Origin of the sequence: Paeniglutamicibacter sp. ZC-3 (assembly GCF_025847175.2) — a bacterium.
Lineage (GTDB): Bacteria > Actinomycetota > Actinomycetes > Actinomycetales > Micrococcaceae > Paeniglutamicibacter > Paeniglutamicibacter sulfureus.
Genome location: NZ_JAOYTG010000001.1, coordinates 459,216 through 515,794 on the forward strand (window position 1 = coordinate 459,216; position 56,579 = coordinate 515,794).

Here is a 56,579-nt window from a genome sequence, read left to right on the forward strand (position 1 = left end):
AGCGTGTCCTGGCGCTCGTCGCATTTGTTCCCGTTGAAGTCCTTCCAGCCATTGCCGAACATCTGGTTCCGGTCGTAGCCGGTTGCCGGCGCCTTGCCCTTGACCGGCAAGGTGTTCAGCACCGACACCGCGGGTGGGCCATCAAGTTTGGCACCGGGAGTGACCTTCGCGCCGTCGACAGACGCCGAGGTGTTGCTGGTCCCCAAGGTGGTGACATCAGTGGCTTGATCATTGCCAACAAGGGTGCCGAAATTCGCCACCAAGGCACCGGTCAGGATCAGGATGGAGACAATAATGCTTATCAGGTGCTTCAAAACGCTCTTTCAGGATGAATCAACAACGCACAACGCCGAAGGTACATATAAACACCCGTGGCCCACAGTTTGCCTGCGGGCCACTCACGTCACATCCATGACCCTGAGCCATTTCGGGCCTGAATCGCGATGGGCGGTCAGGATGTTGCATACCTGTCTAGCGCCAGCGCAGGCGGGGGTCGGAACCGGTCTTGCAAGTGTAGATCTTGCCGTTCTTCTTGCCGATACCCGTCTTGCCCTTGTCGGCCTTGGCGCAGAAGGCACCCGGTGAGACCTTTTTGGGCGCGGCCGTCGACCACGCCTTCTTGATGACCAGGGTTTGTGTCTTGGACGTCGAGAGCTTCTTCGTGCCGACCTTGTAGTTCACCTTTGTCGTCACCTTATAGGTTCCGGCCTTCAGCGCGACCGACGCCTTGTTCTTGGCAACGGTCTTTTTGCCCTGCTTCACCGTCAAGGTCTTCGAAGTGACCTTCACGCCTCGGGCTGCCTTGACCGACGGCTTGATGGTGGCCTTGTTCGACCCCTTGACCGTCTTATTGGCGATCGTGTTGATCGTGATTGCCGGCGCCTTCTTGGCGGCAACGACAGCGACCGTCTGGGCCGGTGTCACAGGCGCGGCTGCTGCCACCGCAGCCCCGGAAAACGCGATCGAAGCAGCAGCAGCCAAGGCGGTGAGTGTACGAGCAAATGCTTTCATGTGTCCCCCATTGTCCGAATGGCGCCCCTGGCCATCCACATCATGCATGTTCAACTCCCCATCAAACCATAGACCAGGACACAACCCACGGAATCTCACGCGGTTGGCCACCAATTGGCGGGCTGAGCACAGGGCCCCCGACATAGCCGATGTCTCGGTCGCACCCGTTCACAACGATGGACACGGGCAGGTCGTTTCATCTTTGCGGGATTGGACCCGGGAAGGCGTTCCTGGCTGCGGTTCGATCAGAGTCAGGGAACAAGGCTGCAGACGAACCAATCCTGGCGTGGCATAGTGAGTCGCAGCCGAACTGGAAGGCAGCCCCGTGTCGTATCAATTCCAAGTAACTTTTGATTGCCGTGACCTCGAAACGATGACGCATTTTTGGGCGACGGCCCTCAACTACAGCCTGCAGGAGCCTCCCGAAGGATTCTCGAGCTGGGCGGATTTCGCCGTGGACCAAGGAATCCCGGAATCCCAATGGCGCGGCGCGGTCACCGACCCCGAAGGCAAGGGACCTCGGCTGTACTTCCAGCCGGTGCCCGAAGGAAAGACGGCAAAAAACCGGGTGCACTTGGACATCAATGTCAGCGAGGGGGCCGCGACACCAGAGGAAGGGCGCGCGGGAGCCCAAGCCCACGCTGATCGCTGCGTCAAAGCCGGCGCAACGGTCACCGGCGTGTTCGAAGGAAACAACGACTGGCACATTGTGATGGCCGACCCGGAAGGCAACGAGTTCTGCATCCAGTGACCGTGGCGGCTCAAGGCGGCATCCTTGACCAGCTCACACTAAGAACGTAGCCATGGAGATTCCGGCCCGTTTCGCTCCGCACAGCCCCGGCAATCCACCTTGCAGGGCGTGAGGTTCCTCTTGGCGTTCCTTCACGCCGTCCGGTTGAGGGCAAAGGACACCGCAGTTCAGACTAATCATCATTTCACTATCTTGACGCACGTCGACGAACTGATATGCTTCTTTCCATGGCCTGCCCACACGCACAGACGCCCGAGGGTGCACGCGAAATCGAAGACACCGTCCGTACCGACTTCAGCAACACCATGTCGTACGGAAGCTACTTGGACCTGGGGCGCCTGCTCTCGGCACAGCACCCCGTCAGTGTCCCTGAGCACCACGATGAGATGCTGTTCATCATCCAGCACCAGACCAGCGAGCTGTGGCTCAAGCTGATGCTGCACGAGCTGGTTGAGTCACGTCGCCTGATGGACAGCGACGAAATCGGCAAGTCGCTGAAATGCCTCGCCCGCGTCAAGCACATCCAGAAGACGCTGACCGAACAATGGGCAGTTCTGGCCACACTCACCCCGCGCGAGTACGCACAGTTCCGCGGCTCACTCGGCTCGTCCTCCGGTTTTCAGTCCTACCAATATCGTGCCGTCGAGTTCATCCTGGGCAATAAGCACGAAGGCATGCTCAAGGTCTTTGAATCCGACCCCGATGCCCACCAGCTGCTATCCAAGCTCCTGCACGAACCAACCGTCTACGATTCCTTCCTCCGCGCCCTGGCCCGTTCGGGCTATGCCGTCCCCGAGGCGATCCTGGAACGCGATGTCTCCCAGCCGTGGGTCTTCCAAGAGGCACTGGTTCCCATCTACAAGGACATCTACGAATCCGACGACACCACCTGGAGCCTCTACCAGGCCTGTGAGGACCTCGTTGACCTGGAGGACAATTTCCAGGCCTGGCGCTTCCGCCACATGCGCGTCGTCCAACGCACCATCGGCTTCAAGAAGGGTACCGGCGGGTCTTCCGGCGTGGATTTTCTCAAGCGTGCACTGGATCTGACATTCTTCCCGGAGCTGTTCGCCGTCCGCACCGAGATCGGCAAGTAGCGCCCGACCATGCTGACCGAGCTCGACGACCTGGATGCCCGCACGGGCAGCACCACTTCCCTGGTCCGCACCATCGTGGGCCTGTACCTGCGCGAACTGGGCGGCTGGATTTCCTCGGCGCACCTGATCGCGCTGATGGACGCGCTGGGCACCACGCCCCAGGTGACGCGGACGGCGATCTCCCGCCTGAAGAAGAAGGGGATCCTCGAACAGCAAGCCCGGGCAGACGTCCAGGGGCTCCAACTCACTCCCACCGGTGAACGCATCCTTGCCCGGGGAGACAGGCGCATCTTCGAACCGCGCGCCATGGATCCGGCGGATCCCTGGTGCCTGCTCTCCTACTCCATCCCGGAGGCCGAACGCGAGCGCCGCCACCAACTGCGCAAGTACCTGCAGGGTATCGGCGGCGGCCTCATGGCGCCGGGACTGTGGATCTTTCCCGACTACCTGCGCGCCGAGGTCTGGGAGATCTTGCGCGTCCTGGGCCTGGAGGACCACGCGACGGTCATCGTCTCCAATCTCCTGGAGTTCACCGGGACCGCCCAGGCGTCGGCTGTTGCATGGTGGGACCTGGATGCGCTTTCGGCACTGCACCACGGCTTTCTTGACCAGAACAAGGCCGTGGCCGGCGCTGGACAGGCAAGCGCCGCCGAGAGCTTCGCCCTCTACGTGAGGGCCATTGATTCATGGCGGACCATTCCGTATCTGGATCCCGGGTTGCCGGAAAACTACCTGCCCGGGGACTGGCCAGGCCACCAAAGCGCCGAAGTCTTCCTGTGCATCCAGGCCAGCCACTCCTCCGCGGCACGCTCCCACGTCGACGCGTTGACTGCCCTCGCGTAGGGGCGGGGGCACGGAGACGGAACGGCGGCATCCGGCCGACCAATTAAATTCCATGGTCAGCACTCCCCAGCTCTTGACTATCGGAAAACACCGGAGCATCGTTGTAATCAACCGAAAGGTTGATCAAGAAAAGAGTTGAATACGTGTCCTTCGACGAGCAAGATCTCAACAGGGCATTCCTGGCCCTCGCAGACCCCACGCGCAGGCAAATCATCGCCAGGCTGTCCACCGGTCCCGCCACTGTCAACGAACTCGCCGAACCGTTCAAGATGTCCATCCAAGGCATCTCGAAGCACATTCAAGTCCTCGAGCAGGCGCATCTGGTGACTCGCACACGCGAGGCGCAACGCCGCCCGGTCCACTTGAATCCTGCACTGCTCACGGAGCTGACCGGCTGGATCGACAAATATCGGCTACTGGCCGACCAGAAGTACAACCGCTTGGACGCCGTGCTCAAAGGCCAATCCGCACGCCACGGATAAAAACACGAAAGTCCCATCATGACCAACCCACTAAACCTCAGCATCCCCGAAGGCACACCCTTCATTGATTTCACCCGGGAATTCGACTTTCCCGTCGCGGCGGTCTTCGAGGCGCACCGCGACCCCGCCCTCGTTGCCCAATGGCTCGGACCCTACGGGCTGAAAATGGAAATCGAGACCTACGACTTCCGCACCGGGGGATCCTACAAGTACACCCACTCCAACGAATCCGGGACCTACGGATTCAACGGGGTGTTCCACACCGTCCGCGAAAACGAGTTCGCCATCCAGACCTTTGAATACGACGGCCAGCCCGACGTCGTCGCCATGGACTACATGCGTTTCGAAGCATTGGAGGGCGACCGCTGCCGGCTTGTCGGGCACTCCGTCTATCCCACCGTTGAGGCTCGCGACGGCATGGCCGCCTCAGGCATGGAAGGCGGCATCACAGAGGGGTACGAGCGACTGGACACCCTGCTGTCCACCAGGTAGTGACGGGGCACCGCGGCTTGGGACGCATCACCTGATTTCCCGAGCCGCACTGCCGTCCAGTGGACCCCCGTTTCCCAGGATGGGACCTTCGCCGGGTCCGATGAAAACGGTCGTGGCCAGGCGTCTTTCTTGCCTTCACGGGACACCGGATGTCTAATACATAGTAGATCTATGTAAGGAGACATCGTGCGCATCGACAAGGACCTGGTCGCCGCATCGGCGACCCCGCTCGTGCTGGGGATCCTGGAGGGAGACGAAATGCACGGCTACGCCATCATCAAGCGCGTGAGCGAGCTTTCCGGCGGGGACATGCAGTGGACAGACGGAATGCTCTATCCGCTGCTGCACCGTTTGGAGCGGCTTGGCTACCTGCGTTCGTCCTGGGGCGTTTCGGAGGCAGGGCGCCGTCGCAAGCACTACGCCATCACCGAGACCGGTCGTGCTGCCTTGGCCGAACGGCAAGGGCAATGGACCGTCGTCGCCGAGGCGCTGCGACAAGTGTGGCATTCGGCGCAGCGCCCGCCAGCCGCGGAAACGGGATGGGCGTAATGGAGGAGCATGCAGGGCTTGAAGCCCAGATTCAGGTGTGGCGCGGCTACGTAGCCCGCCGCCGGGCCATCTCCCCCGCCGACCTCGATGAGCTCGAAGACCACCTACGCGAACAGATCGGCGAAAGGCGTGCGGGAGGACTCGACGACGACGAGGCCTTCCTGGTGGCGATCAAGCGCATGGGAAACCTCGATGCGGTCTCTCGCGAATTCGCGCGCGAACATTCGGAGCGGCTGTGGAAACAGCTCGTCCTTCTTCCGGAGGAACCCGCAGTCGCCGGAGCCCCGCCCCGGCGTGAGCTTGCCGTGGTCCTGTCCCTCGCGGTGGGGGCCGGCCTGGCGCTGAAGGCGGGACTCACCTGGCTGGGCGAAGACGCCGCCCTGCTGCGCAACCTCGGGCTGCTGGTCATCCCGTTCGTGGTCGCATACTTTGCGTGGAAGCGGCGGATTTCGGTGCGCACGGCGATCGCACTGGCCATCCCCTTCGCCATACTGGTGCTCGCGCTCAACATGTACCCGTTCGATTCGGACGGTTCCACGTGGCTACTCGCGGCGCTGCATGTCCCGGTGATCCTGTGGCTGCTGGCGGGGGTAGCCTACGTCGGCGGGCGGTGGCAGTCCGATGGCAGGCGCATGGACTTCGTGAGGTTCACCGGCGAACTTGCCATCTACTTCATCCTGTTGGCGCTCGGCGGCGGCGTGCTCATTGGGCTTACCTTCGCCGTGCTCCAGCTGGTGGGCCTTGACCTGGAACCGGTACTGGAAAGCTGGATCCTGCCGTTCGCCGTTCCGGGGGCCTTGGTGGTAGCCGCCTGGCTGGTTGAGGCCAAGCAGGACGTCATCGAGAACATCGCACCTGTCCTGACGCGCGTCTTCACGCCCCTGACGATTGCGATGCTGCTGGCCATGCTCATCGTACTCACGACCGCCGGCAGACTGGTCGACGTCGACCGCGGCCTGCTCATCCTCATGGACGCGATCCTGGTGCTGGTGCTGTGCCTCTTGCTCTACGCGTTGTCCGCCCGCGACCCGCTGGCCCCGCCGGGGTTCTTCGATGCGCTGCAGCTGATCCTCGTCGCGGTGGCCCTGGCCGTGGATGCAGTGATGCTGACTGCGATGCTGGCCAGGATCGCTGAGTTCGGCTTCAGCCCCAACAAGGTCGCCGCGCTCGGCCTGAACCTGCTTCTGCTGGTGCACCTGGTGCGGGCCGCTTGGCTGTCCGCCGGATTCCTGCGCGGCAGGCGTCCGTTCGCGGCGCTCGAGCGCTGGCAGACCCGCTATCTGCCGGTTTACGGTGCGTGGGCAGCTGTGGTGGTACTGGTATTTCCGCCGGTGTTCGCCTTCACCTGAGTCCGCGCACCGGAACCTGGGACTTTCAGGCGGAAACGCAAAAGAACTGCTCCGCAGCCACTTGGGGGTTGACTGCGGAACAGCTCTCCTGGCCGTTCGTCCGCTCTCGCGAGGGACCGGTTTACTTGGTTGGCAAGTCCAGCGACTGTCCAACAAAAATGAGGTCGGCGCTGGGCGCGACGTCCTGGTTCAGGGCGTGCAGGTCCTGCCAGCTGCTCAGGCCCTGGGACTGGGCGATCTTGAACATGGTGTCCCCGGCCTTGACGGTGTAGTTCTCGCCCGAGTCCTTGACGTTGACGCTGATTGCCGGTGCCTTGGCCACCGGGGCAGCTGCGCGCTTGCCGCTGGAGGCGTAGCTCTTGGCGGGAACCGACTTGGTCTTGTAGGACTTGGTGGAAGAGGTCTTGTAGCTCGACTCGCTCGACTTCTTCACGGTTTCCTTCTTCGGAGCAGACTCGTAGGTCTTGGCTACCGAGCCCTTTCCGCCGGAAAGTCCAAGCTTGGCCGAGCATGCGGGCCATGCGCCCCAACCCTGGCTGGCCTTGACGCGTTCGGCAACGCGGATCTGCTCGGACTTCGAAGCGTTGTTCGCGCTTCCACTGCCGCCAAAGGCGCTCCAGGTCGAGCTGGAGAACTGCAGCCCGCCCTTGTAGCCATTGCCGGTGTTGATGGACCAGTCTCCGCCGGACTCGCACTGTGCCAGTGCGTCCCAGGTGCTGGTGCTGGCTGCCGAGGCAGGTGCCACCGACATTGCCATGGCTCCCCCGGCCAAAGCGAGTGCGGCAACAGAAGCTGCGCCGCGGCGAATGTTTTTGCTCTTGGAATTCTGCTGGATCATGTTTCTCCAGTGCCATCCTCCGCATAGGTCGTCCAGGACCATCATGGCGGCGTTGTCCGGCGTCGCAATCGACGATTCGAGTGGCTACCGCCGCAATGGACAACGCACAGATATCCGGCGGTAGTTGAGACGTCTTCCGTAACCTGATGTTATAGAAACGTTACTCAACGACGGTACGGCACCACCCCGGGGCCACGTCAAGCCGTGAGTCCTTCAGGGAGCCATTCGACCTAGTCAGAGCGCCAAAAAAAGTTAATCACACGCGACAAAACGCCCCGGAGACCGAGATGGACTCCGGGGCGCTGTTACCAAAACGATATTATTTGGGGCTGACTAGTGAAGACTCGAGAACACTGGGAAGTGCCCTGATGCCTTCCAAAACCCAGCTGTGGGGATGCTGCTCGAGTTCTTCACGGCCAAGCGCCCCGGTGAGGACGCCCAGCCCGTGCACCCCGGCGTTGCATGCCGCCAGGAGGTCGACTACCGTGTCACCGCCGGCCACGACGCGGCGCACATCGTGCACGCCGGTGACTTCCATGACCCGGTGGATCATGTACGGCGCGGGCCTGCCCGCGGCGACTTCGTCGCTGGTGACCACGGCATCGAGCATCTGGCCTTCGCCAATCCCCCAGCCCAGGGTTTCGAGGATCGGGCCCGCGACATCCCGCGAGAACCCAGTGGTCAGGCCAACCTTGATCCCCCGGCCCTTGAGCTCGCACAGGGCTTCCTCCACGCCGGGAAGGGCTACCGGCGGGTTGGCCGCGTAGCGCTCCGCCAAAAGGGCGCGGAAGTGGTCGAACTGCCGGGCAACCAGCCCGGGGTCAGCCGTGACACCCCCGAGTTCCATCAATGCGGCAATGGCCTCGGTCTTGTCGGCGCCCATCCAGGTTTGCAGGTCGGCGGCATCGACGCTGGCTCCGGTATCCGTGACCGAATCCTCCAGGGCGCGGTAGACGATCCCATGCTCATCAACGGTGGTTCCGGCCATATCCAAGACGACAAGTTCAATCATTGTTTCCATCCTTTGGTTGGTCTATCAGTTATCAGGCGACCAGCGGGACGCGCACCAAAGCCGCCCTGGACGCCCGGGTGTTTTCGATGACGAAGTTCGCAAGATGCGGAAGGTACCGGTCATCCGAGCATTCAAGGATGCGTCCGTCCTCGGCGTAGGTCAGCCGATGCTCGCGCAACAGCGGCGATCCGGCGGCCACTCCCAGCAGGGAGGCATCCATCTCATCGGCACCGACGGCATCAATGACATGCCGGCCCCTGCTCAGGTCCACGCCCCGGGATGTCAGGTAGCCGAAGATCGAGCCGCTGTCGGTGTCGAAGTCAAAGAGTGCGTTGCCGACATCGGCGACGAAGTTGCTGCGTTCCACCATGGTCGGATTCCCGTCAAGCGAGCGCAGGCGCAACACCTGGATGACAGGATCTCCCGGTTGAAGGAGCATTTTTCCCGCAAGGTCTTCTCCCGCCGGGCGCCGTGCGATCTCCAGCGTCCGCTGTCCCGGTTCCCGGCCCAGTGAATGGGCCCACTCGGTAAAGGACATGAAGGTGGCAAACGATTGGGAAGGCACCGGGTGGGCGACCACCGGGGGCTTACCGCGACCCCCGGTGATCAGGCCCTCGCTACGCAGGCTCGCCAGCGCCTGGCGGACGGTTCCACGGGAAACACCGTTCTGCGCACAGAGCTCCGCCTCGCTGGGCAGTGGCTTGCCTTCTTTCCAGTCGCCGGAGGAGATCCGTTCACGGAACAAATCGCTGAGACGCTGGTGGATGGGTTCTTCGGAAGTTGACTGCACGTACTTGATCATACAAGTGGAACAGGCGGCATCCCGGGAACCTTGGTGAACTACAAATGAACAGGTCATGAAGGGGCTGGTGGCCAGATGAACCGTTGGTGAACTTGTCTGGACAAGTCCCGTTCTGGCTTGAAAACAGGACTTGGGACCGGCAAATATCAATGCCGTGAACATCTTCGAAACGAAATCCGGGGCCACCGCAGAACCGGTGGCAAGCACCGACGTCCTGGTGGTCGGCGCAGGCATCATCGGCCTGGCCCATGCCGCGCTCGCCCAGCAAGCCGGCCTGAGCGTCACCGTCATCGAACGCGACCACCGTGCGGTGGGCGCATCGGTGCGAAACTTCGGCCATGCCTGCATCACCGCCCAACACGGCGACCTCTACGACCTTGCCCAGGCCGGCCGGAGTCACTGGCTCGATTTCTCGGCCAAGGCCGGGTTCTGGGCCATCGAAGCCGGGGCCCTGGTGGTTGCCGCCACCGAGACCGAGCTCCAGCTGCTGCGCGAATTCTCCGAGTCCCGCCCCGAGGGCCAGGTGAGCGTGCTGGGCGCCGAGGAAGTCCGGGCCAAGCTCGGCCGCGAGAACACCGACGGCATCCGCGGCGGCGCATTCCTCGCCGATGACCTGCGGGTTGACCCGCGCAGCACGGTGGGCACACTGGCGGGCTGGCTCCACGAACAAGAAGGGGCAGCGGTGCACTTCAACACCGCTGCCCTGGGGTTCGGGCAGGGTTCCGAACGCCGGGCCCGCGTCAACACCAGCCGCGGCGACTTCGAGGCCGACCAGGTGTACATCTGTGTCGGCCACGACGTGGACTACCTGTTCCCCCAAATCGCGGCCGAGCACCGCATCGAGCGGTGCGCGCTGCAGATGACGGCCGCCGGCGCGCCGGAAAGCACCACCATCGTCCCTGCCGTGCTCACCGCGACCTCCATGCTGCGCTACGACGCGTTCACGCACATGCCCTCGGCGAGCGCACTGCGCGTCGAGGTCGCCGAGGCGCACCCCGACCTGCTGGGGATCGGCGCCAACGTGATGTTCACCCAGCGTCCGGACGGAACCTTGCTGCTCGGGGACTCGCACTCCTATGACCTGACCCAGGATCCGTTCCTCGATGAATCCACGTCCGGGATCCTGCTGCGGGCCGCGGCGAAGGTGCTGGATGTGGAGTCGTTCGCCACCACCGAACGCTGGCAGGGCATCTACGCCTCCTCCGAAGTTTCCCCTGTTCTGGTCCGCGACATCGGCGAGGCCATCACCCTGGTTTCCGTGACCAGCGGCATCGGCATGACCATCTCCTTCGGCCTGGCCGAGGCAAACCTCACCGCACGTCCCCTCCCCCGGCCCACCGCCGCCCTCACTCGCTAAGGAACCCGTCGCACCATGAAAATCCCACGCACCCTCGCCATGTCCCTTGCCGCCGCCGCCGCCCTCGCCCTGGCAGGCTGCTCCTCCACCGAGGCCCCTGCCTCGGCCGACCCCGGGTCGTTCTGCCCCACCGGCGAACTGAAGTTCGGCATCGAGCCCTTCGAGGACCCGGCCAAGCTCGAACCCGCCTACAAGGTGCTCGCCGCCGCCCTGGGCAAGGAACTGGACTGCAAGGTCGAGGTCCAGGTGGTCGAGGACTACGCGGCCCAGGTGCTCTCGATGCGCAACGGCAAACTCGACATCGGACAGTTCGGTCCCATGGGCTTCGTCTTCGCCTCCACCAAGGCCAACGCCGAGCCGCTGGTTTCCTTCGGCACCGCAGACGGGAAGCTCTCCTCCTACACCGCCGGCATCTGGGTTCCCAAGGATTCCGCGATCAAGGCCATCGATGACTTGCGCGGCAAGGACCTCGCCCTGGGCTCGGTCGGCTCCACCAGCGGGGATGTGCTGCCCCGCTTTGGCTTGAAGAAGGCGGGCATCGCCGAGGACGAGCTGAACATGAACTATGCCGGCGGGCACCCCGAGGCATTGTTGGCCCTGACCAAGGGCACCGTCGACGCGACCCAGATCAACTCGCAGACCCTGGCCAGCGCCATAGATTCGGGCAACTTCGATCCGGCCGGATTCCGCCAGGTCTGGAAGAGCGAGGCCATCCCGAACGACCCCATCACGGTCTCCGCCGACGCCGACCCGGCTTTCAAGGCTGCGGTCAAGGACGCCCTGCTGAACCTGGCGCCCGCGGACATCGAGGCCGTCGGCAAGTTCCTTGACGTCACCCCGGCCGGGCCCCTGATCGAGGTCACCAAGGAAACCTACAACCCGCTGTTTGACCTGGCCGAGACCATGGGCCTGACCGAGAAGGACATCTAATGACCGCGTTACGGATGCCACATCGCGCCTTGCACCCCGCCGTTCCGGCCGGCGAGGAGATCATGCAGGTCAGGAACCTGACCAAGTCCTTTAGCGGGCGCACCGTCCTGGACGGGGTCGATTTCACCCTTGCCCGCGGCTCCATGCTGGCGTTCCTGGGCGCCAACGGCTCGGGCAAGTCCACCACGCTCAAGTGCATCATGGGCCTGGAAACCCCCGAGGCCGGATCCATCAAGCTGGACGGCACAGAGCTGTCCACGCTGCGCGGCACCGAACTGGCCAGGGCACGGTCCTCGGTGGCCATGGTCTTCCAGAAGATCCACTTGGTCCCGCGGCGCACGGCGTTGGAGAACGTGTGCGCCGGCGCCCTGGGCCGGCTCAGCGGCCCCGCCTCCGTCAGCCCGATGTTCTTCCCCCGCGAGCTGAAGGAAGAGGCCATGGCTGCCTTGGCCCGCGTCGGCATGGCCGATCGCGCCCACGAGAAGGCCGGCCGGCTCTCCGGCGGTCAGGCCCAGCGCGTGGCCGTGGCCCGCGCCCTGTGCCAGCGCGCCTCGGTGCTGCTGGCCGACGAGCCGGTCTCCGCGCTCGACCCGCGCGCCGCCGAGGAAGTCATGGCCCTGCTGGCCGAACTGGCCCACGCGGAGAACCTGGCGGTCGCGACGGTCCTGCACCAGCCGGACCTGGCCCTGCGCCACGCGGACAACGTCATTGGACTGGTCAACGGCCGCATCGAATACTCCGGGGACATCTCCGGACTCGACGCCTCCATGCAGTCCCGCCTCTACACCCCGAATCGAGCAGCGGCATGAGCACGCAGGTCCCCTCCCTTTCAGTCCCCAAGGTCCCCAACGCCGGGTGGCGGATCACCTCGATCCTCACCGCCATCGCGGCGTTCATCGTCCTGCACGTTTTCGCGCTGCGCGGCACCGACTTCGAGGTGTCGGCACTGGTCACGGGCGCCGAGGGCATGGCCTCGTTCCTGGCCGACGCCTTCCCGCCGGACCTTGACTGGGAATCGGTCCTCGCCCCGGCACTGAAGGCGACCACCGTGACCCTGTGGATCGGGTTGCTGGGCACCACCCTTTCCATCCCAACGGCATTGTTGCTGGCGGTGTTCGCCTCGCGGACCACCACGCCGCACCGGCTCGTCTACCAGCTCTCCCGCGCAGTCCTCTCCTTCTTCCGGGCGGTGCCGGACATCGTCTTCGCGCTGATCTTCGTCACCGCGGTGGGACTTGGCCCCTTTGCCGGCGTGCTCGCGTTGATCTGCCACAACACCGGCGTCATGGGAAAACTGTGGGCGGAGTCTATGGAGGAAACCGATTCCGGCCCCCAACAGGCGTTGGCAACCGCCGGAGCCTCGCGGTTCCAGCAGGTCACCCATGCCGCGCTGCCCATGGCACTGGGCCAGTTCGTGGGATTGCTGCTGTACCGCTTCGACGTGAACGTCCGTTCCTCGCTGGTCTTGGGACTGGTCGGGGCCGGCGGCATCGGGTTGCTGATCAACCAGTCCATCAAGTCGTTCCGCTTCGATGCGATGGCCACCCAGATCGTGGTGGTCCTGGTGCTGATCATCCTTGTCGACCAGCTCTCCTCGTTTATCAGGCGGAAGCTGGAAGTCTAGCTGGGCCAAGCCCGGAACGCTGGATCGCTAGACTGAAATACCAAGTCGAATACGAATTACGGAGCGTCATCGATGAATCGCGGCGTTCTTGCCTCCCTGGCGGCCTCTGGACTGTTCGCAGCCATCTTCCTCATTTCCGGTTCCCTGAAGGACATCGGACACACGGAGGTCTACGGGTGGCGAATCGTGCTGACCCTGCTGATAGTTGCCCCGTTCTATGCGCTGGTTCCGGGCCGCCGGGTCCAAATGGTTGCCTTGCTCGGGCGCATCAAGGCCAGACCCGGCCTGCTGGTTTACGGAGCCGTTGCCAGCTCGCTGGTGGGCGTCCAGCTCTGGCTCTTCATGTATGCGCCCATGAACGGGTTCGCTTTGGCGACGTCGCTCGGCTACTTCCTGCTCCCCCTGGTCATGGTGGTGGTGGGCCGGGCGGCCTTTGCCGAGCGGCTGTCCCGGGGACAGAAAATCGCCGTCGCCCTGGCAGTCCTCGGCGTGGGCCACCAAGTGGTCTTCGCCGGCGGCCTGGCCTGGCCCACCTTGCTGATTTGCCTCGGGTATCCCGTGTATTTTGCGGCACGGCGAGCCGCGCGCTTTGAATCCAATGCCGCCTTCACGCTCGAGATCCTGTTCCTCACGCCGCTGGCCGTCTATTTCATCCTCACCGGAGTCCGCGGGCCCGAGGCGGCCATCGTTCCAGTGCTGTCCATCGGGGTGTTGGGTGCCTTGGCAATGTTCCTCTACCTGGGTGCCGCCTCCATGCTTTCCCTTTCGCTTTTCGGGTTGCTCAGCTACGTCGAACCGGTGTTGCTCCTGGTGGCCGCCGTTGCCATGGGCGAGCATCTCTTTCTCCGTGACGCATTCACCTACGCACCCATAGTCCTGGCCCTGGTCATCTTGGCCGCCGACGGATTTCGGTCCGCACGTTCCATGCGCAGGGGAACCTAGGAAGTAAGGTGGGAAATGACCATGCCAGCCTCGCCGGAAGCAGGTGGATTCCCCAGTGGACCAGACACAGAGCAGTGAACTCGAACTACGCAGGGATTCCTGGCTCTATGCCATAAAGCGAACGGTACGGGAGTTTTCCCGGGACGGGGCCACTGACCTTGCGGCCGCGCTGACCTATTATTCGGTGCTTTCAATGGTTCCAGGGATACTGGCATTGCTCTCGATGCTCTCCTTGATCAGCAGCGGACCCGAGACCAGGGATTTTATGGTCCAGACCATCAGCCAGATCAGCACCTCCGAGATGGGCACCAACGCCGAAACCCTGCTGATCCAGCTCGGGCAACAGACCGGGGCCGGCTGGACGTTGATTGCCGGTTTGCTGGTGGCCCTGTGGTCGGCCTCGGCCTACGTGGGCGCATTCGGCAGGGCCCTGAACCGCACCTATTCCACCGCCGAAGGCCGTCCCCTGTGGAAGCTGCGGCCCCAGATGTACCTGTTGACCTTGGTGATCCTGTGTCTGGCGGTGGTGGCCATTGCCATCCTGGTCCTTTCGGGACCCGTGGCCGAGGGAATCGGCTCCGTGTTGGGCCTCGGCGAGGCGACGCTCTTGGCGTGGAACATCGCCAAATGGCCGGTGCTCGTGCTGATTGCGGTGCTCATGGTCGCACTGCTCTACCATTTCACCCCGAACGTCAGGCAGCCCAGGTTTCGCTGGATCAGTGCCGGGTCCCTGGGTGCCTTGGTGATCCTGGCTATCAGTACCTCGGGATTCTTCTTCTACGTGGTGAACTTCAGCAAGTACCAAAGCGCCTACGGCGCCCTGGGAGGCGTGATCATTCTGCTGTTGTGGATCTGGCTGGCAAATATCTCGCTGCTGCTGGGTTCCGAACTTGACGCCGAAGTCGAACGAGTCCGGGAATTGCGCGCAGGTCTGGCTGTGGAGGATGAACTGGCGTTGCCAACCCGCGACGACACGGGAATCGCCAAGGCGCAATTGGCCCTGCTTGATGACCATGAAGAGGCGCGTGCCCTGCGGGTTCGCGCGGGCGGGGAGGCGCACCCCGGCGCCGAATTGCCAGGTCCGAGAGTGCCCTGGGGACTGCTGTCAGCGGCCGCCGGCACCATCGGGGCATATCTGGTGGGCAGACGCCACGGTGCCGACCGCTAAGGGCGCACTGCTAGGAATGCCCCAACACGTGACGCAAAGCCGATTCCAGATCCGGATGCCTGAACAGGTAGCCGCTGTCCTCGACCTTGCGGCCGGAGACGAGCTGGTCGGCGAACGCCAGTTCCTCGGCACCCTGCTTGCCCAGCAGTAGCCTGGGCCCGAATGCGGGGACCGGTATGCGGGCGGGCCGGCGCAAAACCTTGCCCAGGATCTGCGCATAATCCTTGGCCTGCACCGGGTGCGGAGCGACCGCGTTGACGGGTCCGACCAGCGAATCGGTCAACAGCGCATGGGCATAGATGCCGACCACGTCGTCGATGCTGATCCAGGACTGCCAGGCCTCCGATCCCAGGGGCCCTCCCAGGCCCAGGGCGTAGAGTGGCAGCATCCGTTGCAGGACACCGGTGGCCGGCGACTGCACCAGGCCGGTACGCACATTGACGACGCGCACTCCAGCCTCGCGAGCGGGCGAACATGCGTCTTCCCAGGCCGCGCAGACCTCCGCGAGGAAATCCTTTCCGGGTTCGGCTTCCTCCCCCAGCGGAACAGCCCGCCCTGCGGCGTGAGGATTCGCCCCATAAATGCCAATGCCCGAGGCCACGATGAGGCTGCGCTGCTTCCCGTCGTTGGCGAGGGATGCCAACGCGCGGGCCAGCAGACCGGTTCCCAGCACGCGCGAGGAGCGGATTTCCTCCTTGGCACTTGCAGTGAACCTTCCGCCAATGGTGTGTCCTGCCAGGTTCACCACGGCATCGACATCGAGCAGTTCCTCGGCGTCGAGCACCGCGTGATCCGGCGCCCAGAAGATCGTGTCTTCGCCGGTGGCCGCGTGCCGGTCGCGCACCAGTCGCTTGACGCGGTGCCCGCCACCGCCCAGCAGGGCGCAAAGCTGGGTGCCGATCAGGCCGGAGGCACCGGCCACGGCAATCGTCAGTGGCTTGGCGTCATGACTTGTGTGGAAGGCCAGGTCCGCCCTGAGCATCCGTTCCCGGTACCGGAAGACCTGGATGAGTTCGTGTTTGAAGGCCCGCTCGGCGATCTTGTGTGCGCGGCCCCGGGGAAGCCTGCCCAGGAGCGGGAGCTCGTACTCCACGACGTCGCGCATCATGGTGCCGCGGTTCTGCCCGTCGCCGTCGTCGGTGAATAGGTGCTGGTGTTCCCAGCGGGCCAGCGGCCCTGACTCCATGATGTCGGTGAAATCGTGCCCGGGGTTGAGGGAAATGTGCTTGGCATGCCACGGGATTTCGGCGCGCACCCGGCCGGGAAGTCCCAGCGCCTGGGCCCCGGCGGCGACGGCGGCGGCAAGGCCGGTGCCCAGTGTCCCCGGTGCCGCCACATCCATGACGGCCCGCGATCCCACGGCAATTCCCTTGTCCGGTTCCTGCCTGATTGAACCGCTAAACGGAGCCGAAAGCCGGGGCAATGCGCCGGGTCGCTCAAACCAGCGGAAAACCGTTTCCCGCGGGTAGGGCAGGTGGGTCGTGTATTCAAAGATTGCCATGGCTGTGTGCATCCCTTATCTCGCGGCGGTTCCCCCTTCTACCCACACTAGGCGAAAGTTATGCCCCGCAGCAGATTCCTTGAGGGCGGCGCAGCCTTTTGTCACCGGCCAAAGTGTCTGTGTCGTGTTGTTGAATGTACTTATCGACCCAGTCTGAAGGGAGCGGTGACCATGCGCATTGGCATGCCCGCCTATCCAACCCTCATGGAGCTGCGCACCGCCGGGTGGACGCTGGAACAAATATCCAGGGCCTATGAGGTGGACGAACCTGATATCCAGAGGGCACTTGCGTTGCATTTCATCCACAGACAGCCCGCCGGCCGGTGGCCCGTCCTGGGCGCAACATCCAAACCGCGGCCTGCATGATCGACATTGCCGTACGGGGTGGCCAGTGAGACTAACGCTCCGCATCCCGCGGCCCACCCATGCCGTCCAACCGCCTCGGTCGATGGGGAGAAAAATGACCCGACGCTAGCGCAGCATCAAAGCGATCATCCAGCCCGCAATCAACACCGAGCCGCCAATCACGACGGTGAAGCCAAAAAGCCAAAACCAGGCCGGCAACCAACTTCGCGTGGCAAGGATGTAGGCGTCCGAAGAGGCGACCAATCCGCGCCGGCGGGTGTGTACGCCAATGACCTTGAACAGGTCTCGCACCGATCCGACCAAGAGCATCAGGCCCAGTCCAAGCACTACCCAGGCGATGGCCCTGACGGGGGTGTAGACCACCAGCAGCTGGGCTGCCAGCGCAGAGCAAAGCGCCACCGCGATGCCCGCCCAATTGCGCAGGAAGATCAGCGAACCCAGCAGGACGAGGGCGCCGATGGAAAGTGCTGCGGAAGCATGGCCGTAATACGTCGATGCGACCAGTGCCATGCCCACCACCGCAGGTGTCGGGTACCCCCAGAAGCCGCTGAACACCGCGGAGAATCCCGGTTTGCCGCTACTGGCCAATTCCCCCGAATGATCCAGCCGGATCTTCAATCCGTGGATGAATCTTCCTGTCAGCAACGCAGCAAAAGCATGGCCCAGTTCGTGCACGAATGTCACGTACAGCCCAAAAATCCGCCAGGTTGCCCGCGGCACGGTCAGCAGCACGCACAAGGCAGCCAGGCCCAGCAACGGCCAAGGGGTCAGTGTCAACGGATCGCTGCTGTTGAAGCCCGCGAGCACCGCTTGCCACCACCGCTCAATGATTTCCATTCAGCCAGCCTATGTCTTGCCCCGCGCACCGATTGCACCAGCCGCGTTGGGGATGGTATCCCAACCTGTCTCACAGCCAATGCACAACTGACGTTTATACCGTTGATTCCTCAACTAACAATTTTCACCGGGCTTGAAGGGCGGCATGTGCATGAAGCGATTCATCGGACTGCTGCTTGCCCTGGCCTTGATGCTGCCTCTGGGTCAATCCCTGGGTTCCGATCCCAAGGGGTCCGCGTCCCCGATTCAAGCAAATACGGCACAGACGGCCGGAACATGGCATTGCCCGACGGATTCGCCCACCCAGCACCTGTGCGAACCGATCGTGGACCCCCAGCTAAACGTCGCCCAGATTGCACCGCGCCCCGACACCTCGGGAGCCTATGGCGCTGCGCCGGCAGGCCCGGCTACACATGGCCACATGTCGGACCAGCAGCAGGCACGGGCACCGGATTTGCACGAACTCTCCATTTCCCGAACGTAGAAAACGGCTTCCTCCTGCCGTCCGCGTGCCCGATTCCGGGTGCACCGCCTTCTTCGTTCCGAGGACCCACTATGTCCGAACCGAAAACTTCCCGCGCCCTGGTCATCGCCGTGGTGGCACTCATGCTGGCCATGGCCACCGGCGGCTGGATCCTGGGATCCGCCAATCCGCGCAGCAATTTACCCTCCGAGGCCTCCCCCGAGGCAGGCTTCTCCCGGGACATGCAAACGCACCACCACCAAGCGGTGCAGCTTTCCATGATCATTCGGGAAAATTCGACCAACCCTGCCGTGCGCTCGATGGCCTACGACATTGCGTTGACCCAGCAGCAGCAATCGGGCCAGATGTTTGCCTGGCTTGAGACCTGGGGCCTGGCCCAAACCGGTGAATCCATGACGTGGATGAGCGACCTCCTCAACGAGGATGCCTCGCATGCCGGCCACGGGAGCGTCGCCCCCGGCGAACCCCAGACCATGGCCTCCATGGGCATGGCCAGCGAGGCCGACATCCAAAAGCTCACCGCCGCGCGGGGCGAGACCGCCGACCGTCAGTTCCTGACTCTGATGATCGCCCACCACAAGGGCGGCGTCGAAATGGCCGAGGCCTACCTGCAACGCGGCGACAACGCCATGGTCGCCGCCTTCGCCACCAAGATCACCAAGACCCAAGAGGCCGAAATAGCGGCCCTGAACCAGCTGCTTTCACAGCTGAGCTAAAGGACGACTTCCCATGAACAAACGCGCAGAAGCCCAAATGGTCCTAGCCAAGGCAAAAGCCAAGGAAAAACGAACCAAGCTGTTGACAGTGGCGTTGATCGCGGCCGCCGCACTGGCCATCGTCATCCCCACCAGCGTGGTACTCAGCGGTGCCGCCCAGGAAAAATCTGCCGCAACCGCAGCCGCCGCCGCCCCCATTGACGGAGTCAAGACCTACGAGGTGGCCTCGGCCAATCACGTCGATACAACGGTCGCCTACGACCAGAAGCCCGGAGTGGGCGGGGACCACAATCCAGTCTGGCTCAATTGTGGGATCTATGAGGCTCCGGTCCCGGAAAACAATGCTGTTCATTCGATGGAACACGGCGCCGTATGGATCACCTACGACGGGGCCAGCGATGCGGAAGTCACGGCCTTGGAGGAAGCCGTGGGAGAGAAGACCTACCTCATCCTGAGCCCCTTCCCGGAACAGGGAGAGAAGATCAAGCTCACGGCCTGGGGAGAACAGCTCAGCGTCGATTCCCCGGACGACCCGCGCATCAAGACCTTCATCACGAAATACCGCCAGGGCCCGCAGACCCTCGAGCCCGGCGCCCCGTGCACCGGCGGCATCGGCGTCTAAGCTAGAAGGAAAAAGGAGAACACCAACCATGTCATTCCTGCCCTCGGCAATTGCCGGAACCGGACTCATCGGCGGCTTCGCCACCGCCCGCACCACGAAGAACCGCCCGCTGGGCGGCGCGGTGCTGGCCGCAGCGGGAACCGGTGCCTTCCTTCTGTGGAAAGCCAACGCCGGAACCCCGAGGGCAGCTGCCCTGGCTGGGCTCTACCTTGCAGCATTCGGGGCATCCCATCCGCTGGCCAAGAAGATCGGCGCCTGGCCCGCCGTCAATTCCGTCACCGCCGCAGTGATTCTCGCATCGCTGGTGGCCGGCCGGCGCAAGTAACCGCTCCGCGTTCCAACGCGTTCACGGCGGCTTTCCCGACGAATCCTGGTTCGGAAAGCCGCCGTGATTTGTCTTACCCGGGAAGCAATCGTTGCAGGAACGAGTCCGAATCGGGGACACGCGGCCACTACGATTAATGCAGGAAAGGGGCAAAACCTTGGGAACTCGCAAACCCTTCTTGATACTTGCATGCATGGCCGTCTTCGTGGGACTGCTGGGTCTGTCCGGCATGCCGCGCGCAGATGAGCCGCTGCCGCAAGCCTTCGCTGTTCCAGCCGGCGTAAACCACAACACCTTCATGGTCGCCGGGGACTCGATCACGGCAGCGGGAAGCCGCAAGGTGGCCGTCGGCCACGTCGGCGAAGCCTCCTGGGTGAGGTACGTCAACACACCCGGGACGCCCGCCACCCTGGCATGGACCGGCGGCTGGGCTCTGGGCGGTGCCCAAAGCGGGGACATGGCCGTGGCCCTGCGTGCCGGAAGCGCGGATTCCCTGGTCATCCTGGCCGGCACCAACGACCTCGCGCACGGCAACAGCCACACAATGATCGGAGAGAACCTGGCGCGCATCGCCCGCATCGTACGGGCACCCATGGTTCTGCTGAGCAGCATTCCTCCCCGCGACGACGCCGTTGCGGCAACGGTGGCCTACAACGAATTCCTGAAAACCTTCGCCGGCGAGCGCGGCTGGACATACGTGGACGCGTCGGCCGGATTGCGCAGCGAGGCGAACACCTTCATTGAGGGACTCAGCGACGACGGGGTGCACCCCAATGTCGAGGGCGCCAAGATCCTCGGTGCTGCCATCGGACAGGCCCTGACCACCAAGCCCATGCAGGCCATCGCGGACACGGCGGGCGTCGAACCCCTAGGCTAGGAGTCATGCGCTCCCCCATCGACAGCTACCTCGCGGACCTCCATGCAGAGCTTCTGGATCTCACGGCAGGCACCCCCTACCAGGGCATCCCGGCGATGGCCGACGCCGATCCCTCGAAGTTCGCCATTGCCATGGCCACCGTCGACGGCCACGTGTACCGGATCGGGGATGCCGACCTGGAATTCTCCATCCAATCCATTTCCAAGCCGTTCTCCTACGCGTTGGCGCTGGACGACATCGGGCTGGACGCGGTGGATACGAAGATCGATGTGGAACCCAGCGGAGACGCGTTCAACGAGATCTCGCTGGCTCGGGGCAGCGGGCGCCCGGCCAACGCCATGATCAATGCCGGGGCCATTGCCACGGTTTCGCTGATCAGGAACACCGATGCCCCGCGCTTCGAGCGCATCCTGGAACACTTCTCGACGGCCGCCGGGCGACGCCTGGAATTAAGCGATTCCATCTTCGCCTCCGAGGCGCTCACCGGACACCGCAACCGCGCACTGGCCTACCTGCTGCGTTCCTTCGACATCATCGAGACCGATCCAAGCCCGGTGCTGGAGGACTACTTCCGCGCCTGCTCGGTCATGGTCAACACCCAGGACTTGGCCATGATGGCAGCGACGCTGGCCAATGGCGGCACCCAGCCGCGCACCGGGGTTCAGGTCATGAGCAAGGAAGCGGTCCAGCGCACCCTGTCGGTCATGACAACCTGCGGCATGTATGACGATGCCGGAGCATGGATCTCCGCCGTGGGGCTGCCCGCCAAGTCGGGAGTCGGCGGCGGGCTGATTGCCGTGCTTCCTGGCCAGGTGGGACTGGCCATCTACTCCCCCGCCTTGGACCTCCACGGTTCCTCCGTGCGCGGGGTCGCCGCCAGCGAACGCATCAGCGCCGACATGGGGATGCACTTCGTGCGCGCCGCCCGCCTGGGCCGCTCGGTGATCCGCGACCACTTCGACATCACCGATGCCCCGTCCTACACCCGCTACACCGATGCCGCCAGCAAGCTGTTGGCCGAGTACGGGGAACGGGCGCACATCGTGGAGCTGGCCGGCGACTTGCTCTTCGCCGGCACCGAGTCCATGGTGCGCGAAGTCAGCGAACTGGATCCTTCCGTGGAACTGGTGATCCTGGATCTGCGCCGGGTCGACGACATCGATCGCATTGCGGTGGAGATGATCCACCAGCTCGGCCGGGAACTGGAGGCGGAGGGCCGCACCATGGTGTTGGTCCAGGAAAAAATCTTCGAGCCGCTGGAGTCGCTGCGTTGCTTTCCCAGCCGCAATGACGCGGTGGAATGGGCAGAGACCACGTTGCTGCAGCGCTACGGGGGCGACGACCTGGTGCCCAGCGAGGTCTCGGTCTGCGACTTCGCTGCGCTGGCGCCGCTGGACGCCGTGGACATCGACCTGCTCGAATCCCTGATGGAGGAATCCCGGATCGAGGACGGACGCATTATTCGCCGGCCCGGCCAGGAATTCGGTGGCGTCTACTTCATCCTCAAGGGCAAGGTGGTCACCTCGACCCTGCAAAACGGCAAGCCGGTGCGGCACGCGACGCTTTCGGCGGGCATGACCTTCGGCGAGATCGCCCTGGGCGGTGAGGGCGAACAAACCACCCGCGTCACGGCCGTGGGCAGGCTGCACCTAAAGGTGCTCTCGGCCGCGTCGATCGCCACGCTGGAGGCCGATGACCCGGGAACTGCCTTGCGCTTCTGGAAGGCCGTCGCCCGCGATGCCTACACCCGGGTCGAGGCGAACATCAAGGACTCGAACTTCCCGCTGCACTGACGGTTTCAGGTCCGCGAAAGGCCCTCCCGGGACGGATACGGAACCCGCCTTTCCTTGTTATCTATCTAACTATTCAGCCATCCGTCAGCAACCCACGACGTAGTAGCCGCCATTCATTCCATCGACCAGGACCTTCAACTCCTGGCCACCCAACCTCCCGGCCAACAACCAATTCGGCTTCCAAATTTTCTCGTGGCTCTGGATTTCCCGGATCTTCGAGTTGTGGCCCAACTTCATCTTTCGCAGCGAGGCGGTGGCCACCAGGCGCCGCGAACGCAACCTGGCGTCCTCGAAGGTGATGCTGTTCCACAACGGGTCCTCGACTCGGTCGCTGCCGGCCCCGCTACGCCGGAGCTCCGGCCACGGATCGGTAATGAAAGTCTTGCCGGTCAGTCGGTCCACTAGGGTGTGGATCCTGGATTCCATCTTCGTGCGTGGAAGTGCCATCGCGTGAACGAACCCGGCAAACGGGTGGTACGAAAGTGTTGCCGAGTCGACCTCGAAAGTGGCCGCTTTAGCCCGCACCGAGGCGGAGGCCTGTTCCCGGGTCAACAGAGCGGGGAACTCCATCTCGGTCACTGGCTGCGCCCGGCGATCTCGGCCTGCGCGGCCAAGGTCTGGTCCTGACCCAGCATCAGGGAGGTGGGGATCGGGCCAAGCTTGGCCGTCTCGTCCAGCGCACGCGCGATCGCTTCCGGTACAGGGCTGCTGGTTTGCGTGGCCAGGGATCCGACCATCATTGCAACGGTTGAGCACACGATGCCCACGACCATCGGGTCCAACCCGGTGTCGGCCGCCATGCCCGCAATTTCCCAGCCCACGGCCGTCACGGTGCCGGCGAGCATCGAGGAGATCGCACCAACAGTGTTGGCCTTCTTCCACCAGACGGCGCAGATGTAGGCGGGGACGAAGGCACTGCCCAGCACAGTCGTGGAGAAGATCACGATCTCCGCCACTGCTGGCGGGTCGAAAGCGGCAATGACGTAGCCGATCACGGCCAGCAGCAGCACGATGATTCGTGAAACCCAGACCATCTGCCCGTCATTCATCTTCCGGTTGACGAAGCGGGCATAAAGGTCCTGGCTGGCGATCGTGCCGGCCTGCAGCAGCAACGCGTCGGCGGTCGACATGATCGCCGCCATGATCGCGGCCATCACGATGCCGACGGCGAAGGACGGGAGCACGGCCTCGGCCACGGCAAAGACAGCCATTTCCTTGTTCGCCAAGGTCGGGACAAGCAGCAGGGCGAACATGCCGACCAGATACGGGCCGGGGATGAACGCCAGGTTGAAGAGCAGCGAGTATGCGCCGGCACGGCGGGCAACGCTTGGACGCTTCATCGCCATGTGACTTACCACCACGTGCGGCCAGCCCATGTATCCAATCGAGAAGATCAGCAGGGCACCAAGGATGATGCCCCATTGCCCTTCGAAAGCCAGGCCCTTGCCCCACATGGTCAACATCGTGGGATCGATTTCGCCGATGCCCTTGTTGCCGGCGGTGAACCCGCCAACAGCATTGAGAGTGCCGATCAGGATCCACATCATTCCGATGAGCATGATGATGGCCTGGACGAAGTCGGTGTAAGCCACCGCAAGGTAGCCGCCGAGGAAGGTGTAAAGCACGATGACGCCAATGGCCACCGCCAATGCGACGGGATAGGAGACACCCGAGACCATTTCCAGGCCGCGCCCGCCGGCAATGAACTGGGCCAAGACGTAGAAGAAGATGCAGAACAACGCAATGGGTGCTGCGATGGCACGGGTCCACTTGGAGGGGTAGCGGTGCTCAAGGTACTCGATCGAGGTGATCGACCCCAGGATCTGCGAGAGCTTGCGCATGCGCCGGCCCAGCACGGAGAGATTCAGCACGCCGCCGCCGAGGTCGCCCAAGGCGTACCACATGCCGAAGTAGCCCTGCGAGTAGCCCAACGAACCGGCGCCCATGAACATGTATCCGGACATGGAGGAACTTTGCAGGCGCAGGGCAGTGACACCCGGGCCCAGGCTGCGTCCACCCAACAGGTATTCCTCAGCTCCTGCGCTACTCCGACGCATGACCCATACTCCGATGCCGGCCATGGCCAAGAAATAGACAACCAGGAACACCAACTCAATTTTCAAGGTCCACCTCCACGTCCTCGGCCTTCCAGCCCCTGGAAAGCCACATGAAGCCCACGGTATACAAGACCCAGAAGGCCGGTACCCCCAAGATCACCGCGGTCGTAAATGCTGGTAATCCAAACACTGCGCCACATCCTTTTCGTCTTGCAGCGACACCAAGGAACACAAAGTGCCCTGCGTCACATAGTCTCTAGTGAAATGAAGTCTGACACGAAAAGAGTGAGGAAAATTCAGACGTTTGCATCGAATCCGGCACGGAACCGGACGAAATGTCCGGACCACGGCGCGCTGACCGTCCGGGACGCCCTTGAACTGCCCGAAATGCTCGCCGGTCGCCCCGAGGTGGTGGCCGGAGCACACGCCCTGGACACCCAAATCAGGTGGGTCCACGTCCTTGAATCCTCCACGGTCATGGATTTCCTTTCCGGCGGGGAACTGGTGCTGAGCACCGCCGTGGGCTGGGGCGATGACATTGATTTCCAGCACTACGTCCGTTCGCTGGTGGCATCCGGGATTGCCGGGCTGGTTCTGGAACTGGGCAGCAGCTACCGGCAGATCCCGCAGGGGCTGGCCAAGGCCTGTGAACAACACCGCCTGCCGCTCATCGCTTTGCACCAACGCACCAGGTTCATCACCATCACCGAGGCCGTCCACCGTTCCCTGCTCTCCGAGCAAATGCACGCGTTGCAGGCGCGGGACGCGGTCAGCAGCCACTTCAGCGAGCTGATGGATATCGGCTCCCCGGTACAGCACATCGTTGCCGAAGTTTCCAGGATCCTGGGGGCAACGGTCGTGCTGGAGGATCTGGCACACCAGGTGGTCTCGCATGCGCGTGGCCCCGAGCAGGACGATGGCTTCCTCAAGAACTGGCGGGTAAAATCACGTCTTGCACTCGAGCACTCCGCCGACGGCCGGGCTTCCACGCTGGTACGGGCCCGGGGAAAACAGTGGGGCAGGATCGTAGTCTTGGGTCGCCCGGAGCACCCGTCCGGCACTGGCTTTGTCTTGGCGCAGGCGGCGACGGCGCTGTCCATGGAGTTGCTGGGCCAACATCATGCCGACTACTGGACCAAGGTCTCGCACAAGCGGCTTCTGGAGAAGCTTCTGGACCGCCAACTGTCGAACTGGAAGGAGCTCGAGCACGAATTCGAGGCGGCCGGGTTCGAGTTTAGCGGGCGGAAGGTGCTGGGACTGGCCATCGAACTACCAGACACGGGGGACGAACCCGGTTCCCACGGGGTTCATGCCGAAATGGACTCCCTGCGCTCGGCGGCCGCCTCACTCGGCCTGGATGTCCTGTGTGCAGCGCGCCAATCCACAGTCCCAGTGATCCTTGCCGCGCTGTCCTTCCGGGCCTCGGCGAATGACCAGCAGGCTACGCTCACCGAACTGCTCAAACGCCAGCGTGTGGAATCCATAGAACCGGTGCGCGCCACGGCAGGTACATCCTCCACCAACATGCAGGGGCTACTTGTCTCCCTTGAAGAAGCCATCGCGTTGCTTTCCCTGGACAGTGGCCCGGAGGCCACCCGCGTCATCGCCCGGCCCCGGTCCCGGGAACTGGCGCTGCTGCTGCACTCGATGCGCGCCGAACCTTCCACCCGGGGATTCCCCGAGCGCATCCTGGGCCCGGTGCTGCTGCATGATGCCCGCACTGGATCGGATCTGTTGCGCACCTTGCTCGCATACCTCAAACACCCGACGAACCGGACGTTGGCCGCAGCAGAAAGCCACCTTTCACGTTCGGTCTTCTACCAGCGTCTGGCGCTGATCGAGGAACTTCTCGGCCGACGGCTGGATGACGGACAGGAGCTTGCCACGCTCCAGGTCGCGGCAATGATCCACCGGCAATCAGGCATCGCCTGAGCGTGGGCCCCTGAACACGCGGCCGTGACCCGGTTCGAACCGATAACGCGACAGGACCTACGCTTGGTTCCATGAGCAAGGAATTGACTATCCCCTGGGAAGCCGGAAGCCTGACCGCACTGCTAGACGCGGCGCAGCACCCCGACGCGTTCCTTCTGCTTGCGCACGGCTCCGGGGCAGGCATAGACCACGATTTCATGTCCGGGTATGCCAGTGCCGTCGCCGAGGCAGGCATCTCGGTGTTGCGGTTCAACTTCCCGTACATGGATGCGGGCAAGAAATTTCCGGACCGTGCACCCGTTGCTGTCGCGGTGTGGAAGCAGGTGCGCTCGTGGGTCGGCTCGAACCTGTCGGGGGAACTTCCGGTGTTCGCCGCCGGCAAGTCATTTGGCGGTCGCATGGCCTCCATGGCCGTCGCCGACGGCATGGACACCCAGGCCCTGATCTTTCTGGGCTACCCCTTGCATGCCCCGAAGAAGGAAGACAAACTTCGCGACGAACACCTCTACCCGTTGCAGGTGCCGATGCTTTTCCTCGAAGGCACCCGCGACCCCTTCGCCAACCAGGAACTCATGACCCGCGTGGTCTCCAACCTCAACCCGGCCAGCGAAGTGGTTTGGTTCGAAGGCGGAGACCACTCCTTCAGGGTCGCCCGCTCCGGGCGCACGGTATCCGAGGACGGTGCGGGGCTCTCCCAGGCCACCGCGGCCTTCATCCTCAGGCAGCTTTCCAAGGACTGATTCGGCAAGCACGGTCCTTGGCACCGCCCACGGATGCCGGCGCGGGCATGCCCATCATCAATGTGGAAACATGGTGGGTATGTCCCGGACCCTGCCTGCAACGAGAAAGTGGACACCTTCCACGCAATGACCAACCCCGGCAAAACCTCCGCGTCCCTGTTGGGCATCCTGGCGCTGCTCAGCGCCATTGCGCCCTTCGCCATCGACATGTACCTCCCGGCGTTCCCGCAGATGATGTCGGAGCTGGACACCAGCGCCACCTCTGTGCAGCTCACCCTGACCACCTTCATGCTGGGCCTGGCAACGGGACAATTGGTGATCGGTCCGCTTTCGGACCAGTTCGGCCGCCGCAGGCCACTGTTGCTGGGCACGGTGGCCTGCCTTGCGGCAAGCGCCCTGTGCGCGCTGGCGCCAACCGTCGAGTGGCTCATTGCCATGCGCTTCGTCCAGGGCTTCAGCGGCGCCGCCAGCGTGGTCCTGGCCAGGGCCGTCATCACTGACATCGCCCGCGGCGTCAATGCCGCCAGGATGTTCTCGATCATGATGACCGTAGGCGGCATCGCCCCGGTCCTCGCCCCGCTCCTGGGCAGCGGAATCATTCAGGGTTTCGGCTGGCGCGGCGTGTTCTGGGTGCTGGCGGGACTGAACCTGCTGATGATCATCGGCGCCGCCTTCCTGGTCCGCGAATCGCTGCCGCCCGAGCGCCGCAGCGCCGGCGGGCTCAAGGTACTGGGTTCCAACGCCGGGCAGGTGCTGCGAAACAAGCCCTACCTCGGCTTCACACTCACGTTCGCCTTCGCCATGACTGCGATGTTCGCCTACATCGCAGCCTCCCCCTTCGTCCTGCAGAACATCATCGGACTGGGAAGCACCACCTACTCATTGGCTTTCGGAGCCAATGCACTCGGCCTGACAGCCGCCAGCATTGTTTCGGCCAGATTGGTCACCCGGGCCGGCCCGAAGCGGCTGACCTATATAGGGGTCGGAAGCCTGCTGGCCGGCAGCGCGGCACTGCTGTGCATCATCGTCTTCGCCGGCACCCCGGCGATCCCTACGATGCTGTTGCTCTTTGTCACGGTCTCGGCGCTGGGCCTTGTGCTGGGAAATGCCTCGGCGTTGGCCACCGCGCAGGTCACCCGGTTTGCCGGCACCGGCTCGGCGATTCTCGGCGCCTTGCAGTTCACGCTCGCGGCCATCGCCTCCCCGATCGTGGGCATGGCCGGCGAGCACAGCGCGGTGCCGATGGCCGCCGCCATGTTGGTCTCGGCCGGTATTTCCGCGCTGTTCTTGTGCACCATGACCCGCGGCGCCTCGATGCAGCCGGAGGAAGACGGAAACGAAAAATCCGCGGTGTCCGCCCCCGGCGTCAAGTAGGCCAGGGCGCACGCCGCTCCTCACCGGAACCGAAATGACAGAGGGTCGGTGCTAGGTTCAAAGACAAGCCAAGGCAAAGGAGCACCCGTCCCGTGTTTTTCCTCGATCAGGACCTGATCTACTCCGCATCCGACCTCGTGGTGGCGGCAAACTGCGAATTCGCCTCGCTGAGCAAACTCGACGAACGCCTGGGGCGCAGCGACAAGGCCGACTTCGGACCCGATGAAATGCTCGACCGCACCGCGGTGCTTGGCGACGCCCATGAACACAAGGTCCTGGAAGAGCTGCGCGCACAATTCGGCGACTACGACCCATCCACCGGCCGCGGCGTCAAGATGCTCGCCGCCGGAGTCCGCGGGGATCGGGCCTCGCTGGAGCAGGCGCACGAGGAAACGCACCAGGCGCTGCTCAAGGGCGCCGACGTGGTGTTCCAGGCGACCTTCTTCGACGGGGAATTCGTCGGCTTTGCCGACTTCCTGGTCCGTGAACCGGACGGCTCCTACGCGGTGTGGGACACCAAGTTGGCCCGCCACGCCCGCGTCACGGCCCTGCTCCAGCTGGCTGCCTACGGCGACCAGCTCATCACCGCCGGAATCCCGGTCGCCGCAAAGACCACCCTGGTGCTCGGGGACAAGACGCATTCGGTGCACCAGATGCATGAGCTGCTTCCGGTGTTCAAGGAGCGCCGGGCCCGTTTCAAGGCGTTGACCTCCGCCCATCGGTCGGGAACAAACCCCGTCATCTGGGGCCAGGACGGCATCGGCGCGTGCGGACGCTGCGATTACTGCGCCGAGCAGGTGGCCAAGCACCGCGACCTGCTGCTGGTCGCCGGCATGAGCACCGTCAAGCGCAGGAAGCTCATGGAAGCCGGAATCACCACCATTGACGAGCTCGCCGCAGGCAACACCAAGGCACGCGATCCGCACCACAAGCTTGCCGAACAGGCACGCATGCAGGTCGGGCTCGGAACCAGCGACGGAACCATCGGCGGGGTTGCCTACAAGGTCAATGGAACCCAAACCATTTCCCGGCTCCCGGAACCCAACACCGGGGACATCTTCTTTGACTTCGAAGGCGATCCGCTGTGGCAGGATCCTTTTGACGAGTCCTGGGGACTGGAATACCTCTTCGGCGTCATCGAGATCGATACGGCCGAGCCGGTGTTCAAACCCTTCTGGGCGCATTCCCGGGCCGAGGAGCGCAAGGCCTTCACCGACTTCGTCGCCTACGTCGAGGCGCGTCGAGCGGTCTTCCCCCAGATGAAGATCTACCACTATGCGCCCTATGAGAAGAGCGCCCTTCGGAACCTCTCGCTGCGCCACGTGGTCGCCGAGGACACCATCGACCAGTGGCTGCGCGATGGGCTGCTGGTGGACCTCTACGACACCGTCCGCCACTCGCTGTTGATCTCCGAGCGCTCCTATTCGATCAAGAAGCTCGAGCCGCTCTACATGGGCGAGCACTTGCGCGGCGGGGACGTCAAGGACGCAGGCGCCTCCGTCGTCGCCTACGCCAAGTACACCGAGCAGCTGGGCGTTGAAGATGCCGAGGCCGGACGGATCCTGGAATCCATCCGCGACTACAACGAATACGATTGCCTCTCCACGTTGCGGCTGCGCGACTGGCTGCTGGGCCTGGTCCCGCACGAAACACGCGCCGAATGGGTGGACGAGACCCCCCTTCCCGGCGTCGACGACGTCGAGCCCAGCGCTGAGGAAATCGCGCTGCGCGAGTACCTCGAATCACTCCCTCAGGACCGCTCACTGGATGACGACGAGCGCGCCATTGCCATGGTCGCCGCCGCCACCGGCTACCACCGGCGCGAGGCCAAGCAGTTCTGGTGGGAGCACTTCGACCGGCTCGATGCACCTTTCGATTCGTGGGCCGAGACCCGCAACGTGTTCGTTGTCGACGAGGCAAGAGTGCTCGAGGACTGGCACAAGGCAAGCACCAGGGCCAGGGTTGAATCCCGTGTCACCGAGCTGAGCGGCACCATGGCCGAAGGTTCGGACTTCAAGGTCGGCTCGAGCTGGTTTGCCATGTACTCCCAGCCGTTGCCCCCCGAACTCGAACCGAGCATGGCCGGGCGGGCGGGGCTGTTTAACGCCGTGGTGAACGAGAACGACGAACGATTCGTCATCACCGAAAAATCCAACACCAAGGTCCCGCCGTTCGGCACCCTGCCCGTGGCGCTGACCCCGGACCAGCCGATCAACACCACCTCATTGCGTGATGCACTGGCCGAGCTGGCCCGCACCGTCGGCGGTGCGCTGCCTTCCCTGCCCAGACACCCGGGGATCGACATCCTGCGCAAGTCCGCACCGCGCTTCAAGACACTTTCCACCCCGCCGGTGCCCACCATCGTCAACGGGCACCCCAACATCGTGGGTGCCATCATTGAGGCCTTGGGTGACCTCGACCATTCCTATCTTGCCGTCCAGGGACCCCCCGGCACCGGCAAGACCTACGTGGCATCCCACGTCATCGCGGCCCTGGTGAAACAGGGATGGAAGGTCGGTGTGGTGGCCCAGTCCCACTCGGTGGTGGACAACGTGCTGACCAAGGCCATCACCAGCGCCGGGGTGCATCCGGAGCAGGTCGCCAAGAAGCTGAAGGCCGGGGACAAAACCGAGGTCCCGTGGTCCGGCACCACCGACGACGCGGTTGAGGATCTGCTGAACTCGGACCAGGGGGCACTGATTGGAGGCACCGCGTGGACCATGACCGGCAAGCGGGTCCCCGAGGGCTCCCTGGACCTGTTGGTCATCGACGAGGCCGGGCAGTATTCGCTGGCCAACACGCTGGCGGTCTCCCGTGCCGCCACCCGCCTGCTCCTGCTGGGTGACCCGCAGCAGCTGCCGCAGGTCACCCAGGGTTCGCACCCGCAGCCGGTGGACGAGTCCGCGCTGGGCTGGCTCAGCGCCGGGCACCCCACGCTGCCCGAGGAGCTGGGCTACTTCCTTGCCGATTCGTGGCGCATGCACCCGGAGCTGTGTGCCAAGGTCTCGGCGCTGAGCTACGAGTCCAAGCTGCATTCGGCCTCCGCGGCCGCACAGCGTTCGCTCTCGCAGGTCCCCGCCGGGGTGTCCACCGTCCTGGTGGAGCACCGCGGAAACACCACCCAATCCGTGGAGGAAGCCCACGAGGTCATCAACCAGGTGCGCGCCCACATGGGATTGTCCTGGATTGGAGGCGAGGCAGAGTCCCCGAGGCCGCTATTGGCAAAGGACGTCCTGGTGGTCGCGGCCTACAACGCGCAGGTGAACCTGCTGCGCGCCGAGCTCGACGCGGCAGGGTTGGAAGACGTGAAGGTCGGCACCGTCGACAAGTTCCAGGGGCAGGAGGCGCCGGTGGTCATTGTCTCCATGGCGTGCTCCTCGGCAGATGACGCGGCCCGCGGCATCGACTTCCTGCTGAACCGCAACCGGATCAATGTGGCAGTCTCGCGCGGACAATGGCGGGCGGTCATCGTGCGCTCCCCCGCGCTGACGCAGTTCCTGCCATCCACTCCCGCTGCCTTCGCACAGCTCGGGGCGTTCCTGGCCCTGGGGTCCTGAGCCAGCCGGCCGACCACCCCCGGCGGCACCCCCAGGGATTCATGTCCGGTTCGCCGGTGGGACACGTCCGTTGGAGAAGATTGGGCATGACCAATTCACATGCACCGCTGGACAGCCGCATTTTCGCCACCCAGCCTGTCGCCGTGCGCGCGTTGGCCGAAGAATTGCGACGCAGCCCCCGTGCGTCCGCGGCCATGTGCACTCCCTTGGCGTCCACCCGCATCGGAGCACGCCCACCGCTTCCGGGCCAGCGCCACCAAGACGGCGTCATGCACCCGAACCGAGAGGCCGGAACGGCGGGCGTCGAGGCAAACACCTGCTCTCCGAGCATGACGAAGTGATGCGCGGTGATGGGCGCTCGGTCGGCGTCGCATGCTAGAAATGAACCCATGACTACGCGTGTACTGGCAGGCAAGAACGTCAATCCCCTGGGCTTCGGGGCCATGAACATCGCCCATGGATACTCGGATTTCCCCACCGACCGGGAAGCCGGGCGGCTGCTGCACGACGTGCTGGATGCCGGGGTCGACCACCTTGACACAGCAACCTTGTACGGCGGGCACCGCAGCGAAAACCTCATTGGCCAGCACCTGAAACAGCGCCGGGGCGAGTACCTGCTGGCTTCCAAGGGCGGGCTGGCCCTGGTCGATGGCCGCGGGCAGATCGACGGACGCCCCGAAACTCTCCGCGCCCAGGTCGACGCCTCGCTGCAGCGCCTGCAGACGGAGCACATCGACCTCTATTACCTGCACCGGCTCGACCCCAAGGTCCCGATCCAGGAATCGGTCGGCGCGCTGGCCGAGGCCGTGGCCCAGGGGAAGATCGGCGGCATCGGGCTCTCCGAAGTTTCGGTCGCCACGCTGCGCATCGCGCACGAGGTGCACCCGATTGCCGCGGTGCAAAACGAATACTCGCTGGCCACCCGCAACCCGGAGCTGGGCATGGTGGAGGCCTGCGCCGAGCTGGGGACGGCGTTGGTGGCATTCTCCCCGCTCTACCGGGGCTTCCTTTCGGGCAACCTGCGTGGCATCGACGCGCTGGCCGACGGCGACATGCGGCATCACATGCCACGCTTCAGCGAGGAAAACTACCCGCACAACCTAGAGCTGGTCGACCGCCTCGCACGATTGGCGACACGCCTGGGGACCACCGCCGCCGCGCTCTCGTTGGCCTGGGTGCTGGCGCAGGGCGAGCATGTCCATGCCATCCCTGGAACCAAGAACCCCGGCCACTTCGCCGAGAACCTCGGTGCACTCCGGCTGTCGCTTTCCCCCGCCGAGCTGGCGGAGGCCGGGGAGATCATCAACCAGTCCACGATTGCCGGGGCGCGATACAACGTCCACCAGCAAAAGACCATCGACAGCGAGGAATTCCAGGACGTCAGGTAGGCAAGACCGACTACTTCGACTTGGGCCGCCTGGGGTCGATGATCTTCTGCGCCTGGGCCCCTTCGATTCCGGCCAGGGCCGTGGTCGCAGCCGCATAGTCGTAGCCCGCCGCCAGCTTGGTCGCCCGTTCGATGCGATCCGTCCCGGTCGGGCCTTCCTGTTCCTGACTGGGGAGAACCATGACGCACCAGGAAAGGACCAGTCCCGAGGCTGCCAGCAGTGCGAGCGTCGTTGCCGACCGACAACGCGGTTTCATCACTTTTCCCTCGCAAATAGCCCAGGCATGAAGGAAAAACCATCCACCGGCCCCGTCACCGGTGTGGTTCAACCGACCATACCCGGTTGGTCCCGAACCTTAAACCGCCGCTTCGATGGACTAGGATTGTTTGGTCAATCCCCAGCAAAAGGACCGTGATGCGACCTACCCACCAGGCGAGCCCGCTGTGGAGTCAGACGCAACAATTCAGGTCGTCCGCAGCCTGGAAATTGCTCTCCACCGCACCCTGGGCCGTGGCCTTCCTGCGCGCCGAGTTCACCAGCGCCAAACCCCGCGTGGGGCTGGAGGTTTTTCATGCCTCCCTCGAATCCTTCCTCAAGGTCGTGCGCTCCGAGGACCCGGGCTTCAACGACTCGATGGGGGCTGCCCAATACGCCGATGCCTGGGTGCGCAACCAGTTCCTGGCCCGACCGCTGGTCGACGGGCACTTCGTCTACGAACCCACGGCACAAACCGCCCGGGTGCTGAAATTCCTGTCCGATTTCTCCGGGGACCGGACCAACCTGAACTCCTCGCGGCTTAACACCCTGCTCACCTCCCTCGAATCCCTGGCCCACGAAACCGACCCGGACCCCGCTGCGCGCATCCGTGCGCTGGAGGCGGAGATCGCCCAGCGCCAGGAAAAGATCGCTTCCCTGCGCGACGGAACCTCCCCGGCGGTGCTGCCGCGCGAAGGCGCGCTGGCCGCCACCCGCTCGGTGCTGGACATGGCCTCGGGGTTGCCCGCCGACTTCAAGCGCATGCGCGACGGGGTCCAGGAGATGCTCCACGCGCTGCGCGGGGAAATCATGGAGTCCTCCTCCGCCAAGGGCGTGGCCGTTGGCGCGGTCCTGGAGGGAGACAAACAGCTGCGCAGCACTCCGCAAGGAGAGACCTTCCGCGGCTTCACGGAGTTCCTGAACTCCCCCGAGGCCCAGGTCCGGTTCCGCGAGGCGGTCAACGAGGTCCTCGAGCGCGACTTCGTGGACGCACTGGACAACCAGGAGCGCCACACCCTGGCAAACCTGCTGCGGGAATTGCGTCGCCAGGCCTCCGAGGTCCACCAGTCCTACGGCAGGCTCTCGGAGTCGCTGCACGCCTATGTGCAATCGGCCGAGTTCAAGGAAGCGGCCATCTTGCGCGAGGCGGTGCGGGCAGCGGAAGTCGCCGTTTCCTCCTCGCGTGTCCTGCACTCGCGCACGCCGGTGGCCCCCATCCGGCTGTATGCCCCGCGCTTCACCTCCATTGCGGCATTGGGCATCTACGATCCCGACGAACATGTCGCCCCGCCCAAGCTGGCAGCCCCGCCGCCCCTGTCGGTCGCCGACATCCGGCGCACCCCTTCCACCCCGGGTCCCGACATCCCGGTGCTGAAGAACGCGATCGCCGCTGTCCGCGCCGCCTCCGGTGGTTCGGCGGGCCTGAGGGAAACCTACAACAGCCTCGGCGATGAACACCGGCACCTGAACACCATCAGGTACCTCATCGAGGCGGCCCGCAACGGCGGGGACCGCATCGACGAGTCCACCCTCGAGGAAATCAGCTTCACCCAGGTCAACGGCGTCACGCGCACAGCGTTGGTGCCGGCCATGAGCTTCACGAAGGATCCCGCATGAGCAGCCCACTTCCCACCGGCGCGATCGACGAACGCCGCCTCTTCGAGGGTGACACAGGTTCGTTCGAACTGCCGCTGCGCCAGCTGCTGGTGCGCCTGTTGCGCGGCCCCTATCTCGACGGCGTTGCCGAACCCCGGCTCTGGCAACTGGTGCTGGACCGGCGGGCCGACATCGCCGCCTACGTCGCCGAGATCTTCCTGGTGCTCGAGGTGGATGCCAACCGCAAGATCGCGCTGCTGAGCCCCGTGGACCTGGAAGCGGCCCACACCACCGCGATTGCCCCGCGCCGTGCCCTGAAGCGCGAGGAGACCCTGCTGGCATTGCGCCTGCGGCTGCTTCTTGAACGCCATGCCGGTTCGGGCACTGACGCGGTCATCACCCGGGAAGCCGCACGGGAGATCCTGTTGGAACACCGTGCCCCCGGGGACACCGACGACAAGAAGCTGGAAGAAAACACCGATGCGGCCCTGACCCGGCTGCTGAACCTGAAGCTCATCCTGCCCACCGAACTGGGCGACGAGTACAAGGTCTCCGGGGCGCTGGCGCTGGCCTTGCCCTTTGCCGCGATCGAGGAAATCCCCGACTACATCAAGGCCATTGAACGCGTGGGCACCGATGACACCGAAGAATTCGAGTTGGAGACAGAAGAGCTATGAGCATTGAAATGACCCTTCCGCTCTCTGACGCGCTGAACCCCGGGCAGCACCGGCTGACCCAGATCCAGGTCATCAACTGGGGAACCTTCCACGGCCGGCACACCCTGTATGTGGACCGCGCCGGGACCTTGCTCACCGGGCACCCCGGCGTGGGCAAGTCGACCCTCTTTGACGGCATCGGGCACATCTTCCATGCCGCCCCGCGGCTCAACGAGTCCGCGCACGAGGCCTCCACCCGCAAGGACCGGCGTACCACCTACTCCTACATGCGCGGGCGCCGCTTCAAGACCGAGGCCGGCACCCTGTACCAGCGCCCCGGCGCCACCTGGAGCGCCCTGGCGCTGGTGTACGAAGACGGGCTGGGCTCGAACGTGTGCATCGGCGCGATCTTCGACCTACCCGCCAACGGGTTGGAGGGCCAGGTCGGAAAGCACTACGTCATGGGCGACCGGGTGTTGGACACCGCTGCCCTGGAGGAACACGGGGCACGCCGCTTCACCCCCTCCTCGCTGCAGAAGTCGCTGCCCGGATTCGAGGCCTTCGACGTTCACCGCGCCTTCGCCGAGAAGTTCCGTCGCCGCCTGGGCATCGACAACGACAAAGCGTTTTCCCTGCTGCGTACCCTGCAGAACGGCAAGGGACTGGACAAGGGCGTGAACCAGTTCTTCCGCTACGAAGTACTGGAAATCCCCGCGACCATGAAGGCCGCCACCGGCGCCATCGAAGACTTCTCACACCTGCGGGGCATCCACCGCCAGCTGGAGGAGGCCCGCGCCCAACGCGACGCGCTGGCCTCGGTACCCGAGCAGAAGCTGCGCCACGATGAGCTGAGCGCCGAACTCGCCACACTCAACACCCTGGTATCCACCCAGCTTCCGGCCTTCGGTGCCCAGTTGGCCACCCGGGCGTTGCGGGGCGAAACCGCCATGCTCAGCGCCGCGGTCGAGACCAATGCGGCGCTGATCGAGGAAAGTGGCATCCGCAAGGCCACCCTTGAAGCCAAGGTCGCGTCGCTCGCCGAGCAGCACGAGGCCGGTGGCGGAGCCGGGCTGGCATTGCTGGAGCGCGAGGCCGAGTCCGCCCGCAAGAACCTGGCCGACCGTGAATCGGTCCTGCGCACCCTGCGGGAGAACTTCGAGGCCGTGGGCCTGAAATTCACGTTCACCGCCTCCGGGCTGCAGGCCATGCGCCGGCAGGCTGCCGTCAGCGCCGAGAACCTGGCTTCGATTGCCAAGGACGCGCGCACCATGGAATACGAGGCCATGGCTTCGGTCATGAATTTGAAGGACCGTGCCAAGAAACTCCGGTTGCAGATCGATTCCTATGCCAAGCGCGGCTCCAACATCGATGACAGGTCCATTGCCGCCCGCCGCGCCATTGCCGCCTCCACCAACCTGGACATCGAGGACCTTCCTTTTGCCGGGGAACTGATCGACCTGTCCCCCGCCCACGGCCAATGGCGGCCGGCGGCCGAAAAAGCCCTGCGTTCCCTGGCCACCACCCTGTTGGTGCGCGGCGAAGACATCAAGGCCGTCACCCGCGCCATTGATTCGCTCTCGGGACTGGGCCGGATCCGTTGGATGGACATCTCCAAGACCCCGCGCGATGTCGTCGCCGGCCCCGGGGACCTGGTGGGAAAGCTCGATTTCAAGCATTCGCCGGCCGGCACCTGGCTGCATGCCAAGATCGCCGCCGACTACCCGCTGGCCTGCGTCGATTCGGACGCTGGCTTGCACGTGCACGAGAAGGCCATCTCCCTGGCCGGAACCATCAAGACCGGTGCGGGGACCTTCGAGCGCGACACCCGTGGCGTGGCGGCCTCCGACTACCTGCTCGGCTTCACCAACGCCGAGAAGATCTCCGAGTTGGAGACCAAGCTGGCGAAGCTCGAGGCCGAGACCACCAAGGCCGCCGCGGTGGCAGATGACCGTTCCGCCGCCAAGGACCAGCTCGCGGCCAAGCTGGCGCTGTTGGGCACCCTTGCCAGCGATGACCGCAGCTTCGCCTCGCTGGATGCCTCCGGCGCCCTGAACACCCTGCAGGACCTCGAAGCGCGCATGGCCGAAGCGCTGTCCCAATCCGGGGACCTCTCCCACGTGCGCCGCTCCCTGGAAGCGGCACGTGCCGAACTCGAGGAATGCGTCGGCACCCTGGCAGTGGCCCGCGCCGAAGCCACGACGCTCTCCGCCGCCCTGGACAAAGCTCAAACCGCGCTGCGCGCCGCGGGCGTGCGCGACACGGCGACCGAGGACTGGGCAGCGGCGAAGCTTGCCGCCAGCGAACAACTGGCGCCGTTGGTCAGCCGGCTGAACGAGGGCTCCCCGGTGGGCACCGCCGAGCTGGAGGCCGCGCTGAACGCGCTGGCCCTGTCGCTGTCCGAATCCGGGGCCGAGCTCAAGCGCGAGGCGTACACCCTGGAAGCCTCGCTGAAGGACACCTTCCGGGCCTTTGCCCGCGAATTCGGCAATTCCGCCGCAGTCTCCTTCGGCACCTCGGTGGAGGCCGCCGAGCATTATGTCGCCCTGCACCAGGGCATCATCGAGCAGGGGTTGCCGCAGCACGAGGAGGAGTTCCGTGAGTACTTCTCCAACCGCTCCTACGAGCGCTTCTCTGATTTGTTGCAGCTGCTGGAAGAGGAACGCCGGTCAATCGCCGAACGAATCTCCCCGCTGAACCAGATCCTCGCAGATGTCACCTTCGAACACGGCTCCAAGCTGGCCCTCGAGGTCGCCACGACGATCCCGGACGAGGCCCGCGCGTTCCGCCAGGCCTTGAAGGACGCCTTGGCCGGTGCGTATTCCTCGCGCGGGGCGGGAACGCTCAGCGAGAGCTACAAGGCCCTCGAGGCCCTGGTGGATGCCCTGGATGATTCCTCGCGTGCTGCCTGGCGCGACACCGTGCTGGACGTGCGCCAACACGTGACCATCAGCTGCAATGAGCACAAGCCCAACGGCGAGGTCGAGACCGGCCTGGAGCCCGGCACGCTTTCGGGCGGCGAGGGCCAGCGCTTCACCTCGTTCATCATGGGAGCCGCCCTGGCCTACCAGCTGGGCTTCGCCACGGCCGGGTTCACCGCCTATGGCACCGTGATGATTGATGAGGCCTTCATCCAGGCGAACTCCGAATATGCGGCAGCCGGCATCAATGCGCTGCAGGAATTCGGGTTCCAGCTGCTGCTCGCTGCCCCGGAGGACAAGATCGATCTCTCCCGACACCTGGGTTCGGTGTGCGACATCATCAAGCACCCCGAATCCAATGTCTCCGGATTCGTGGCCTCGGGCCGCTCCCCGGCCGTGGCCACGAGCATTATTTTGCGATAGCACCTCACAAAATGGTCCGCCGGCGCGTTTACAGTGTATGGAGTTGACAACGAACCCCGCCTTCGAGCTGGTGGTGCGCCGGCACGGTACCACTGTACTGCGCATGTGCACCGCATTGCTGGGCCCGGGAGCGGACGCGCAGGACGCCTGGAGCGAAACGTTCCTGGCGGCCTTGCGCGCCTATCCGGGCCTGGCCAAGGGCGCCAACCTCGAGGCGTGGCTCATCACTATTGCCCGGCACAAGGCCATCGACATCCTGCGGGCCAACCATCCCGTGCCCACCGGGCAGCTCCCGGAAACCGCGGCGCTACCCAAAGGTCTGGGACAGCTGGAGCTGCTCGAATCCCTGGGCTCGCTCAGCGAACTGCAACGCAAGGTGATCGGCTACCACTACCTGCTCGGGTTCCCCTACGCGGATATCCCGGCGTACCTGGGCGGCAGCGCAGCTTCCCTGCGCCGGGCCGCGTCCGACGGGATCAGGGCCCTGCGCAAGGAACTTATCGAAGCGGAGGAAGAATCATGAGCGAACTTGCCATGCACGAGATGGATGTCCTGCGGCAGCAACTGGCCGAGCGGGCCGCGGCCGAGGGGTTGATCGACGTATCCTACCGGCTGGTGGATTCCCCGGTGGGGCAGCTGATGCTTGCCGCCACGGAGCGTGGGGTCGTGCGCGTCGCCTTCGCCGCCCAGGACTTCGATGCGGTGCTCGGAACCCTGGCGCAGAAGATCGGGGTGCGCGTGCTGCACCGCGCCGCCCCGCTGGATGCTGCGGCGGCCCAGCTCGATGAGTACTTCGCACATGCGCGGACGGGCTTCGAGCTGTCCCTGGACCACCGGCTTTCCAGCGGCTACCGGCTTCAGGTCCAGCTGGCGCTGCCCTCGATCGCTTACGGCCACACCATGAGCTACAAGGAAATGGCCGCGCTGACAGGGCGTCCGGCTGCGGTGCGTGCGGTGGGAACCGCGTGCGCCACCAACCCGCTGCCGATCGTGGTCCCCTGCCACCGCGTGCTGCGCAGCGACGGGTCTCTGGGCGGATACCTGGGCGGGCTGGACGCCAAGAAGGTCCTGCTCGATCTCGAGCAGGACCCCCTGGGCTAGATTCGGCCGGGCGCTATTCGCTGGCGAGCCCCTGCACCGGGGCCAGCTTCGCGGCCCGGCGGGCCGGGACGATCGAGGCGGCCAGCGCGGCAACGACGGACACGGCGATGACCGCGACTAGCTGGAACCACGGGATCGACACGCTCATGGCGCCGAAGGCACCCATGACCGACTGGGCGCCGAGCAGCCCGTAGGCAGATCCGAGCAGCACGCCCAGCAGGGCGGCGACCCCGCCGATCAGCACCGCCTCGGTGGCCAGCATGGCCTTGAGCTGTCCCCGGGTCAGGCCTAGGGCACGGAGCAGCGAGTTCTCCCGGGTCCGTTCCAGCACCGAGAGGCTCAACGTGTTGGCGACGCCGATCAGCGCGATCAGCACCGCGACGGCCAGCAGGCCCGAGACGATCATCAGCAGCATGTCGATGACGGTGTTGAACATCTGCTTCTCCATGACCCCGCCGCCCACGGCGAATTCATCGACGTTCAGTTCATCGGCCATGTCGGTCTGCAGCGACCGCACCGCTGCTGCGTCGAGCTGGTCATCGACCTTCAGCCACAGCACCGTGCGGGCGTTTTGGTCCTTCGCCACGGATTCCTTGGTTACGCCCAGCATTGACGTGGCGGTGTCCCAGCCGATGACCGGCTGCAGCGCGTTGCTTTCGGTGACCAGCATGTCCAGCGTGCCGCTCTTGCCACCGGCACCTGTGGCCTCCATGGTCTTGCCCTCGTTGTTGGAGGAGACCAGGACCTGGCCGGCAACCGGGACCTGCTTGCCGCTGTTGAGCACGGACTTGAGGTTTTCGGGATCGGTGGCGAAGATTTCCTGGCCGCTCTTGGAGTTGCCGACGAAGGTGAGTTCGGCCAGGCCCTCGACGCCGTCCATGGCCCCGACCTTGGACAGGGAGTCAGCGGGATAGGTTGTGCCGGAGTAGTCGTTGACCTCGACGTCCACCAGGTATTCACTGCCCAAGGCATCGCCCAGGGAGGTCTTGGCCGTCTGCGCGCCGACCATCATCATCGAGACCAAGGTGACGCCGATCAGCAGCGCTGTGGCGGTGGCGGTGGTGCGTCCGGGGTTGCGGACGGCGTTGAGGCTGGCGAGCTTGCCCGGAACGCTGGACCCGGAGGTCAGCTTGCCGATGGCCGAGACGGTCTTGGGCAGGAAGAGAGAGCCGAGCATCAGGACGCCGGGGAAGGAGAGCATCCCGCCGCCAAAGGCGATGAGGATGTTCCCTTGGATCGCGCCGAAGGCCAGGGCGGCGGCGCCGGCAAGGAGCAGCAGGAGCCCGAAGACGATGCGCACCTTGCCGGCCTTGTTGCCCACCGCCGCGTCGTCGGCCGGGCGCAGGGCAGCCAGCGGGGAGACTGACATGGCCTTGCCGGCCGGAACCCAGGCGGCAACCAGGGTGATCAGCGTTCCGGCCAGGATCGGCACGATGATGGCCTGTGCCGGTACCGCCAGGATGGCGAAGGACATCTCGGGAACGGTGGCACCCAGGATCGCGATCAGGCCCGCCATGATGCCGGTGGCCAGTAGCACGCCGGCGGCCGAGGCCAAGAGCCCGATCAGCAGCGCCTCGATGAGGACCGAGGAGCGGATCTGGGCGCGCAATGCACCCAAGGTGCGCATGAGGGCCAGTTCGCGGGTGCGCTGGGCGATGAGCACGGCGAAGGTGTTCATGACCACCAGCCCGGTGACCACCAGCGCGATCAGGGCGAAGACCAGCAGCACGATCGTGAGTTGGTCGCTGCCGCCGGAGAACGCGGCAACGTCCGCAACAATTTGCTCATCCGGGGTGTTGATGTGGAAGTATTTCAGGCCGGTTGCCTCCAGGGCGGTGGCCAGCGGGGCCTTGAGCCCCTGCAGGTCAACTCCGTCTTTGGCCGCGAGGGTGATGCTGCCGTAGCTGGCATCCCCGGGCCCCGAGAGGGCTTCAAGCAGGGACTGGCCGACTGTCAGGTTCATGGCCGCGCCGGTGATCGGGTCGTTGGAGGCAGCGGTGATGCCCGAGACCTTGACCTGGCGGCTGACTTCCTTGCCCTCCGCGGTGGTCGAACCGACTTCCAGGACATCTCCGACGGAAATGTTGTATTCACCGGCGTACGTGGCATCGACGGTCACTTGGTCTCCGCCGGTGGGCAGGGACCCCGACGTGAGCGTCGTGGTGTTCAGCTTCGTGTTGGTGGCGGCGGTGTTTGCCGAGGCGTAGTAGTCCCTGCCCCCGGCGTTGACGCTCACCCCGGAGTTGGTGACGCCGTGGACGGCGGCCACGCCGTCAATGTCTTCGATGGCCTTCAGCGTCTTGGCGTCGAGGCTGTAGGTTTCGGGCCTTTCGCTGTCGTCCGCGTCCATGTCGGCCATGTAGTCGCCGGTGACAACGAGGTCTGCATTGGCGTAGGAGGAGCCGATGCTGGCTTTCAGGGATTCGGTGGCGGACGCGTTGACCATGAGCGTCGCTGCCAGGAAGGCGGTGCCGATCATGACCGCCAGGGTCACGGCGATGAAGCGCCGTGAATACGTCTTGAGGTTTGCCAGGGCTAGTTTCAGCACGGGGTCATGCACCCAACCCGGAAAGCGCCTGGGTGACCGTGTCGACGGTCGGATCCTCGAGTTGGCCGACCAATTCGCCGTCCTTCATCAAGAGCACGGTGTCCGCGTAGGAGGCCGCGACTGCGTCGTGGGTGACCATGATGATGGTCTGGCCCATCTCGCGGGTCGAGGAACGCAGCAGCGATAGCACCTCGGCGCCGGTGCGCGAGTCCAGGTTGCCGGTCGGCTCGTCTCCGAAGACGACCTCGGGGCGGGTGAGCAGGGCCCGGGCCACGGCCACGCGTTGCTGCTGCCCTCCGGAGAGTTCGTGCGGCTTATGGTTCAAGCGGTCGGACAACCCCAGGGTGGTGACGATTGTCTGCAGCCACTCCTTGTCGTGCTTCTTGCCGGCCAGGGCCAGCGGCAGCAGGATGTTGGCTTCCGCGGTGAGCGTGGGGACGAGATTGAAGGACTGGAAGACGAAGCCGACTTTTTCACGGCGCATCTTGGTCAACGCATCGTCATTCAGCTTCGAGATGTCTGTCCCGCCAATGAAGATCTGTCCGCCGCTGGCATCATCCAGGCCGGCCAGGCAATGCATGAGTGTGGACTTGCCGGAACCCGAGGGGCCCATGATGGCGGTGAACTTGCCGCGGGCGAAGGAGACGTCGACGCCGCGCAGGGCCTCGACGCGCGTGGTTCCTTCGCCGTAGATCTTGGTCAGGCCCGTCGCGTGGACAGCGAAATCGGTGCTGGTATGAGGTGCAGTAATGGTCATGGTTCCACGTTATGTGTTCACTGTATGGTTTTGGATCATCCTGAGGGACCCTTTTATCCACCGCTTGGCTCATACCCGGGTATGAGACAGCAGCCTCACAGGGTCCACCGATACGCTGTTATGCCTATGCTCTATTTCGCCGTCCCCACCGTTGCCCTGCTCATAACGCTGGGCCTTGCTGCCAGCATTGCCCTGCTGGCCGCGCTACTGTGGTTCGCTTCCAGGGGCAATGTCCGAGCGAAACGCAGCGTGCTGCTCGTGGCCATTCCCGCATGGGCCATTGGTCTGGCCGTGGCCGTGCTGCCCGCGGCTCCCTTGCCTGACCCTTCAATCCCGGCTGGTACCTTCAACTGGATTCCGTTCCTGGCTCACCGGGAACGCGACCTGGGCGTGGAGATGCTGGCGAACCTCGGGCTCTTTGCCCCGCTGGGATTGATGTTGGGCTTTTGTTGGCGTCGGTTCGCGGTGCTGAAAACCACCCTCTTGGTGCTGGGCATTTCAATCTGCGTTGAGGCCACCCAGTTGGCGCTGCGCAACAACCGCGCCTCGGACATCACCGACATCATCACCAACACCGCCGGCGGATTCATTGCGGCAATGATCGGGTGGGCGCTCGTTTCGCTCATCGGAAACAGGAAAGCCACGGCCAAGACCCCCGTCCCGGATTCACTGCTGGAGAGGTAGCACCGCGCAGTCCACGGCCCGATAATTATCGGATCAAAGGATTGAATTCTCCACTCTGGCTTTCAGCTCCACGTGCCAATGGGGTCGTGTTTAGCAATGTCGCGGAGCAGATGCTACGGATCTGATTCCAGTCAACGTGCCCTGGAAGCGGAACGTTGCAGCTCCCTGTCCCCGGGACAGTTCCCGCATGGACACAGAGATGTCCGAGCCGCTGTTCCAAACCACGTCGTGCTCCGACGTTTCGCCTGTTCGTGCCGATAGACTGGGCACACTTTCCGATTGTTTGGCTTGGAGTACCCGGTTTGGCTTTAAATATGTCTTTCCAGTCGCAGATCTATCGATCCTTGCCCGATCTGGAACGTTCCGATGCCATCGTCAACCGCATCTCCAAGGCGATCACTCTTGGCATGCTGCGCGTCGGCGAACGCCTACCCAACGAAATCGAGATGTCAGAGATGTTCGGCGTTGCCGCAGCCACCCTGCGCGACGCCTTGGCCGTCCTGCGCGACCAGGGGATCGTCGAGACCAGGCGCGGACGTAGCGGCGGGACCTTCATCCTGAAGCAACCGCAATTCCAGTTGGAGGCCATGCGAGAGTGGCTCATGACCACATCGATTGCCGAGATCCGGGATTTGGGCGACGAGCAGTCAGCCATTGCCGCGGCCACAGTCCGCCTGGCATGCGACCGGGCCGAGCCGCATGAACTGGAGAGGCTGCAGGATATGGCCCGCTCGTTGGTCATGGCCGACAGCGCCCAGGCCAAGGCAAGGGCCGATAGCCGCTTTCACATCGAATTGGCGGTGACTGCCCAATCCACCCGGCTGGCCAATGCCGAAATTCGGTTGCAAGCCGAAACGGTGGAGGTGTTGTGGTCACCGTTGGTCGATGAGTTTGGTGCGGAACGGGCCACCGCGGAACACCTGGCACTGGTGCGGGCCGTGTCCGAAAACCGCAGCCAACAAGGGCAGCAATTGGTGATTGACCATATCCGACGCAGCACGCACCACCTCATTGATACGAAGCTGGCACTGAGCTACTCCACCGATTTGAAGGAAAACCAATGAGTCTCTCCCAACCGGCAGTCGCAGCGTTGGGGTCCATCTCCGGGTGGTTCAACGACGCATCGGCCGACACCTATGCGATGGCCGCCGCGGTCACCGACCTGCTCACTCGAGATGTCACCCCGGGCGCACTGGTCACGAAACACGATCTGACCGGGTTGAAGGCACTGGCATCGGATTTCCTGCAGCGGCATTCATTCGCTGTTGGGTCCGGGGCAACGTTCTCCTCGGCTCGGATCAGCGAGGGACAAGGGGTCCTCGAGTGGTGGACGCCAGGGCCGAGTGGGGCCGAAAAACTGGTATTTGACCTCGACCCGGATGGCGAGCGCTTTTACGACTACGAGCATCTTCCCTTCTTCAGCGCCGCTGAAAGGACCGGCGAGGCAACCATCTGGGGACCGTATGTCGATTACCTGGGATCCGACGAATACATTCTCACGCACACCGCCCCTTTCAAGATCCATGGCGAGTTTGCGGGGGTTGCCGGCTATGACGTGACAGTTCGGGCACTGGAAGAAATCTTCCTCCCCGCGTTGCGCTCGATCCCCGGCCATGCGGCCTTACTTAACTCCAGTGATCGGGTCATCATCGGCAACTCCGGTGCTTACCTCGTGGGAGAAAGGATCAAGGCCGCGCCCAGCGAAAGCCGGATCGTTCCCCTGGCGGTCCCGCACCTGGGCCTGTCCATGTTGGTTCCTGCGTAACCGCGTGGCGGGTCCAATACACGTCTGCCCGCCACTCGCATCAGGCAGTCTGCGCGTGCCGAGCCAGTTGCAGGCGCCGCAGAACGGCCTGTTCCACCAAGGCTCCGATGATCGCGCGGCGGTCTTCAGCGGATCCGTCCCGGTCCTCCGGATGCCATTGCACGGCCACGACCCAGGTTTTCCCGGGGTGCTCGGTGCCCTCCACGATCCCGTCGTCGGCCACGGCGCTGACGACCAAGTCAGTTGCCACGCGGTCCACGGCCTGGTGGTGCCCGGAACGCACAGTGACTCGCTCACGGCCAAGGATCCCGTGGATCTTGCTACCTTCGGCCAGAGTCACCCATTCGTCGAGGAACATCGGCTGGCCGGATTGCCCCTGGTGCAGGGTCGAGGGAACGATGTCCGGCACCAATGTCCCGCCGAGTGCCACGTTCAAAAGCTGGGATCCCCGGCAGATGGCGAGCAGCGGTTGGTCCTTCTCCAGGGTCCGATGGATCATGGCGATGCAGAATTCATCGGCGGTGCGGTCCACCCCGTAGGCCTTGGGGATCGGCCCTTGAAGTTCGTACAGCGACCCGTCCACGTCGCCGCCGCCGAGAAACAAAACGCCGTCGGCTTCCTCGGCGGCCAGCGCTGCCTGTGGGTCCGCCGCGGAGCTGTCGATCAGCACAGCGCGGGCACCGCTTTCGAGTAATTGGTCGAAGGCACTGCGAGTGAAGTCGCGCATGATCCTGTGGCTTTCGCCAACCATGCCGGGGAAAGTCAGTGATACCACCACTGCCACCAGCGGAGCATCCGGGGGAAGCAAGTCAAACCCTTCCGGGATGACCTCGTCCAGGGTCAATACCCGGTCTTCTCGTGGATCGGTGCTCATAAACTCAAAACCTCCAAGGTTTTCGTCTGCTCGCGGTGGGACTCGGTGGCCCGGCGAGTCCGGGCTGCCTCGACGACCCAGCTGAAAAGTGCATGATCGGTGGCCGATGCCTCGGCCAGATCCTCGGGATGCCATTGGACCGCCAGCAGCGATGCGCCAGGAACCTCCAGCGCCTCAACGACTCCGTCCGGCGCCGTGGCGGCAACCCGCAACCCCGCGCCGATGCGCTCGACCGCCTGGTGGTGGTACGAGGATGTACGCACCGGGGCATGCCCCAGGACCGCGGCAAGGAGAGTGCCGGGCTCGCAGGTCACCGGGTGCTCGGCACCGCGGTGCTGGATCTCGCCGGGTGCCAAATGGCCCACCAGCGTTCCGCCGTGGATGACGTTGAGCAATTGCATGCCCCGGCAGATGGCCAGGGTCGGGATCCCTGAATCGAGGCAGGCCCGTAGTAGACCGGCCTCGTAGTCGTCCTGTCCCGGGTAGTCGGCCGGCCAATAGTGCTCGTCCGGCTCGCTTCCGTAGCGGCGCGGGTCGATGTCGGCGCCGCCCGGAATGACCACCCCGTCCAATCGCGCCACTTGGTCGGCCGCCGACTCGCTGCTGCCCGGAAACAGGACCACAGGTTCCCCTCCGGCCCTGTCAATGCCGGCCAGCACCCCGACGGCCACTGCAGCCCCAGCGAAGCGCATGCCCTGCACCTTGGCCGACCACATGCCCGGGACGCCTATCAGCGGGCGGCGGGCGGCGCTTGGACCGTCCGTCATGCCCGGCTGCCCGCGATTGCCTCGAGGCTGTGCCCCAACGGAAAACCGAGCGTTGGCATCCAGGTGTCCCACACCTCGCGCAGGCTGCCGTCGGCAATCACGGCGGCCAGTGCAACGTTGAGTTCCTCGCGCAGGAAGAGGTTGTCCTTGGCGACCCCGATCCCCCACGCGTTGCGGGTTGCCACGGTAAAGGCCACGTCGTAGCGCGGGTCATCGCCCAGCGGCACCAGCACCACGTCATCGTCGACCATGGCATCGACGCTGGAGTCGGCGACCGCCGCCAGCATGTCTTCATAGACGGTGTCCCCGCTGAAGGGAACGATGATCGCCCCCTCGAAGGTTCGAGCCAATGCCATATTGGCGCTGCCATCGATGGCGGCCACCCGGTACCCGACTATGTCGGCCGGGGTGCGTGCAGGGTCTCCCTTGCGCACCAGCACCGTTTCATCGAAGACAGCATACGGGCGGGTGAAATCTACGACAGCCTGGCGTTCGGGAATGATGCCCTGTCCGCACCACACCGCATCCACCTGGTGGTCGCGTACCGAGGGCAGCATCTCGTCCCATCCCATAACGACCCATTCGATGGTCCTGCCCATGCGCGAGGCCACAAGTTTCGCGGCGTCCGGTTCGTATCCGGTGCGTTGTCCGTTGGAATCGAGGAGCGAAAAGAGCGGCGGCGCGTCAGCGTCGATGCAGGCCAGTTTGAGCGTTGTCATTACGGCATCGTCTCCCAGTACATTTCGCGGTCCCATTCCGTGATCGAGCCGCAGTAGCGGGCCCATTCCTCTTCCTTGAGCTTGGTGTAGATGGACACCAGGTCCGCCGGCAGCTGCGAGGTCAGGTAGGTGTCCGAAACGAACGCGCCGATGGCGTCGCCGAGGGTCAGCGGCAACTGGGCACCGAGCGCCGGCGCGTTGTCGCAGGCCTCGTCGGGAGCGCCCGGTTCGAGCTTGCGGTTGATCCCGTCCTCCATCGAGGCGATCAGCAAAGTGTGGGACAAGTAGGGGTTCACCGCCGCGTCCGGCACTCGGTACTCCATCCGGCCGTTGGCAGAGATCCGGATCAGGCAGCCGCGCGAGTCAAGGCCCCAGTTGGCGGTGGAGGGAGCAAATTGCCCGGCGTCCCAGAACCGCTTGTAGGAGTTCACGGTGGAGGCCATCACGGCCATGGATCCCTGGGCGTGGGCCAGCATGCCGCCAATGGCGTGCCGCGCGGTTTCCGAGACGTGCAGTTCCAAACGTCCGGCGTCCTCGATGACGTTGGTGTCCCCGTCCCAGAGGCTGAGGTTGTGGTGGCAGCCATTGCCCATCTGGCCGTTGTAGGGCTTGGGCATGAAGGAAGCGGTGACCCCGAACTCGCGGGCTACCTGCTTGCAGATCTGCCGGTAGGTGACCAGCCGGTCGGCGGTGTTTTCCACGCGGTCGTACATCCAGTTCAGTTCGAGCTGTCCGTCGTCCTCGTAGTCGCCCTCGATCATGTCCAGGCCCATGGCCTTGGAGTAAGTGACGAGCTTCTTGTAGATCGGGCGCATGCGCTCGAGGTTTTCCACCTGGTAGGCGGGGCTGGAACCGGGCCGCTTGACGACCTCGAGTCCGGGGCCTTCCCAGGTCATTTCGGGCTCGGTGCCGGAGCGCACTTCGAAACCGGTGCGCTCGGTGAACGCCGCGTGGGTGCGTGCCAGGAGGGAACGCGTGTCGATGGCAAGCGGTCGACCGCCGACCTCCGGCAGGTGCGGGGGCTCGTAGGCGGTGCAGAAGATTCGGGCGACCGAGGTGTCCCAGGGCAGCACCACGAAGGATTCGGGCTCCGGCAGGGCCCAGAACTCGCGGGCCTCGATGCCGCCGCCGATCAGGTTTCCATGGCGGTCGTTTTGGAGGTCGGATAGCGCCGTGCGGTGGAAGCAGATTCCCTTTTCCAGGTTGCGGCGGAAGTGGTTGGCCGGGACCATCTTGGCGACCACGCGCGAGCCAATGGTGGGCAGCGCGTAGTAGATGTACTCGACCCCGGCGGCCTCGATTTTCGCCGCGAGATCCTTGACGATCTGGGGTTCGAGGTTGCGTGCCTGGTGCCGGGAAAAGGATTCACGGTCCAGCATGGCGTCGGATTCGGTTCTCAGTGCTTGCAAGGTCATGGGACTCAACTCGTTTCTTCTGGAAGTCTTAGTTGGTGACAAGTACGCCGGCGTCGAGCACGAGCTGGCGGTAATGCAAGTGCCGCGAGGCCGGCAGGCCGGCGTTGACGACGCCTATGAGCGCGTTCCCGCGGTAGTAGCCCACCGCGGTTCCCTCCTGCGGCCGGCCGGGATCGCCCTCGAGGATTCGGGTTTCCTCCGCGTCTGCCGGGGAACCGATGCCGTTGATCCGGGTGCCGAAGATGTCGGTCCAGAAAGATGGAAGCGGGGCGGGGGCCTCTGCCGGCGTCCGGCCGACGATCCCGGCGATTAGCGCGGGGGCGGCGATCTTGGCAGTGTCGGTGGGTGTCGCCCAGTGCTCCACGCGCCGGGCGGGCAGCCCGTTGCGGACATCGGGGTACCGCGCAATGTCTCCGACGGCCACAACGCCGGGCACCGGTTGCCCGTCGACGGCCAGGACGCGCAGGTACCTGTCGCATTCCACGCCGTCGCCGAGGTCCAGTCCGTTTCCCTGCAACCATTCGACATTGGCATGGGATCCCACGGCCTCGATGATCACCTCTGCGGACACCGTGCTGCCGTCGGAAAGCTCGATGCCGGTGCAGGATCCATTTCCCCGGTAGGCGACCACGGAGACAGCCCCCCGGCAGTCCACGCCGCGGCGGGAGAGCATCTCCCTCACCCCGGCGGAAAGTTCTGGTCCCAGGGCCCGTTCCATCGGCCCGGTGCGTCCCTCCACAAGCGTCACCTCGCAGCCCAGTGAGGCCGCGGTAGCCGCGCTTTCGCATCCGATGAACCCCGAGCCGATCACCGCTACCCGGGTTCCCGGCAGGAGCACCGCATGCAGGGCCAGCGCGTCATCGATGCTGCGCAAGACGTGTCGACCGCTCAAGGGTCCGGGGGCCTCAACGCGGGCCGGACGCAGCCCCGTGGCAATCACCAAGCCGTCGAAACCAAGTTCTTCCCCGTCGTTGAGGGTGATGGTGCGGTCGGCTAGATTGGAAGCAGCAATGCGGGTCCCCAAGCGCCACTGGATTCCGGTGGCACTGCGCCGTGGCCGGAAGGCCAGCTTGGCAAGGGCCTCCTCGGGTGTTCCCGGTGCCGCCAGGACGTCCTTGGAGAGCGGAGGACGGTTATAGGGAGGATGCTCTTCCTCCCCGACGACCAGGATTTCTCCTTCCCACCCGGCGGCGCGCAGCTGTTCTGCGGCGCGCAGTCCCCCGAGCGAAGCGCCGGCGACAATGATCCGCTGACCCATCGTTAGTCCTGCACGAAGATGGCTTGGACGGGACACACATCGATGGCTTCCTCGACCTCGTCCAGCAATGCGTCATCGAAGGACTCCTCGAATTCGAGGATGCCTTCGTCGTTCATCGTGAAGACTTTCGGGGCTGCGATGGCGCACTGGCCATGGTTGTCGCATAGTTTACGGTCAACGGTGATTTGTGCCATGGTGGAGCTCGTTTCCTTGCTGCTGGTGGTGAGGTGGGGAGGCGCGTGGAGCCTAGTTGCGCTTGGTGAAACCGATGGGTAGCCGAATCGGACCGGTGTTGCCCGAGTCGGGCAGCCACTCGTCCCCGCCAGTCAGGTGCGGGTTGCCGAGGCGGCTGGCCAACAACGGAAGTGCCTCGCTCATGTCGGCACGGGCCACGAAGTGACCGAGGCAGTGGTGTACTCCGCCGCCGAACCCGTAGTGGGCGGGGTGCTCACCAAGCAGGTCCAGTTCGGGGTTGGGGAACGCGAGCGGATCGGTGCCGGAAGCCTGGGTGAATAGGTGCACGGTGGTGCCGGCGGCGATTTCAAGTCCCTGATAGGTGAAGTCCTCGACTGCCTCGCGGGTTACCCAGGTGACGGTTGGGTTGATGCGCATGACCTCTTCGACGGCCTTGGCGCCGAGCTCCGGCCGCGCCGACAACAATTCCCACTGCTCCGGGTTGCGCATGAAGGATTGCATGGCCAGCCCTAGCTGGTTGCGGGTGGTGTCCATGCCCCCGAAAATCAGCAGCACCAGTGCGTTGCGCAGTTCCTCGTCGTTAAGCTTGTCGCCGTCCCGGCTGGCCAGGACCAGCCGGGAGACAAAATCCTCGCCCGGGTTTGCTTGGCGGTCCTTGATGAGGTCTTCGGCGTAGGCGTACAACTCGGCCACCGCCGCGTCGACCTTGTCCAGGTCCTGTTTGAAGGTGACGCCAAGTGCCAGACCTATGGTGGAGGCAAGCCGGGCAATGGTCGGCCATTCGCTTTCCGGAATGCCCAACAAGATGGTCAGCACGCGGGTGGCATACGGTTCGGCGAAATCTCCGATGAACTCGCAGGAGCCGCTGTCAATGAATTCGTCAATGAGTTCGTTAGCCAGCGCCTGAAAGCGTGGAACCAGGTCCTTGATCAGCCGCGGGGAAAAGGCCGGGTTGAGCAAACGCCGGATCCGGTGGTGGTCCTCGCCCTCCGACACGAGCAGATTCTTGGTCCACCAGTCAAAGAACAGTCCGCCATGCACTCCGTTGTGGGCGGGCCACTTGGCACTGCCCTGGATGAGCTTGGGGCTCTTGAGCAGCTTGCTGACTTCGTCGTAGCGCAACACGGCGATGCCGTAGTTGGTCTTTGCATACCAGCTGGCCTCGCGGGCATTGCGGAGCTCTTCGGACTGCATGGCGAAGCTCGGATCCGAGATGTCGAGATAGGGGACGTTGAGTTGGTTCGGGGCGGTTTCGACACTCATGGTGCGATCCTTTCGTGGTGGTACTGGACTTCTTGGGCGGTCGCCCAACGGTTGATCGTGGCTTCGCGCTTTTAGCTTCCGCCGACTGTTGCGGGAGCGCTGCAGGCATCCGCGGCGGGGGCGTCTCCCTTGAGGTGGGGCTTGCGAAGCGCCAGATACAGCCCCCCGATTCCAAGGACGAAGATCGAGGAAATCAAGACGATGTAGTTGGCGAACCATCCGGCTTCCGGTGTCCGCGGCCAGGCCATGTTGATCATGCCCAGTACGCCCCACAGTAGGGCCATCACATTGACCGGAACGCCCCAGCGACCTAGCTGGTACTTGCCTGCAGGCTTCCAGCCCTTGAGCCTGGCCCGCAGTGAGGCAAGCACGACCATTTGGAATCCCAGGTACATTCCCATGGCCGCGAAGGAGATGATGGCGACCAGCGCATCTTCGGAAATCTTGGAACCGATCACGACCAGCGCGGGAAACACACCGGCGATCAGCAGCGCATACGGAGGTACGTGGCGGCGATCGCTGAATCGGCTCAGCAGGGAACTGCATGGCAGGATTCCGTCCCGGGCCATGGAGTAGGTCAGACGGCTCGCAGCAGCCTGGAGGCTCAAGACGCATGAGACGAAGGAAACCAACACCACCCCGAGCACGACCTTGTATCCAACAGGGCCAAATGCCGCCATCAGAACGCCCACGAGCGGGTCGGAGTCGGCACCTGAAATCACTGCACCGAAGTCGGGGACGGCGAGGATGAGCGAGAGACAGACAAACATCGCTGCCGCTCCCCCAATGTAAATTGTCATGCGCATGGCCTTGGGGATGGTGCGACCTGGGTTCGGGACTTCTTCCGCAACGTCGCCGCAGGCCTCAAAGCCGTAGTACTGGAAGATGCCTATCAATCCTGCTGCCGCGAAGGCCACGAAGTAGTCGGACCCCTCACCGGCGCCGAAGGTTTCAAAGAGTACGCCTAGGTCATGGTTGCGGTGTCCGATAATCAACCAGAGGCCCACGACGACGGCACCGCCGAGTTCTGCGATCAAGCCGAGCATGGCAACCTTGTTCAATACGCCGGTGCCGAGCAGGTTGAGGCAGGTTGCCAGCGCGATAATGACCAAGGCCGCCACGATGGTCGCGTCGACACTGCTTTCCATTCCGAGGAAGGCCGCAAGATACGGGCCCGCACCGTAAGCCACGGAGGCGATCGTCGTCAGAAGCGCGACAAGGTAAACCCAGCCATTCATCCAACCCCACTTGCGGCCCCACAGGCGTCGCGACCACGGGTAGACTCCGCCGGCCACCGGGTAGTTCGACACGATTTCACCAAAGACCATGGCGACGAACATCTGCCCGGCTCCAACTATGAGCAATGACCAAAACATCGGGGGCCCCGCGGTGCCCAATGCGATCGCAAAGAGAGAATAAATTCCCACCACGGGCGATAAGTAAGTGAACCCCAGCGAGACGTTCCCCCAGAACGTCATTTCTCGCTTGAACTGGGCTTCATACTCGTAGCCGAGAGATGCCAGGTGAGCGGCGTCCTCGTCATGCACATGCGATGAGGCCTCAGGTACTTTACGTGACTCTATGGACACGACGTCTCCTTGTTGGATTTCGGTGGTTGGGTCGAGTGAACAGAGCCACGCACCCTTGTGATTCACATCACGCGGCCTCTGATAAATAAAAACTGTATCTGTGAATGATTTAGTGCGCAAGGCCTCCGAAAACATTTCCACAGCGGGCCAAGCCGACATCGATGGCCAAATATGGCCAATTCGCCCCAAACATCACCAGCCTCGGGGCGAAAAGCCTAACTTCATGCAGAAAATAAGACGATCGCACCAGCCTTCCCCGCGATGCGAATGGCCTTTTAAGCTTTATTTCCGAAGGTAAAGTTCAACGAGAGCGCAACACCCCACCGTCATGAGGCAAACCGATCCGAGGAATCTCGTCCGTGGGCCGTCGAGCAACGTGCCGGCAAAACAAAGCGCCCGTGGTCCAGTTTCAAAAACTAGACCACGGGCGCTTCACGCAATACCGAAAATCCCCACATGCGTCAGGTGCGTATCACCTAGTCGTGCCGCTCGTGCTCCGGGGCCTGGTGGCTGTGTGACTCGATCTGGAAGGTCGAATGCTCGATGCTCACCTCGAAGTGCTCGGCGACGCACGACTGCAATTCACCCAGCAGGGTTGCCGCGGCGCCGGTGTGGAATGCCTCGTCCTCCACCACGACGTGGGCGGAAAGAATCGGTAGGTTCGTGGCAATCTGGCTGGCGTGCAGGTCGTGGACCGCCAACACCAACGGGTGTGCGACCAGATGGGCGCGGACGTCTTCGAGGTCAAGGCCCTTGGGGGTGGATTCCAGCAGGATGTGCGTGGTCTCCCCCAGCAGCTTCAACGCACGCGGGATGATCAGCGCTGCTATCAACATGGCGGCGATCGAGTCCGCCTGCATCCAACCAGTCATGGAGATGACGATCGCGGAGATGATCACGGCAACGGATCCCAGGGCGTCGTTGACGACTTCCAGGAAGGCGGCCCTCATGTTCAGGTTGTCGTCCTTGCCGGAAGCCAGGATCAGCATCGAGGCGACATTGCCAAGCAGGCCGATGATGCCAAAAACCAGCAGACCGCCGCCGGAGATTTCCGTCGGCTCAAAAAGGCGACGAACGCCGTCGATCAGCGCATAGACACCCACACCGAGCAGCAAGGCCGACTGGAGGGTCGCGGAGAGCACTTCCGCCCGGCGGAATCCCCAGGTGCGCTTGGCGGTGGGCTTTCGCATGACCAGCGTGGCCGCGGTCAGTGCCAGCAGCAGACCGGTGGAATCGGTGAGCATGTGTGCGGCATCAACGAGTAGCGCCAACGAGTTGGTGAGAAATGCTCCGATCACCTCGGCGATGAGGATCGTCGCGGTGATGCCAAAGGCCCAGGCCAGCTTCTTGCGGTTGGTGGTGGCCGAACCGTGGTCGTGGTCGTGGCTCATTGGCGGACGCCTTCCTGCGCCCGGGAAGGATCATGAACCGCGGTGAAGTCGTGCGTGTCCAGTTCGTGGTCTTCGCTGATGCCGATGTAATGGTTCGCATCGCCAAGCAACTCCAGCAACAGCTGCGGGTTTGCCAGCGAGAACATGCTGGCCCGACCCTGTGCCCGCGAGGTCACCAGGCCGCAGTCGCGGAGGCAGGAAAGGTGGGCGCTCACGGTGCTTTGGGCCAGGCCCAGGTGCTCGGTGAGTTCCTTAACCTTGTGCTCCCCGGTGCGCAGGTGCGCCAGGATCATCAGCCGAGTGGGGTCGGCCAGTCCATGGAAAAGGGCCGCTGCTGCTGCATGGCTTTCAAGGGCGTCCTGGCGTTCGTGGTCCGCTCGATCTAGCATCGTCATATTACGATGATAGCGATTTGTGGCGATAAAGCCAACGAGGAAGAGCCGTGGCAGGATTGGAACATGAGCACCGGAATAATCATTGGCGAAGACAGCCTCGCCCGACCGTCCTGGGCGGCGACTGACCCGATGATGCGCACCTATTACGACACCGAGTGGGGAATGCCGGTGCGTGATGAGCACGGCGTCTTTGA

56 protein-coding genes (2 of these 56 cut by a window edge) are annotated in these 56,579 nt (G+C 64.2%); 34 read left to right on the forward strand and 22 right to left on the reverse strand.

Annotation, left to right across the window (positions count from 1 at the left end; all coding sequences use genetic code 11):
• Together OIU93_RS02035 and OIU93_RS02040 are read right to left on the reverse strand one after the other, a co-directional pair.
• Positions 1-260: the beginning of an HNH endonuclease family protein gene (locus OIU93_RS02035; protein WP_264268380.1), read on the reverse strand. The gene continues 646 nt to the left of window position 1, outside the view; 260 of the gene's 906 nt are visible here — the first part of the coding sequence; its start codon is at positions 258-260; its stop codon lies beyond the left edge, outside the window.
• A 211-nt stretch (positions 261-471) separates the two neighbouring features.
• Positions 472-1,059 (reverse strand): hypothetical protein, encoded by a 588-nt coding sequence (locus OIU93_RS02040; protein ID WP_264268381.1) that lies wholly within the window; start codon positions 1,057-1,059, stop codon positions 472-474.
• A 277-nt stretch (positions 1,060-1,336) separates the two neighbouring features.
• Here OIU93_RS02040 and OIU93_RS02045 point away from each other — a divergent pair, with 277 nt between their 5' ends.
• The 7 genes from OIU93_RS02045 (at position 1,337) to OIU93_RS02075 (ending at position 6,574) form a co-directional block, all read left to right on the forward strand.
• Entirely contained in the window at positions 1,337-1,762 is a 426-nt protein-coding gene (locus OIU93_RS02045) for a VOC family protein (protein ID WP_264268382.1), read from the forward strand.
• Positions 1,763-1,989: 227 nt separating this feature from the next.
• Positions 1,990-2,859 carry a tryptophan 2,3-dioxygenase gene (gene kynA, locus OIU93_RS02050; RefSeq protein ID WP_264268383.1) on the forward strand — a complete coding sequence of 290 codons (870 nt, stop codon included), beginning with the start codon at positions 1,990-1,992 and terminating at the stop codon, positions 2,857-2,859.
• Between the two features lie 9 nt (positions 2,860-2,868).
• Positions 2,869-3,702, forward strand: coding sequence for a PaaX family transcriptional regulator C-terminal domain-containing protein (locus OIU93_RS02055; RefSeq protein WP_264268384.1), 834 nt, complete (start codon positions 2,869-2,871; stop codon positions 3,700-3,702).
• 143 nt (positions 3,703-3,845) lie between these two features.
• Positions 3,846-4,184 (forward strand): helix-turn-helix transcriptional regulator, encoded by a 339-nt coding sequence (locus OIU93_RS02060; RefSeq protein ID WP_264268385.1) that lies wholly within the window; start codon positions 3,846-3,848, stop codon positions 4,182-4,184.
• An 18-nt stretch (positions 4,185-4,202) separates the two neighbouring features.
• Positions 4,203-4,676, forward strand: coding sequence for an SRPBCC family protein (locus OIU93_RS02065; protein ID WP_264268386.1), 474 nt, complete (start codon positions 4,203-4,205; stop codon positions 4,674-4,676).
• 186 nt (positions 4,677-4,862) lie between these two features.
• Positions 4,863-5,225 (forward strand): PadR family transcriptional regulator, encoded by a 363-nt coding sequence (locus tag OIU93_RS02070; RefSeq protein WP_264268387.1) that lies wholly within the window; start codon positions 4,863-4,865, stop codon positions 5,223-5,225.
• Positions 5,225-6,574 carry a permease prefix domain 1-containing protein gene (locus OIU93_RS02075; protein ID WP_372342850.1) on the forward strand — a complete coding sequence of 450 codons (1,350 nt, stop codon included), beginning with the start codon at positions 5,225-5,227 and terminating at the stop codon, positions 6,572-6,574. The genes OIU93_RS02070 and OIU93_RS02075 overlap by 1 nt, the downstream gene beginning before the upstream one ends.
• 121 nt (positions 6,575-6,695) lie before the next feature.
• Here the strand turns inward: OIU93_RS02075 and OIU93_RS02080 are convergent, their stop codons facing one another.
• The 3 genes from OIU93_RS02080 to OIU93_RS02090 all read right to left on the reverse strand — a co-directional run bounded on the left by OIU93_RS02080 (position 6,696) and on the right by OIU93_RS02090 (position 9,214).
• Complete coding sequence (locus tag OIU93_RS02080) at positions 6,696-7,412, reverse strand: transglycosylase family protein (RefSeq protein WP_310289303.1); 717 nt, start codon at positions 7,410-7,412, stop codon at positions 6,696-6,698.
• 319 nt (positions 7,413-7,731) lie between these two features.
• Positions 7,732-8,424 (reverse strand): phosphonatase-like hydrolase, encoded by a 693-nt coding sequence (locus OIU93_RS02085; RefSeq protein ID WP_264268389.1) that lies wholly within the window; start codon positions 8,422-8,424, stop codon positions 7,732-7,734.
• Between the two features lie 31 nt (positions 8,425-8,455).
• Positions 8,456-9,214, reverse strand: a complete 759-nt coding sequence (locus OIU93_RS02090; protein ID WP_264268390.1) for a GntR family transcriptional regulator — start codon at positions 9,212-9,214, stop codon at positions 8,456-8,458.
• A gap of 166 nt (positions 9,215-9,380) precedes the next feature.
• Between OIU93_RS02090 and OIU93_RS02095 the strand changes: the two genes are divergently transcribed.
• The 6 genes from OIU93_RS02095 (at position 9,381) to OIU93_RS02120 (ending at position 15,247) form a co-directional block, all read left to right on the forward strand.
• Positions 9,381-10,583 (forward strand): TIGR03364 family FAD-dependent oxidoreductase, encoded by a 1,203-nt coding sequence (locus tag OIU93_RS02095; RefSeq protein WP_264268391.1) that lies wholly within the window; start codon positions 9,381-9,383, stop codon positions 10,581-10,583.
• A gap of 15 nt (positions 10,584-10,598) precedes the next feature.
• On the forward strand, positions 10,599-11,513 hold the full coding sequence (locus OIU93_RS02100) for a phosphate/phosphite/phosphonate ABC transporter substrate-binding protein (RefSeq protein ID WP_264268392.1): 915 nt from the start codon (positions 10,599-10,601) through the stop codon (positions 11,511-11,513).
• The gene (locus tag OIU93_RS02105) at positions 11,513-12,322 is read left to right on the forward strand and encodes a phosphonate ABC transporter ATP-binding protein (RefSeq protein WP_264268393.1); all 810 of its coding nucleotides are present in this window, start codon (positions 11,513-11,515) and stop codon (positions 12,320-12,322) included. The genes OIU93_RS02100 and OIU93_RS02105 overlap by 1 nt, the downstream gene beginning before the upstream one ends.
• Positions 12,319-13,137, forward strand: coding sequence for a phosphonate ABC transporter, permease protein PhnE (gene phnE / locus OIU93_RS02110; protein WP_264268394.1), 819 nt, complete (start codon positions 12,319-12,321; stop codon positions 13,135-13,137). The genes OIU93_RS02105 and phnE overlap by 4 nt, the downstream gene beginning before the upstream one ends.
• A gap of 72 nt (positions 13,138-13,209) precedes the next feature.
• Positions 13,210-14,079 (forward strand): EamA family transporter RarD, encoded by an 870-nt coding sequence (gene rarD, locus OIU93_RS02115; protein ID WP_264268395.1) that lies wholly within the window; start codon positions 13,210-13,212, stop codon positions 14,077-14,079.
• A 55-nt stretch (positions 14,080-14,134) separates the two neighbouring features.
• Entirely contained in the window at positions 14,135-15,247 is a 1,113-nt protein-coding gene (locus tag OIU93_RS02120; protein WP_264268396.1) for a YihY/virulence factor BrkB family protein, read from the forward strand.
• A 10-nt stretch (positions 15,248-15,257) separates the two neighbouring features.
• Here OIU93_RS02120 and OIU93_RS02125 read toward each other — a convergent pair whose 3' ends face one another.
• Positions 15,258-16,748, reverse strand: a complete 1,491-nt coding sequence (locus OIU93_RS02125) for a TIGR01777 family oxidoreductase (protein ID WP_264268397.1) — start codon at positions 16,746-16,748, stop codon at positions 15,258-15,260.
• A gap of 471 nt (positions 16,749-17,219) precedes the next feature.
• Entirely contained in the window at positions 17,220-17,951 is a 732-nt protein-coding gene (locus tag OIU93_RS02130; protein ID WP_264268398.1) for a M50 family metallopeptidase, read from the reverse strand.
• A 151-nt stretch (positions 17,952-18,102) separates the two neighbouring features.
• Here OIU93_RS02130 and OIU93_RS02135 point away from each other — a divergent pair, with 151 nt between their 5' ends.
• The 6 genes from OIU93_RS02135 to glsA all read left to right on the forward strand — a co-directional run bounded on the left by OIU93_RS02135 (position 18,103) and on the right by glsA (position 22,768).
• Positions 18,103-18,435 carry a hypothetical protein gene (locus tag OIU93_RS02135; RefSeq protein WP_264268399.1) on the forward strand — a complete coding sequence of 111 codons (333 nt, stop codon included), beginning with the start codon at positions 18,103-18,105 and terminating at the stop codon, positions 18,433-18,435.
• 71 nt (positions 18,436-18,506) lie between these two features.
• Positions 18,507-19,151 (forward strand): DUF305 domain-containing protein, encoded by a 645-nt coding sequence (locus tag OIU93_RS02140; protein ID WP_264268400.1) that lies wholly within the window; start codon positions 18,507-18,509, stop codon positions 19,149-19,151.
• 13 nt (positions 19,152-19,164) lie between these two features.
• Positions 19,165-19,773: a DUF3105 domain-containing protein gene (locus OIU93_RS02145; protein ID WP_264268401.1), complete on the forward strand. Its 609-nt coding sequence runs from the start codon at positions 19,165-19,167 to the stop codon at positions 19,771-19,773.
• A gap of 28 nt (positions 19,774-19,801) precedes the next feature.
• Positions 19,802-20,098, forward strand: a complete 297-nt coding sequence (locus OIU93_RS02150; protein ID WP_264268402.1) for a hypothetical protein — start codon at positions 19,802-19,804, stop codon at positions 20,096-20,098.
• Positions 20,099-20,291: 193 nt separating this feature from the next.
• The gene (locus OIU93_RS02155) at positions 20,292-20,975 is read left to right on the forward strand and encodes an SGNH/GDSL hydrolase family protein (protein ID WP_264268403.1); all 684 of its coding nucleotides are present in this window, start codon (positions 20,292-20,294) and stop codon (positions 20,973-20,975) included.
• A gap of 5 nt (positions 20,976-20,980) precedes the next feature.
• Positions 20,981-22,768, forward strand: coding sequence for a glutaminase A (gene glsA, locus OIU93_RS02160; RefSeq protein ID WP_264268404.1), 1,788 nt, complete (start codon positions 20,981-20,983; stop codon positions 22,766-22,768).
• Between the two features lie 84 nt (positions 22,769-22,852).
• On the opposite strand, the gene OIU93_RS02165 is transcribed toward glsA, so the two are convergent.
• Positions 22,853-23,347, reverse strand: coding sequence for a hypothetical protein (locus OIU93_RS02165; RefSeq protein ID WP_264268405.1), 495 nt, complete (start codon positions 23,345-23,347; stop codon positions 22,853-22,855).
• Positions 23,344-24,891 (reverse strand): sodium/proline symporter, encoded by a 1,548-nt coding sequence (locus tag OIU93_RS02170; protein WP_264268406.1) that lies wholly within the window; start codon positions 24,889-24,891, stop codon positions 23,344-23,346. The genes OIU93_RS02165 and OIU93_RS02170 overlap by 4 nt, the downstream gene beginning before the upstream one ends.
• Before the next feature lie 198 nt (positions 24,892-25,089).
• On the opposite strand from OIU93_RS02170, the gene OIU93_RS02175 reads away from it, so the two are divergent.
• The 6 genes from OIU93_RS02175 (at position 25,090) to OIU93_RS02200 (ending at position 33,816) form a co-directional block, all read left to right on the forward strand.
• Positions 25,090-26,757: a PucR family transcriptional regulator gene (locus OIU93_RS02175; RefSeq protein ID WP_264268407.1), complete on the forward strand. Its 1,668-nt coding sequence runs from the start codon at positions 25,090-25,092 to the stop codon at positions 26,755-26,757.
• 71 nt (positions 26,758-26,828) lie between these two features.
• Positions 26,829-27,497, forward strand: a complete 669-nt coding sequence (locus tag OIU93_RS02180) for an alpha/beta family hydrolase (protein ID WP_264268408.1) — start codon at positions 26,829-26,831, stop codon at positions 27,495-27,497.
• A gap of 126 nt (positions 27,498-27,623) precedes the next feature.
• Positions 27,624-28,871: a multidrug effflux MFS transporter gene (locus tag OIU93_RS02185; protein ID WP_264268409.1), complete on the forward strand. Its 1,248-nt coding sequence runs from the start codon at positions 27,624-27,626 to the stop codon at positions 28,869-28,871.
• A 92-nt stretch (positions 28,872-28,963) separates the two neighbouring features.
• Positions 28,964-32,428 carry a bifunctional RecB family nuclease/DEAD/DEAH box helicase gene (locus OIU93_RS02190; RefSeq protein WP_264268410.1) on the forward strand — a complete coding sequence of 1,155 codons (3,465 nt, stop codon included), beginning with the start codon at positions 28,964-28,966 and terminating at the stop codon, positions 32,426-32,428.
• An 86-nt stretch (positions 32,429-32,514) separates the two neighbouring features.
• Positions 32,515-32,769, forward strand: coding sequence for a hypothetical protein (locus tag OIU93_RS02195; protein WP_264268411.1), 255 nt, complete (start codon positions 32,515-32,517; stop codon positions 32,767-32,769).
• A 48-nt stretch (positions 32,770-32,817) separates the two neighbouring features.
• On the forward strand, positions 32,818-33,816 hold the full coding sequence (locus OIU93_RS02200) for an aldo/keto reductase (protein WP_264268412.1): 999 nt from the start codon (positions 32,818-32,820) through the stop codon (positions 33,814-33,816).
• Positions 33,817-33,826: 10 nt separating this feature from the next.
• Here the strand turns inward: OIU93_RS02200 and OIU93_RS02205 are convergent, their stop codons facing one another.
• The gene (locus OIU93_RS02205; RefSeq protein WP_264268413.1) at positions 33,827-34,072 is read right to left on the reverse strand and encodes a hypothetical protein; all 246 of its coding nucleotides are present in this window, start codon (positions 34,070-34,072) and stop codon (positions 33,827-33,829) included.
• 158 nt (positions 34,073-34,230) lie between these two features.
• Here OIU93_RS02205 and OIU93_RS02210 point away from each other — a divergent pair, with 158 nt between their 5' ends.
• Genes OIU93_RS02210 through OIU93_RS02230 form a run of 5 tightly spaced genes read left to right on the forward strand, consistent with a single transcriptional unit; the run spans position 34,231 to position 40,765 of the window.
• Entirely contained in the window at positions 34,231-35,688 is a 1,458-nt protein-coding gene (locus OIU93_RS02210) for a DUF3375 domain-containing protein (RefSeq protein ID WP_264268620.1), read from the forward strand.
• Positions 35,685-36,344, forward strand: a complete 660-nt coding sequence (locus OIU93_RS02215; RefSeq protein WP_264268414.1) for a DUF4194 domain-containing protein — start codon at positions 35,685-35,687, stop codon at positions 36,342-36,344. Before OIU93_RS02210 ends, OIU93_RS02215 begins: the two co-directional genes overlap by 4 nt.
• Entirely contained in the window at positions 36,341-39,664 is a 3,324-nt protein-coding gene (locus tag OIU93_RS02220; RefSeq protein WP_264268415.1) for an ATP-binding protein, read from the forward strand. The genes OIU93_RS02215 and OIU93_RS02220 overlap by 4 nt, the downstream gene beginning before the upstream one ends.
• A gap of 37 nt (positions 39,665-39,701) precedes the next feature.
• Positions 39,702-40,187, forward strand: a complete 486-nt coding sequence (locus tag OIU93_RS02225; RefSeq protein ID WP_372342851.1) for an RNA polymerase sigma factor — start codon at positions 39,702-39,704, stop codon at positions 40,185-40,187.
• Positions 40,184-40,765: a methylated-DNA--[protein]-cysteine S-methyltransferase gene (locus tag OIU93_RS02230; protein WP_264268417.1), complete on the forward strand. Its 582-nt coding sequence runs from the start codon at positions 40,184-40,186 to the stop codon at positions 40,763-40,765. The genes OIU93_RS02225 and OIU93_RS02230 overlap by 4 nt, the downstream gene beginning before the upstream one ends.
• A gap of 13 nt (positions 40,766-40,778) precedes the next feature.
• On the opposite strand, the gene OIU93_RS02235 is transcribed toward OIU93_RS02230, so the two are convergent.
• Both OIU93_RS02235 and OIU93_RS02240 read right to left on the reverse strand, forming a co-directional pair.
• Complete coding sequence (locus tag OIU93_RS02235) at positions 40,779-43,313, reverse strand: ABC transporter permease (RefSeq protein ID WP_264268418.1); 2,535 nt, start codon at positions 43,311-43,313, stop codon at positions 40,779-40,781.
• A 4-nt stretch (positions 43,314-43,317) separates the two neighbouring features.
• Positions 43,318-44,070, reverse strand: a complete 753-nt coding sequence (locus tag OIU93_RS02240; RefSeq protein ID WP_264268419.1) for an ABC transporter ATP-binding protein — start codon at positions 44,068-44,070, stop codon at positions 43,318-43,320.
• Positions 44,071-44,190: 120 nt separating this feature from the next.
• Between OIU93_RS02240 and OIU93_RS02245 the strand changes: the two genes are divergently transcribed.
• The 3 genes from OIU93_RS02245 to OIU93_RS02255 all read left to right on the forward strand — a co-directional run bounded on the left by OIU93_RS02245 (position 44,191) and on the right by OIU93_RS02255 (position 46,519).
• Positions 44,191-44,754 (forward strand): VanZ family protein, encoded by a 564-nt coding sequence (locus OIU93_RS02245; protein ID WP_264268420.1) that lies wholly within the window; start codon positions 44,191-44,193, stop codon positions 44,752-44,754.
• A 251-nt stretch (positions 44,755-45,005) separates the two neighbouring features.
• Positions 45,006-45,818, forward strand: coding sequence for a FadR/GntR family transcriptional regulator (locus OIU93_RS02250; protein WP_264268421.1), 813 nt, complete (start codon positions 45,006-45,008; stop codon positions 45,816-45,818).
• Complete coding sequence (locus OIU93_RS02255; protein WP_264268422.1) at positions 45,815-46,519, forward strand: cache domain-containing protein; 705 nt, start codon at positions 45,815-45,817, stop codon at positions 46,517-46,519. Before OIU93_RS02250 ends, OIU93_RS02255 begins: the two co-directional genes overlap by 4 nt.
• A gap of 40 nt (positions 46,520-46,559) precedes the next feature.
• On the opposite strand, the gene OIU93_RS02260 is transcribed toward OIU93_RS02255, so the two are convergent.
• The 10 genes from OIU93_RS02260 to OIU93_RS02305 form a co-directional block, all read right to left on the reverse strand.
• Positions 46,560-47,393 (reverse strand): gamma-glutamyl-gamma-aminobutyrate hydrolase family protein, encoded by an 834-nt coding sequence (locus OIU93_RS02260; protein WP_264268423.1) that lies wholly within the window; start codon positions 47,391-47,393, stop codon positions 46,560-46,562.
• Entirely contained in the window at positions 47,390-48,160 is a 771-nt protein-coding gene (locus OIU93_RS02265; protein WP_264268424.1) for a gamma-glutamyl-gamma-aminobutyrate hydrolase family protein, read from the reverse strand. The genes OIU93_RS02260 and OIU93_RS02265 overlap by 4 nt, the downstream gene beginning before the upstream one ends.
• Positions 48,157-48,879: an ABC transporter substrate-binding protein gene (locus tag OIU93_RS02270; RefSeq protein ID WP_264268425.1), complete on the reverse strand. Its 723-nt coding sequence runs from the start codon at positions 48,877-48,879 to the stop codon at positions 48,157-48,159. Before OIU93_RS02270 ends, OIU93_RS02265 begins: the two co-directional genes overlap by 4 nt.
• Positions 48,879-50,294, reverse strand: coding sequence for a glutamine synthetase family protein (locus OIU93_RS02275; RefSeq protein ID WP_264268426.1), 1,416 nt, complete (start codon positions 50,292-50,294; stop codon positions 48,879-48,881). Before OIU93_RS02275 ends, OIU93_RS02270 begins: the two co-directional genes overlap by 1 nt.
• A 28-nt stretch (positions 50,295-50,322) precedes the next feature.
• The gene (locus OIU93_RS02280; protein WP_264268427.1) at positions 50,323-51,552 is read right to left on the reverse strand and encodes an NAD(P)/FAD-dependent oxidoreductase; all 1,230 of its coding nucleotides are present in this window, start codon (positions 51,550-51,552) and stop codon (positions 50,323-50,325) included.
• 2 nt (positions 51,553-51,554) lie between these two features.
• The gene (locus tag OIU93_RS02285; protein WP_264268428.1) at positions 51,555-51,746 is read right to left on the reverse strand and encodes a ferredoxin; all 192 of its coding nucleotides are present in this window, start codon (positions 51,744-51,746) and stop codon (positions 51,555-51,557) included.
• Between the two features lie 52 nt (positions 51,747-51,798).
• Entirely contained in the window at positions 51,799-53,010 is a 1,212-nt protein-coding gene (locus OIU93_RS02290; RefSeq protein ID WP_264268429.1) for a cytochrome P450, read from the reverse strand.
• Between the two features lie 71 nt (positions 53,011-53,081).
• Entirely contained in the window at positions 53,082-54,599 is a 1,518-nt protein-coding gene (locus tag OIU93_RS02295; RefSeq protein WP_264268430.1) for an APC family permease, read from the reverse strand.
• Between the two features lie 476 nt (positions 54,600-55,075).
• Complete coding sequence (locus tag OIU93_RS02300; protein ID WP_264268431.1) at positions 55,076-55,990, reverse strand: cation diffusion facilitator family transporter; 915 nt, start codon at positions 55,988-55,990, stop codon at positions 55,076-55,078.
• Positions 55,987-56,385: a metalloregulator ArsR/SmtB family transcription factor gene (locus OIU93_RS02305; RefSeq protein WP_264268432.1), complete on the reverse strand. Its 399-nt coding sequence runs from the start codon at positions 56,383-56,385 to the stop codon at positions 55,987-55,989. The genes OIU93_RS02300 and OIU93_RS02305 overlap by 4 nt, the downstream gene beginning before the upstream one ends.
• A gap of 63 nt (positions 56,386-56,448) precedes the next feature.
• Between OIU93_RS02305 and OIU93_RS02310 the strand changes: the two genes are divergently transcribed.
• Positions 56,449-56,579, forward strand: the start of a protein-coding gene (locus OIU93_RS02310; RefSeq protein ID WP_264268433.1) for a DNA-3-methyladenine glycosylase I. Its footprint extends 466 nt past the window's final position; the window shows 131 of its 597 coding nt (coding positions 1-131); it begins with the start codon at positions 56,449-56,451; its stop codon lies off the right edge, out of view.

Coding starts and splice junctions, on each gene's coding strand:
- OIU93_RS02040 (WP_264268381.1), bottom strand. CDS start 1,059: ATGCATGATGTGGATGGCCAGGGGCGCCATTCGGACAATGGGGGACAC.
- kynA (WP_264268383.1), top strand. CDS start 1,990: ATGGCCTGCCCACACGCACAGACGCCCGAGGGTGCACGCGAAATCGAA.
- OIU93_RS02055 (WP_264268384.1), top strand. CDS start 2,869: ATGCTGACCGAGCTCGACGACCTGGATGCCCGCACGGGCAGCACCACT.
- OIU93_RS02065 (WP_264268386.1), top strand. CDS start 4,203: ATGACCAACCCACTAAACCTCAGCATCCCCGAAGGCACACCCTTCATT.
- OIU93_RS02075 (WP_372342850.1), top strand. CDS start 5,225: ATGGAGGAGCATGCAGGGCTTGAAGCCCAGATTCAGGTGTGGCGCGGC.
- OIU93_RS02080 (WP_310289303.1), bottom strand. CDS start 7,412: ATGATCCAGCAGAATTCCAAGAGCAAAAACATTCGCCGCGGCGCAGCT.
- OIU93_RS02085 (WP_264268389.1), bottom strand. CDS start 8,424: ATGATTGAACTTGTCGTCTTGGATATGGCCGGAACCACCGTTGATGAG.
- OIU93_RS02100 (WP_264268392.1), top strand. CDS start 10,599: ATGAAAATCCCACGCACCCTCGCCATGTCCCTTGCCGCCGCCGCCGCC.
- OIU93_RS02105 (WP_264268393.1), top strand. CDS start 11,513: ATGACCGCGTTACGGATGCCACATCGCGCCTTGCACCCCGCCGTTCCG.
- phnE (WP_264268394.1), top strand. CDS start 12,319: ATGAGCACGCAGGTCCCCTCCCTTTCAGTCCCCAAGGTCCCCAACGCC.
- rarD (WP_264268395.1), top strand. CDS start 13,210: ATGAATCGCGGCGTTCTTGCCTCCCTGGCGGCCTCTGGACTGTTCGCA.
- OIU93_RS02125 (WP_264268397.1), bottom strand. CDS start 16,748: ATGGCAATCTTTGAATACACGACCCACCTGCCCTACCCGCGGGAAACG.
- OIU93_RS02130 (WP_264268398.1), bottom strand. CDS start 17,951: ATGGAAATCATTGAGCGGTGGTGGCAAGCGGTGCTCGCGGGCTTCAAC.
- OIU93_RS02135 (WP_264268399.1), top strand. CDS start 18,103: ATGAAGCGATTCATCGGACTGCTGCTTGCCCTGGCCTTGATGCTGCCT.
- OIU93_RS02140 (WP_264268400.1), top strand. CDS start 18,507: ATGTCCGAACCGAAAACTTCCCGCGCCCTGGTCATCGCCGTGGTGGCA.
- OIU93_RS02145 (WP_264268401.1), top strand. CDS start 19,165: ATGAACAAACGCGCAGAAGCCCAAATGGTCCTAGCCAAGGCAAAAGCC.
- OIU93_RS02150 (WP_264268402.1), top strand. CDS start 19,802: ATGTCATTCCTGCCCTCGGCAATTGCCGGAACCGGACTCATCGGCGGC.
- OIU93_RS02155 (WP_264268403.1), top strand. CDS start 20,292: ATGGCCGTCTTCGTGGGACTGCTGGGTCTGTCCGGCATGCCGCGCGCA.
- glsA (WP_264268404.1), top strand. CDS start 20,981: ATGCGCTCCCCCATCGACAGCTACCTCGCGGACCTCCATGCAGAGCTT.
- OIU93_RS02175 (WP_264268407.1), top strand. CDS start 25,090: ATGAAGTCTGACACGAAAAGAGTGAGGAAAATTCAGACGTTTGCATCG.
- OIU93_RS02180 (WP_264268408.1), top strand. CDS start 26,829: ATGAGCAAGGAATTGACTATCCCCTGGGAAGCCGGAAGCCTGACCGCA.
- OIU93_RS02185 (WP_264268409.1), top strand. CDS start 27,624: ATGACCAACCCCGGCAAAACCTCCGCGTCCCTGTTGGGCATCCTGGCG.
- OIU93_RS02195 (WP_264268411.1), top strand. CDS start 32,515: ATGACCAATTCACATGCACCGCTGGACAGCCGCATTTTCGCCACCCAG.
- OIU93_RS02200 (WP_264268412.1), top strand. CDS start 32,818: ATGACTACGCGTGTACTGGCAGGCAAGAACGTCAATCCCCTGGGCTTC.
- OIU93_RS02205 (WP_264268413.1), bottom strand. CDS start 34,072: ATGAAACCGCGTTGTCGGTCGGCAACGACGCTCGCACTGCTGGCAGCC.
- OIU93_RS02210 (WP_264268620.1), top strand. CDS start 34,231: ATGCGACCTACCCACCAGGCGAGCCCGCTGTGGAGTCAGACGCAACAA.
- OIU93_RS02215 (WP_264268414.1), top strand. CDS start 35,685: ATGAGCAGCCCACTTCCCACCGGCGCGATCGACGAACGCCGCCTCTTC.
- OIU93_RS02220 (WP_264268415.1), top strand. CDS start 36,341: ATGAGCATTGAAATGACCCTTCCGCTCTCTGACGCGCTGAACCCCGGG.
- OIU93_RS02225 (WP_372342851.1), top strand. CDS start 39,702: ATGGAGTTGACAACGAACCCCGCCTTCGAGCTGGTGGTGCGCCGGCAC.
- OIU93_RS02230 (WP_264268417.1), top strand. CDS start 40,184: ATGAGCGAACTTGCCATGCACGAGATGGATGTCCTGCGGCAGCAACTG.
- OIU93_RS02240 (WP_264268419.1), bottom strand. CDS start 44,070: ATGACCATTACTGCACCTCATACCAGCACCGATTTCGCTGTCCACGCG.
- OIU93_RS02245 (WP_264268420.1), top strand. CDS start 44,191: ATGCCTATGCTCTATTTCGCCGTCCCCACCGTTGCCCTGCTCATAACG.
- OIU93_RS02255 (WP_264268422.1), top strand. CDS start 45,815: ATGAGTCTCTCCCAACCGGCAGTCGCAGCGTTGGGGTCCATCTCCGGG.
- OIU93_RS02260 (WP_264268423.1), bottom strand. CDS start 47,393: ATGAGCACCGATCCACGAGAAGACCGGGTATTGACCCTGGACGAGGTC.
- OIU93_RS02265 (WP_264268424.1), bottom strand. CDS start 48,160: ATGACGGACGGTCCAAGCGCCGCCCGCCGCCCGCTGATAGGCGTCCCG.
- OIU93_RS02270 (WP_264268425.1), bottom strand. CDS start 48,879: ATGACAACGCTCAAACTGGCCTGCATCGACGCTGACGCGCCGCCGCTC.
- OIU93_RS02275 (WP_264268426.1), bottom strand. CDS start 50,294: ATGACCTTGCAAGCACTGAGAACCGAATCCGACGCCATGCTGGACCGT.
- OIU93_RS02280 (WP_264268427.1), bottom strand. CDS start 51,552: ATGGGTCAGCGGATCATTGTCGCCGGCGCTTCGCTCGGGGGACTGCGC.
- OIU93_RS02285 (WP_264268428.1), bottom strand. CDS start 51,746: ATGGCACAAATCACCGTTGACCGTAAACTATGCGACAACCATGGCCAG.
- OIU93_RS02290 (WP_264268429.1), bottom strand. CDS start 53,010: ATGAGTGTCGAAACCGCCCCGAACCAACTCAACGTCCCCTATCTCGAC.
- OIU93_RS02300 (WP_264268431.1), bottom strand. CDS start 55,990: ATGAGCCACGACCACGACCACGGTTCGGCCACCACCAACCGCAAGAAG.
- OIU93_RS02305 (WP_264268432.1), bottom strand. CDS start 56,385: ATGACGATGCTAGATCGAGCGGACCACGAACGCCAGGACGCCCTTGAA.